This window comes from Alteromonas sp. LOR, from assembly GCF_000753865.1.
Taxonomy (GTDB): domain Bacteria; phylum Pseudomonadota; class Gammaproteobacteria; order Enterobacterales; family Alteromonadaceae; genus Alteromonas.
The window spans coordinates 1-57,671 of record NZ_JQFW01000042.1; the positions used below are offsets into that span (position 1 = coordinate 1).

The following is a 57,671-nucleotide window of genomic DNA, read 5'->3' on the forward strand; positions in this document are numbered from 1 at the left end:
TATGGCGTCCCCTAGGGGATTCGAACCCCTGTTACCGCCGTGAAAGGGCGGTGTCCTAGGCCTCTAGACGAAGGGGACAATAAATCGTTTCAAACGTAGCCGTTTGAATCAGTTACACCGTAAATTTACTAAATAAACAACAATGTAATGAAATATTGTCGCAACTGATTACACTCAATCCGAGCAGTCAGTTAGCCTGTTAAGTTACACGATATTATCTTTATCGTGCTAGGCACGATGTGTAACTTGGTGGAGCCAGGCGGGATCGAACCGCCGACCTCCTGCATGCCATGCAGGCGCTCTCCCAGCTGAGCTATGGCCCCGTCGTGTCGTAGTCAATTTAATATGACTGTTCCGTGACAGCGGGGCGCATTCTAGGCATCCCCCCCTGCCATGTCAACGGTTTTTTTATGAATTTTCTCTGTTTGCTATAAAAGTAAGCGCTTTGTCGATTCTCTCACCAACTTTCTCTTTTGAGAGCAGGTTTAACGTCACGTCTAGCGAGGGTGAATTACCACTGCCTGTAGATGCTACACGTAGCGGCATGCCTACCTTTCCCATACCTACTTCAAGTTCTTCCGCTGTGGCATTTATCGCAGCTTGAATACTCGCTGGCGTCCACTCTTCAAGTGCTAATAGCTTACCTTTCACAAGCTCTAATGGTCCTCTTGCCACTGGGCGAAGATGCTTTTTCGCGGCGTTGCCGTCAAATTCATCATAATCCTGATAAAAGTACGTCGAGATCTCCGCCAGCTCTTTGAGCGTCTTCACGCGGTCGGCTTGTATAGCAATAACAGATTCAAGAGAAGGACCCGCGGCTACATCCACATTCAACTGGTCAAAATGCCATTTTGCGTGAGCTGCAACTTCACTTGCTGGCATAGACTTTATGTAGTGCTGATTCAACCAAATGAGTTTCTCTGTATTAAATGCGGAAGCAGACTGCCCTATTCCATCTAGGCTAAAGTGCTCAATCATTTCATCAAGAGTAAATACTTCTTGGTCGCCGTGTGACCAGCCCAACCTAACAAGGTAGTTCAACACCGCCTGTGGTAAAAAGCCATCATCGCGATACTGCATTACGCTAACTGCGCCATGGCGCTTTGACAATTTCTTACCATCATCGCCAAGTATCATAGATACGTGAGCGTATTCAGGAATAGGTGCGCCTAGTGCGTGAAGAATATTAATCTGACGCGGAGTATTATTGATATGGTCTTCGCCGCGTACAACGTGAGTAATACCCATATCCCAATCATCTACAACAACACAGAAGTTATAAGTAGGCGTTCCATCAGTACGCTGAATGACAAGATCGTCAAGTTCACCGTTACTGATTTCTATAGTGCCGCGCACATGGTCTTTTATCTCAACAAACCCATCTAGCGGATTTTTAAACCGGATAACGAACGGCTGCCCTTCAGGGTGATCTGTTCTGTCGCGCCATGTTCCAGGGTAGCGAGGTTTTTCACCTTTTTCTTTTTGTGCTTCGCGAATAGCATCAAGTTCTTCTGAACTCATGAAGCATTTGTACGCTTTACCTTCGTCTAGTAACTTTTGGATAAGCTCTTTGTATCGGTCAAAACGCTCTGTTTGATAAACCGGGCCTGTGTCCCAGGTTAAACCAAGCCACTGCATGCCGTCTAAGATTGCTTGTTTAGCTTCTTCAGTAGAACGTTCAATATCTGTATCTTCTATGCGAAGTACAAACTCACCGCCTTTGCTTTTTGCATAAAGCCAAGAATACAGCGCTGTGCGTGCGCCCCCAACATGAAGATACCCCGTTGGGCTAGGTGCAAATCGTGTTACAACCGACATGAATACTCTCTATAGTTAATTTAGAACTTAATTGCCTTCATTCTACCAGCGTAAGTGTTACGACAAAAGCCGCTTCATTCACTCTGCAATATTTAATACTCAGGTGACATTCAACATGCCGCTAAAACAATCATGGAATATATATGGGTGTACCGGACAGACACTCGAGGAGTTAAGCGGACAGACACTCGTATCCGTAAAGCGAGCAAAATGGACAGACACTCACCTCAGTAGAGAATGTCATTTTATAATTGTTTGCGTTGCCTCTCTATTTGAGGCTGTTAGGAGGCTCAGGAAAAAGACGTGGCAAAAAAACGGTGCGTTTTTCATCAATTTATAGAAAAAGGCGGCAAAATGTTTAATTTTCGCGCATACGGTAATTTTCTTTAATTTTATTGTTGACACAATCACGAGCAACTCTATAATACCGCCCCACTTGCCCAGGCAAGTAAACAAACAAGATGGACGCTTAGCTCAGTTGGGAGAGCATCGCCCTTACAAGGCGAGGGTCACTGGTTCAAGCCCAGTAGCGTCCACCATTCTTTTTTCGAATTCAGTTTTACCGGACGCTTAGCTCAGTTGGGAGAGCATCGCCCTTACAAGGCGAGGGTCACTGGTTCAAGCCCAGTAGCGTCCACCACTCCCCCTTTTTACTTCAAAATTTCATAAGATTCGATGGTTCAACAACTTCGTTGCGAGCCACAGCAGCGTCCACCACGTCCTCTTTTATTCCAAAAATCTTCATAAAACTCGATGGTTCAATAACTTCATTGCGAGCCACAGTAGCGTCCACCACTTCCTCTTTTTATTTCAAAATTTTCATAAGACTCGATGGTTCAATAACTTCATTACGAACCACAGCAGCGTCCACCACTTCCTCTTTTTATTTCAAAATTTTCATAAGACTCGATGGTTCAATAACTTCATTACGAGCCACAGCAGCGTCCACCACTTCCTCTTTTTATTTCAAAATTTTCATAAGACTCGATGGTTCAATAACTTCATTACGAACCACAGCAGCGTCCACCACTTCCTCTTTTTATTTCAAAATTTTCATAAGACTCGACGGTTCAATAACTTCATTACGAGCCACAGCAGCGTCCACCACTTCCTCTTTTTAGTCAAAACCCATAAAACTCGACAGTTCAACAACGTCAAAACGATTTACAGCGATACTTCTCCAACCTTTAAATAAAATCACAAAGCGATCAAGCCTCACCAATGGGTTACAGTTCAAAATGGGTGTGATACATTTAATATAGAAAGTTTACGAATAAAGGCGCTTATCAGCATGGCTGTAAAACAAGATGAAGAACTACTTTTTAAAAGTATACCTACCAAAGTAAGAGCCGCGCTGGTTGCAGGCCTTGGTGTTTACTTTTTAAACGGTTGTTCAAATGCTCAGCATCAGGCGAAAGTTGACGAGTTAAATACTGATTATTGCACTGAAGAAGTACAAAACAACTGTAGATATATCGCAGCAGGTTTTTTAACGCCCGTGCAACCAAATGACGCCTTTGAAGAACAACTAAAGCCTATACACGAAAGAGAAGAAGTTATTGAACAAGAGTTTGAAGTATTAAGGCGAAAGTGAGTGAGAAGTGGTCATTCAAATCTTCCTTTCAGTATTCTCAATTGCCGTTGATTCTAACTTTGGTAATCACATAATCATTAAAATATTCAGATAACATCCTATTTGCTATCAAAATCGCCTTTAAACCCAGCCATTAATATAACTAACTTAAACACTCAAAAACCAAGTGAAGCAGAGAATACGCTGAAGGGTGGTTAGCACTTATTGCTGCCGATCAAAAATTCTCACTGTATTTGCACATACCTTCTACAAGCTGTATCGAAGCAAAATTATTAATTAAATGCGTGGGACAATATGAGATTTTGCTAACCATTAGGTACACAAAGGTCAATTTTCGAGCATCTATGCCGATAAAAAGCTATAGTGAGGGTTATAGGGAAATCATTGTCGTTGCCCACTGTCTTTTATCGCTTATTGTAAAACGCTTTTTAATGGGTGTTTTTAAAAATTAACTATGCGGCAGGAATATGAAATATAACTTAGCCAAAGATACTAAATTACTTATTGCTGAAGATCAGGTGTTGGCCAAAAGTCATCTACACTATGCCCTTGAGCAACTTGGGTTTAGTAATATGGACTATGTAGACCGTCCTTCCACCGCAATTGCGTCGTTGCAAGAGCGCGAATACGATGCAATTATTTGCTCATACAACCTACGGTCTGATCAAGGTGGGTATTATCTCCTCGAGCAACTACAATCTCAAAACGCATTATCGTTAACTAATGCTTTTATCTTTACGAGTGCAGATACCTCCGCAGAAGTCGTTCACGCCATTATCGAACTGCAACCTGATGAGTTCATAGCGAAGCCTTTTTCAGTCAATGAGTTGGATAGACGACTTTCTCGGGTTCTCTCCAGGAAAGCAGCATTAAAGAATGTGTATCGCTGTATGGACAAGGGCGACCACGAGAAAGCCCTCTATGAGGTAGAGCAGTTTCTACTTCAGCCGGAACACGCTGAACATTTCCCGCTGGCAATGAAGATTAAGGGCGACTTATTAATTCTCAACGAACGATTCAGTGATGCATTAGCGTTTTACGACGCAATTATAAACGTACAAGATTTTAGCTGGGCAAAGTTAGGTATTGCCAACTGCCTTTTAGCACTTAAAGAATTTGATGACGCCGAAAGAGAAATTTTACAGCTGGCAATGCGTCCCGACTCTGAACTAGCGGCTTACGATTTACTCGCGAAATTAAAGATTCAGTTCGATGCTTTTGATGATGCCTTAGAGTGTACCAATCTCGCTTGCCATATTTCGCCAAGAAAAGTGTCTCGCCACCAGCAGGCCGTCAATTTAGCCCGTATAACACACAATTATGAAAATCAATTTTCTAGTGCCAAACAACTTGTGCGCTATGCCCGTGACTCCATACATGACACACCAGACATTTATCTAAACGCCGCCAGGGCCGGTGTCGACTTTGCGATGACTTCTGCACCTGAAGATATGAATAGAATTGTTAAGCAGTCTACAAGCTATTTGCAGCAGTTAAAGCAGGCTCACCCTAAGGCCTCACTTAAAGACGAGTTATATGTTTTAGATGCACGGTTACATTATTTAAAGGATGATGTGGCCAAAGCGCAATCGCTCTTATCAGACTTTCATATCGACCAAGCACAACACCACTCTACAGAAGCTCTTTTAGATAGAGCAAAAGCACTACATGAAGTGGGGCTTAAAGACGATTCACTGAAGATATTTGAAGCCCTCTCCCATCGTTTGAAAAAACATGAAGGAAGCGATGACTTGATGAGTCGCTACATTGCGCAGGAGCAAGAAGAGAAAAAGGCTATTTCGTTAAGTCCTAAAGCACTGAATAACTCTGCTGTCGCTGAGTATAAAAGAGGTAACCTTGAGCAGTCTTACTCAACATTTTCTCAAGCATTCAGAGTCATGCCTAAAAACCCTTCTATTGCCTTGAACTACTTGCAAGCCATTATACGTGCTAGAAAGTCTCGTGAGGCATTACCGGCTGACACGCGACAGGCCATCAAGTCTTGTCGGGAAACGTTGGAATCTGCGCAGCTTTCTAAAGAGCAATTATCCCGCTACGAAACCGTTAAAAGCATCTTAACGAATAACGGAAAGTAATTAGCAGTATCGCTTAATCCCTTCACGTAGGCTTGTGTGCAGAATTCAAAGCTTAAATCGATAGATGACTCGGTAACAAGGTAGCTCCGTAAAAAGGTAGCTGGGTAGCAAAGTCGCAAAGTCGCAAAGTCGCAAAGTCGCAAAGTAGAATAATGACTCGACAGTCTAGAGCCAGCAAGACACCATCGAGCATTTAGTTAGGGTTGTTAAGCCATTTTCTCAACGTAGAAATGACAACTGTATGCTCGATAGGTTTTGTCAGAAAGTCATCCATACCGGCCTGTAGGCACAGATCTCTATCGCTTTTCATCGCATTTGCAGTCATTGCAATGATAGGAACCTCTCGGTATTGCTTGCCTCCAACGCCTCTTCTTATCTGTCGGGTAGCTTCAAACCCGTCCATTTCCGGCATTTGACAGTCCATGACAACAAGTGAGTACACGCTATCGTTGCCACACTGTTGTAAAAGCTCAAGGGCCTCTTTTCCATTACTGGCCACGTCTACCTGAAAACCTTCGCTTTCCATCACGCTTGTAGCAACCATCTGATTTATCGTATTGTCTTCAACCAACAAAACCCGAGTATTACTCAAGGATAATTGCGACGGTTTTTCCCTATTTTCAAGCGTACCAGTGTCAAAAGTATCGCTTTCAAAAGTGCGCTTTTCACCATCGTCTGCTTCAACAGCAGGCGCGCTTTTCACTAAGTCTTGGGTGCCCTCGCCTTTAGGGTTATGAGAGTTATCAATTAATGAGCTATCTTCTAACACGCTCTTAAAGTCATTAGTCGATAAAGGCTTGGGGAAGCTGGCAAAAACGCCCAACGCATGATTTTGTTCAGCGCTACTGATATCTTTTAGCGAGGTCATTGTTACAACGTGAATATCACGAAAACGTTCATCATCTCGCAGTGAAGTGCAGAACGTATCAAAAGGCATATCAGGTATGTCTTTATCAATAAATATTGTAGTAATTGGCTTTACACTATTAACAGTATTTTCGCACTGTTCAAGGGCACTTCTAGCTGAATTGGCCACTGATGTAGTGATACCCCACACCGTAAATTGTCTTTCAAGCGCTTTTCTATTGGCCTTATTATCGTCTACAACAAGGCAGTGAAAATTAGTGCTGGTTTTACGTGGCGATATAGGTTGAGCGTCGTTTACTTTATTAACTTCACAAGTAACTACAAAGCAACTCCCCTCACCTAGCTCACTGGTTACCGTAATTTCACCACCTAATAATTCACACAACTTTTTAGTAATCGTTAACCCAAGTCCAGTACCACCATAACGACGTGTGGTAGATGCATCAACCTGGGTAAATGCATCAAAAAGACTTGCTAACTTGCGTTTCTCTATGCCAATACCCGTATCGCTTATTGCACAGCGCATAACTAACTTCCCTTCCTCTTCTGCAGGAAGTAGTTCTGCCACAATGCTTAATTCACCTTGCTGCGTAAACTTAACCGCATTACTCAGTAAGTTAGTGAAAATTTGTTTTATACGGTTTGGGTCTGAATTAACTTTTGAGGTAGTTACTTGGGCCAGATCGACAACAACTTCTAGTCCCTTTTCTTGCGCGGTGTGGGCTATTGAATAAGCAAGTTCTTCAATTAAACCGCGTAAATCAAAGTCCACCGATTCGATTTCAAGCTTGTCAGCTTCAATCTTAGAAAAGTCTAAAATATCGTTAATCAGCACCAACAAAGACTTGGCGCTTGAATTCGCAATGTTAACCCGGTGTGCCTGCTGCGTATTTAAGCCACTGTTTTTAAGTAGCCCCAGCATGCCTATTACACCGTTAATTGGCGTTCTGATTTCATGGCTCATATTGGCGAGAAATTCAGATTTAAGCTTCGTTGCCTCTTCTGCTTCTTTTAACGCCGCTTTAAGTTGGTGTGCTTGCCCCTCAAGCGAAGCAGTTTTCTCAGAAACCTGTTGCTCTAACGCCTGCACAAAACGCTTCTGCTTAAGAATTTCGGTTTGGTGAAGCCTGGTGCGTAAATAAATAACTAACAACACTAAGCCCACTAACAGCAAGCAATAAAAAGCATAGGCCCACCATGTTTTCCATGGCACTTTCTCTACATGTAAATTAACCGCGAGCTGTTCCTCACTCCACTGACCGTTTGGCTTTAAGACCTTTACTCTAAGCGTATAGTCGCCCCCATTTAAATTAGTGAATGACACATTATTGTAGCTGCCAATATCTATCCATTGCTCTTCGTAGCCTTCAAGTTTGTAAGCAAAATGAGGTTTCGTTTGTGATGAGTAATCAAGCAGAGCAAATTCAAAAGAGAAAAAGTAATCTTCGTACGACAGATAAACGTCAGTGAGATACGAAAGCGGTGTATTCGTTTCCGCCTTCTCACCCATAATATTAAACCCGGTTAAGACAATGCCTGCATCGAGTAACTGCTGCTGTTCTTCTTCATCAGAAAAATACTCGATACCCCGTTGGCTGCTGGTAAACAAGGTACCTTGAGCAGAATTAACTAAACTGTTGGCATAGTAATTTTTCCCTGTTGGGGTTGTGCTGCGAGTATAGTTGCTGGCGCTTTGCTGATAAGGATCGTATAAAAAGATGCCCTTATTAGTGGTAAGCCAAAGTTTGCCATCTTCCCCGTTTGCCATGGCGCGAATGAGGGTTGCGGGCAGCCCTTCTTGCTCACTAAACTGTTTAAAGCTTTGCGTGTCAGGCAGGTAACGATTTAATCCCTTTTGGGTTGCAACCCATATATCGCCATTGGTGCTTTGATGAATATCTTCCACAATACTACCAAGCAAAGTTTCGTCTTGCTTGGCGGTGTTAAATACGTCGAAATGCTTGCCGCTTTTCTGCCATCGACTAACGCCTTTGCCTGTTCCCACCCACATGTTGCCATTGCGCTCTTTGAAAATAGTGTGGATTTCAGGATGAGGAAGACCATCTTGTTGGGTTAAGTGCTTAAACGTTTTGTCTCGAACGTTATAAATATAAACACCGTTTTTATAAGTGCCTACCCATAGGTTTCCCTCATCGTCTACCTCAAGGGCTCTAAACTCGCGAAAATGTCGAAATTCGCTGTCGTCTTTTGGGTATTCAATTCGCTGTATCTCGCCAGTGATTATGTTAAGTCTTGCCAAGTAGTCATCTTGGGCTACCCAAAGCATATTACCACCCACAAGGCCTTCAATAGGGGCTGCGTCAGGGGCTTCAACAGGAGCTTTTACAGGAACGATGATGGGGCGCTCGAGCACGCCGCTTTGTGCATAATCATCAAAGCCAGCGAAGACTGACTTTGACACCGGCACGAGCTGCTGCGCGTTCACCTGCCATTTAAAAATTTCGGCGTTTGCATTTACTATGAGCACATCGCCATTTTCATCAAGCTCAATACCGTTTGGCGCAACTAACGACTCGCTGTTGATCAGTTTCACGTTTCGACGGGGCGACAGCTTAAAAATGCCGTGCACTTCGCTAGTTATCCATTTTGTGTGAGTTTTATCTTCAAAAATGATTCTCAGGCCGTTGTCATAGCCAAAATCCATTTTCTCTACCGTATTTTCGCTACCCGTATGGCTATACAAACCATTGGTTGAAACAAACCACACATCGCCCTGATGATCTTCAATCATCGAGTTAACCTGCCCCAACGACCTCCCATCTTTTGTAAGCTGCGCAGTAAAGCGGCCTGTTTGGGGTGAAAACAGAAAAGGGCCTTCCTGGGTAGCAACATAAAATTGTCCAGAGCGTGTGAGTAGCAAACTTCGGATTTCGTTGGCGCCTGTGGCAGTTTTATTGTTTTCATCAGGGAAATAGTGTGTGGCAGTAAGCGTGGTTTTATTAAGTAAATTCAAGCCATAGCTTGTTGCTACCCAAAGGGATTCTTCATCGTTATCGATGATGTCCCAAATACGATTATGCGATAAGCCGGTGCTCTTTCCCTCTTCCTCTCCCTCTTCTTTAAGAATCCGCTGAAACGCATTATTACCAAGGTACTTATTGAGCCCTCTGTTGTAGGTTCCCAGCCAGATAGTGCCGGTACTGTCATGAAACAGAGATTGAATGCGATTTGAAGAAAGCGACGATACATTGTTAGGATCATTGATAAATCGTTGAAAAGTTCCTGTTGCTGGGTCGTATTTATTTGCTCCTCCTCCCCAGGTACCTACCCAGATATTGCCATCCTTATCGAGCATAAGGTTACCGGCATCATTGTGTGATAGGCCTTGTGTTACCTTTTTGTTTGATTCAAACAGTCTGACTTTATTGCCGTCATAGCGCATAACGCCATTTTCGGCTGTGCCAAACCACAAAAAGCCCTGCTGGTCTTGAATGATGGAGTAAATTTCGGAGGATACGAAACCGTCGCTGGCTGTAAGCTGGTCGACGGTGTATTCATTGATTAGCTTATCCGAGCCTGATGAGTGCCCCTTGGACACACAAAGAAAAAACACGAATATTGCTGTAAAAGCCCGCAAGAGAAAAGCTTGATGGGTCGTCATTTTTCGCAAATGTACGCTCTCTTTATTTGGCACGCGAGCTGAATTTCTAATGCTAAAACAATAATCTATTTTGCTCCCGCTTTCTATGCGACCAAAGGTGCATTTCCTATTTGTATATACAGTGCGAATGACACGAGCCGTTGTAACGAGCAGCAATAGGGCGTATTGATCTTTACTAGGTGGTATATACCACTACCAATTCTTGAAAGACGCTGTCTTTGTACTCAAGTTCGTGGCTATAGGACATGCCTAGCTTTTTCATAATATTGATAGACGCAGTGTTGTCTGGATTGGCGATGGCAGAAAACTTATCGATCCCGAGGTCATATAAATTTTCCTTTATGGCATTTGCAGCCTCCGTGGCGAAACCCTTACCCCAGCTACTTCGTTTGAAACGCCAGCCTAATTCTATATTGTCGCTTTCAGGCGCGTTAGTGAAGAAACCGAAAGGCCTTACTAAAATCCAGCCGATGCTTTCCTTGTTATCTTGCCTTTCAACACGCCACAACCCCCAACCAAAAGCAGGGTTAGAATACGCTTGAAATCGAGGAACAAAAATATTTTGAATGTCATCTTTAGAAGATTTTTTACCACCGTTGATAAACTTCATAACCAATTCATCTTGGTCTAATTCCCACAGAAAATCAGCATCTGCTTCGGTTATGTAGTGGTAGGAAAGACGTGCACTATCCCTGATTTGCATATAAATCCTTTTCTCTTATTATTTTTTTCGAATATATCTTATTTTTGTCATTATCCAAATAAATTTTTATGCACAATGTAGATTGTTTTCTTTTTAACCGCGCTAGGTTGATCCATCTCAATTATCCCCCACCTTTCGAACAAGAACTCACTGAATAAATCTATCCACCCAACATAGCTAAGTGTTTAGTGGCACCGGTTTTCCCTTCATGCAAATAATGAGTTGCATGTTTTGTTCCTAAAGCATGTTTCAAAAATGTCACTACCTCCTGCACATCTCCTTTAGCCAGTAGGTCGCGCATATCAATACCATTTTCACTGAATAAACACAGATGAAGCTTACCTGGAGCAGATACACGCAGTCTGTTACACGTTTTACAAAAATCCTTGCTGTAAGGCATGATTAGCCCTATTTTGCCTGTGTAGTCGGGGTGATAAAACTCTTGTGCAGGGCCCGCGTCTTTTCTCGGAACAATTGGCTGCCAGCCCATATTTTCAAGGGTTGTTTTTAAGGGTGAGCCACTTTGGTGCTGTTTGCTGAAAAATTGAGAAAGCTCCCCTGTTTCCATTAGTTCAATAAAGCGAAGAGTAATCGGCATATCTTTAAGCCATGATAAGAATCGCTGTAGTCGACTGTCTGAAAAATCATTAAGTAATACTGAATTTACTTTTACTTCTAATTCTGCAGCGACCGCGGCATCCAACCCTCTCAATACCGACTGCAGTTTGTCTTGGCCAGTAATAGCAGCAAACTGCCTAGGGTCGAGGCTGTCTATGCTTACGTTAACCTGATCAAGACCCGCTTGTTTCCACTGAGATGCGTATTTTTCCATACGCGCGCCATGAGTTGTCATAGCGACTCTTTCTATGCCTGGCGTATTTGCGGTGAGTTGAAGAATATCAATGAAGTCACGCCTTAAGGTGGGCTCTCCGCCAGTGAGACGTACCTTTGAAGTGCCCAAGCTAGCGAAAGCTTGCAATAAAGTGTCAATTTCAGATAGTGACATAAACTGATCGCTCGAAGGGCCATCATAGCCATCGGGCAAACAATACTGACAACGGAAGTTACATGCTTCGGTTACCGATAAACGTAAATAATGAAACTGTCTTCCGAAACTATCTTCTAGCAAACTAACTCCTACTGCTTTTATTGCATCTTTACCAACAACCTATTCTGGCAAGATACAACGATGAAAAAAATTACACCAACGTGTATTGCTATATCTTATTCGCCAATTGGCTTCTTATGTACTCTCCACTGTCGTTACTTTACACTACCGGCAGCGTATATAAATAGTGTAGCGCTTTTCTTTACGTTAAATGAGACCGACATAATCTTAGAATCATTTCATTTCGTACTATTAAGCTACGTATTATTAAGTCACTAAATCGCCTTTGTAGCATGTGTTTTGATGTTATTGGCTTACATAGAAGCAAATTTGGACGTTCCTGCAGTATAAAATGAGAAAAAATCGCTTACCTATTAATGATAATGAGCCTGTAAAATGGCAAGTACTGTCCCAACTCGTCCCCTATCTTTTTGAATTTAAACAACGCGTGGGACTGGCCATTCTTTGCTTAGTGGCCGCAAAGCTTGCCAGCATAGGCCTGCCTTACGTATTGAAATACACCGTAGACAGTCTCAATGGCGATCTTACCACCCTTGCCGTGGCCGTTCCCATCAGCTTAATTGTGGCCTATGGGGTACTTAGGCTGCTCAATGTTTTGCTAGGAGAAGTGCGCGATACCTTATTTGGTAGAGTCACTGAACGCGCGATGCGACGCGTGGGCCTTAAGGTATTTAAACACCTTCACAATTTAGACTTGGGTTTTCATTTAAACCGCAGAACAGGTGGACTGTCTAGAGATATAGAGAGGGGTACAAGCGGCATTAGTTTCTTAATGCGTTTTATGGTGTTTAACATAGTACCAACGCTTTTGGAAATAAGCCTTGTTGTGGGCCTTCTTCTGTTTCAATTCGGTATCTCTTTTGCCCTGATTATCGTTATTAGTGTTGTGATTTACGTGGGCTTTTCCAAGAAAGCTACCGATTGGCGAACCCAATTTGTGAAACAAATGAACGAAGCCGACTCCACCACAAATTCGCGGGCGGTAGATAGTCTACTGAACTTTGAAACCGTGAAATATTTTAATAATGAGCGCTTCGAAGCCAATCGCTACGATGAAGATTTAGCGGCATGGGAAATAGCCCGTCGACGAAATAGACTATCGCTTTTTACCCTTAATGCTGGGCAAGCGAGTATTATCGCCATTGCCATGACCGCGATGATGGCCAATGCGGCGCTAGGCGTGTTAAACGAGGAAATGACCATTGGTGATTTTGTCCTGATTAACGCGTTTACCATGCAAATTTTTATGCCCCTTAACTTCCTTGGCTTTGTGTACAGAGAGATTCGGGGCAGCCTTGCCAATATTGACAAGCTGTTTAGTTTGCTGGCGCAAGTTCCTCAAATTAAAGATGCTGAGAATGCTGAGACATTAAAGACAACTAACCCTACCGTCAGCTTCAAAGACGTGCACTTTTCCTACGGCGAAAAACGCAAGATACTCAACGGCATCACTTTTACTGTGCCTGCCGGTAAAAAGATTGCAGTGGTTGGTGCAAGTGGTGCTGGTAAGTCGACTATTATGAAATTACTGTTTCGCTTTTATGAGCCTAATGAAGGTCAAATATTCATAGACGGCAAAGAGATAAAGCAGCTCTCACAGGATAGTCTTCGTGCTCACATTGGCATAGTGCCCCAAGACACTGTGCTTTTTAATACGTCGTTAAAAGAGAATATTCGCTACGGCAACCCCAAAGCTACTGATGACGAAATTAGCCTGGTGATTAAACTTGCCCATCTTGAAGCTTTTATCGAGAAGTTGCCAGACGGACTCGAGACAACCGTTGGCGAGAGAGGCTTAAAACTCTCTGGTGGCGAGAAACAGCGTGTGGCCATTGCTAGAGCCTTGCTTAAAGGTGCGTCTATTATGATTTTCGATGAAGCAACAAGCTCCTTAGACAGTGCCTCTGAAAAGGCTATTCTATCAGCCTTGCGCGATGCCGCTAAAGGTCATACTAGCCTTGTTATTGCCCATCGATTATCCACTATTGTTGATGCCGATGAGATATTAGTGGTTAACGAGGGAGCCATTGTGGAGCAAGGCACGCACGATGACCTGCTCGCTAAAGACGGCGAATATGCCTCATTGTGGCAAACGCAACAGCGTAACAAACTCGAGCCTTAACAACTGGACTTGAAAATACATGGATTCGGAAAGTATAAAAGAAGCAATAAACCAAACCATGCCGTTCGGTAAATACGCGGGAAGACGATTGTTTCATCTCCCCGAAACGTACTTGGTTTGGTTTAACAAGCAAGGGTTCCCTAGCGGTAAATTGGGACAGCAACTTGCTCTAATGTACGAAATTAAATTGAATGGTCTTGAATCTGTTGTCGAGCCTCTTCTTTATGATGATTAAGGCATTTACACACAGCTTTTATATAAGGCTTATATCCAAAGAGTCCATACCACGCCCTATGAATAAACGAGCACGATGAACAAACACTATGTCCGTAAGACCCCGTAAACAGAGGCGAGGTGAAGTCAACGCCCGCATTTTAAAAATACACGAGGCCATGGCAACAAAGGTACTCAATAACCCTGACTTACTTGATGGCGTACGCGAAACCTTAGAGCAGCGCTACAACAATAGGCTCATGCGTTATGGCAGTTATATGCTGTGGAGCAGTATTTTAGAAACCGTCAACGACCCTGAGCTATTTAAGTCTTTACTGCTTGCTGATGACGAGCGCACGGCAAACCTGAGAAGAGAAACCATATTTACAGGCGTGTTAAGCGAGGAAGAACGCCAGCATGTGCTGACAAGCGAATAGCATAGCGCTTATACCAGTCCGCATAGATATAACCCACTCAGCGAGATTTAAGATATTTGTAATCGCGACGTGTTACCGCAGGTGCATTGGTTTTACATCAAGGTGACACAACAAAGCGTACGGACATTTTAAACTCGCCCTTCGGGAAGGTCTGGCAAGCTATACAAGAAAGTAAAACTAAAAAAAGCGCTCGTATTACATCTGAATGTAAATATGAGCGCCTTTTTTGATTTGCGGCATAGCTTTAACCACTAGCTTAAACTTTATAAGCCATGATTTTAACGTTGAAGCTTAAGCGTTGCGCAAATGATCAGCCACTAAAAACGCCATTTCCAACACCTGATCCGCATTTAAGCGAGGGTCGCATTGGGTTTTATACGCTTGGGCTAAGTCTTCGTCACTTATCTCGTAAGCGCCGCCCGTGCATTCTGTTACATGCTGACCCGTCATTTCTAAATGAATACCACCAGCATGAGTACCTTCTGCTTCATGCGCTTGGAAAAACTGCTTAATTTCGCGCAATATGGCGTCGAAATTACGAGTCTTGTAGCCAGAAGACGCAGAGAACGTATTGCCGTGCATGGGGTCTGAACTCCATACAACATGACGACCTTCATTTTTCACTCTGCGCAATAGGCGCGGAAGGTTATCGGCAAGGTTGTCAGCTCCCATTCGCGTTATCAGTGTTAAACGACCCGGATCGTTTAACGGGTTTAATGTATCGATGAGACGAATTAGTTCGTCTTCTTCCATACTTGGCCCTACTTTTACCCCAATAGGATTGTGAATGCCGCGGAAAAATTCAATGTGCGCATGGTCAAGCTGGCGCGTTCTTTCACCTATCCATACCATGTGCGCCGAGCAATCGTAAGGCTTTCCAGTTAGCGTGTCAGTGCGAGTCAGCGCTTGCTCATAGTTAAGCAGCAGCGCCTCGTGAGACGTAAACAGCGAGGTTTCATGCAGCGTAGAACTTGAATTAGCATTAATTCCAATAACGTCCATAAACTCTAAGGAATCTTGGATACGCGTGGCCATATCAGAATAGCGCTCTTTCAGCGGACTATTTTCAACAAATGCCATATTCCAGCGATTTACCTCGTGAAGGTCTGCTAAACCGCCCTGTGCAAAAGCACGCAACAAATTCAATGTAGAAGAACTGCGATGATACGCCTCTAGCAAACGGTTAGGATCTGGACGACGAGCCGCTTCAGTAAACTCAAAATTGTTGATGATGTCACCGCGATAGCTTGGCAGTGTGATGCCGTCTCGCGTTTCAAAATTTGAAGAGCGAGGCTTAGCATATTGGCCGGCCATGCGAGCAACTTTGGTTACTGGGCAACGCCCCGCAAATGTAAGCACTATCGCCATTTGCAAAAGCACTTTAAACGTATCGCGAATTTTAGGTGCGTTGAATTCGTCAAACGACTCCGCGCAATCCCCGCCCTGTAATAAAAACCCTTTTCCTAGGCTCACTTCGCCAAGCTGACGTCGAAGCTCTCTGGCCTCAGCAGCGAACACTAATGGAGGATAAGTACTAAGAGTCTGTTCAACATTGCTTAACAAGGCACTGTCTTCATATTCTGGCTGCTGCAGTATAGGTTTCTGCCTCCAGCTATCTACTTTCCATTCACTCACCGGTACTCTCCTGAAAATACGTCAGCGTAAAACTATGCATATAGGAGCATGCTTACGGACGCTAAAAAATAATCTGTGTATATTTTAACATACTTATGGGAGGGTGATAGGCGCGCAAACTTGAATTTCTAGAAAGTTTTTCTTCTTGCTTATTAGAAAATGACACTCAAATACGTGCTCTAAATTATGTTGAGTCGCCACTGAATGCGGCGCACCGCTAGCAACAACATGCCCCTTATTCATAAGCCACAGCGACGTGCTGTAGTTAGCACTTAAAGCAATATCATGAGAGCTCATAATAATAGTGTTGCCTTTAGCGCATAGCGCTTGGGCCAGTGTAGCAACAGCGTATTGATGTCGAATGTCTAGCCCTTGCAGGGGTTCATCGAGAATAGCAATGCCTTCCCCGACTTCCAGTTGAGGCCAAATTTGTAGCAGTGCCCGACAAATCTCTACTCGCTGCCGCTCCCCTCCAGAGAGATGCGTAAGGGGCTTGTCGAGAAATAACTCGACTTCAAGCGCACGTTCCAGCATAACCGGAATAAGAAGATTATCGCGATGACTGTGAGCATAAAACGATAAGTACTCACCCACACGTAAGGCAAAGTTCGACTCCAGCTGTTGCGACAACATGGTTCTCAGAGACGCTAACTCAGCAAGTGACCAAGCGCCTAGTGCTTTATCGCATAGCACCACTTCCCCTTGCTCTGGAGTAATAAGACCGGCTATAACCGCCATCAACGAACTTTTTCCCGCACCGTTGGGGCCAAGAAGGTGTATGCACTCCCCTTTTACAGCATGCAGGGAACCAACATGTAAGCGGTTGGTGAGACTAATATTGGTTAAATGAAGCACCGTACTCATCGAAGCTGACCTTTTAACAACGCCCATATAAGCAGCGGCCCGCCAAGGGTAGCGGTGATCATCGACACGGGCAGAGTGATTGCTCTTGTAAGCTCTGAGCACAGTGCAACAAGCAGCAGCAGGGTTGCCCCGGCTAAAGCGCACAGTGGCAGAAGAAACTTATTATTGTGTCCAATCAGTAAACGAAGAATGTGTGGTATTAACAGCCCAACAAAGGCAATAGAGCCCGCCATCGACACGGCGGCTCCAACGGCTATGGCGCAGGCGATTAAACTTCGCTCTGTGAGCTGATGCACATCTACACCACTGCTTGTCGCCGCTACATCACCTGCATATAGCCTGTTGTAACTGCCTGCACTAGCGAACTGGTACCACAGAGCTGCAATAATTAGTGGGCCACCCACAAGCAATATTGGCCAGCTGGTTTGATATAAACTGCCCATTAACCAGAAGGTAAGATTTCTAAGTGAATTGGCATCGCTAAATAAATAAAGCCAGGCAATAATTGCCCCGCTTAAGGTTGAAATAGCAATACCTGATAAGATAACCGCAGTAGAAGACCCAAGTAGTTTTCTGGCGAGTTTATAGATAGTGAAGGTGGTTGCCAGTGCCCCGATAAAACACCCTAATGGTAGTAGATAGTGAAGATATGCTTGGGCCCATTGTGGCGTTATGAGCAAAAGCAAAGCCGCCACAAGGCTAGCGCCACTTGTAATACCGACAATCCCTGGATCGGCTAGTGGATTTCTAAGTACGACCTGCAAGGTCGCTCCGCTCACCGATAACGCAGCTCCCACCAAGGTGGCAGTCAGCACAAGAGGCAGCTGCAGTTGATATAAAATATGCAGCTTAAGCGCGTTCGGTGAATCTGAAAACGCCACGACAGCGAGCACACTCGCTAACGCAACACCAAATAATGATGCAACTGCAATAACCGTTGCTTTAGGATTTATCAACGTGTGCTGGCCTTGTTATTACACTGCGTTACTGGAGGCGTTTTTTATGTGTGTAATTAAGCCGTCAGAGGCCGACTCAATGAGGTCGAGCACTAACTCAAACCCTCGTTTGCCACCGTAATAGGGATCCGGCACTTCTTTTTCATCTTCATCGCAAAAATCGAGAAACAGACTTACTTTCTCGTGATATTGAGCAGGACACATGCCGTGTAAGTTACCCAGGTTGCTCTCGTCCATCGCCAATATATAATCAAATTTTTCAAAGTCACTTTCGTGGACTCGACGACACTTCAACCCTTTAAAACTGTAACCTCGCTCTACACCCGCCGCCTGAGAACGCTTATCCGGTGGGTTGCCGATATGATAGCCATGGGTGCCTGCAGAATCGATGAAGAGATCTAATCCCGCTTCTGCCGCTTTATGCTTAAAAACTGCTTCTGCTGTAGGAGAACGACAAATATTCCCTAAACAGACAAATAAAACCGATGTGGATTGCTTCATTTACGTTCCTTTAACCTACGTAAGACTATCGATACGAACACCACAGCAACATAAAGTTCGCCGCACTAAACTTTAACGGCAATTTAGCGTACTCTTGCAGTAATTGACCTTACGTTAGCCAGCGTAAATTTATATCTATGATTTTGTGGAGTTTGTATGACCGCACATGCACTAATGCTTAGTAGTTCTCGTCAAGGTGACGAGGCATACCTTGAACATGCAAGGCCTCATATTCTTGCACACTTAGGAGATATTCGCGACCTCCTATTCGTTCCTTACGCTGCCGTCACCGGCACCTACGATGAATACGTTAATAAAGTCGCCGAGGCTCTGCCAGAGTGCAATGTCACTGGATTACACACTGTAGAAGACCCAGTATCTGCCATTCATCATGCCAAAGAAAACGGCCAAAGCATTGTGGTTGGTGGAGGAAATACCTTTCACCTACTCTCAACCTTGTATGCCGGTGCGTTAATGGTGCCCATCAAGCATGCCATCGCAGATGCAACTCCCTATATTGGCTGGAGTGCAGGCTCTAACATTTGCGGTCAATCAATTAGAACCACCAACGACATGCCTATTATTGAGCCGCCTAGCTTTGAAGCACTGAACATTGTCCCCTTCCAGTTAAATCCGCACTATACCGACTATCAGCCAGAGGGCCATAACGGTGAAACCCGTGACCAACGGCTTTTCGAATTTACAGCACTGAACCCCACTACCCCCGTAGTAGCAATACGCGAAGGAACTGCGCTTACGCTGACAGACAGTAAGCTTGCGCTAGCGGGAGATAAAGAAGGTTATGTATTTTTGGGAAATGAAAAATCGCCCATTGCTCCTGGTGCTGATTTAACAGAGTTGCTCAATAGCGAGGGCTAATCTGTCGTCTCTTGGTTGTTGGCCGAAGGGGATTTCGGCTAACAACGGCTCTGGCAGCATTGCTTTTAACGACGCTAAATTATCGCTATAGCGGGTCATATTGCCAGTAATATCGTTGGCTACCCAGCCAGCGATATTAAGCCCGTCACCTCTAATTGCTTCAGCAGTAAGTAAAGCGTGATTTAAACACCCCAAGCGCATGCCAACCACTAAAATTACGTCCATACCAATGGATGCCACCACATCAGATAAGAACCGGGTTGGCTTGGTTTCATCGCCCACATTCAGCGGTAAACGCCAGCCACCTGCCCCCTCCATTAATAATAAATCTGGTTTATAAGTTTGCAGGCTTCCCAGCCCCTTTATTATTTTTTCATCGCTTAATAACACGTCCGCCTCAACGGCCGCAATATGCGGAGCGATGGGCGGTGTAAGCGCAATGGGGTTTATTTCGCTAATAGGTAAATCAATGCTGTTAGATTTCTGGATAGAGGCGGCATCTTCGTTTACCCATTCACCATTAATAAGGTCGCATCCAGCGCTTATTGGCTTATAACCAATCGCCTTGTGCCCTAATTGTGACGCTGCTTCAAGAAGCTGGCATGTAACGTAGGTTTTGCCTACTTCGGTGTCTGTACCGGTGATGAAGTATTGTTTCATGCATTTTTTTCCAATCTAAAATGACACACGCGATAGGTAAGCGGAAGCCGCCCGGCTTCGCCATGAATATTGTGATAAGCCATACTTAATTTTTTAATATCCTGACGACTAAGCACCTTTTGTTGCTTGCCTGTCTCTCCTGCCCCTACGCCTTTAACAGAGCGTAATAAAGACATAATGTCGCTGTGGCTATCCACATAGTTTCGTGTAATCACTCGCTTTACGGCCAGCCCTGCGCCGCGAAATGCGCAATTCCAACCATCGGCAGTGGGCAATGGAGTAATTGCCGTAGGAAGCTGAGCTAATTTACGCGCGTGCGTTAGCTCTTCAAATGAACCCGATACCATAATGGCCAATTCTGCGATGGCATCACGTTTTAGTACCCGGTGCACTTCTTCAGCGACGCTATGTAAGCAATTGGCCCACTGCAATGCCATAGATGAATAGACAACATCAATGCTGTTACTTGCTATAGGTAGCGCTTGAGCACTGCCCAGTTTAAAAGTTAGATTCGGATAGTTAGTACCCGCTAACGCTAGCATCCCTTGTGCAATATCAACACCAACGCCATGTAAGCCACGTGCGTTGAGAGATTGGGTGTGTACACCCGTCCCACATCCAATATCTAGGGCATTGCCTACAAGTTGGGCAGGTAAGTTTTCTAACCCTTGCTGCGCAATGGTGTGTTGAATAGCCGCGAGCTTATCGTAACGTGGGGCTGCCTTGGAAAAGCGCTCTGCGACTGCTTTTTCGGTTATTTTTGGGCTTATGCCTGCGTTTATGTCTGCGCTTATGTCTGAGCTTATATTTGGACTTTTACCAGCGTTCTGTAGTGGGCTTGGCCTATCCAAGCCTTTCTCCTGAGCCACTGCGCCGGCCTCCTTAGCCAATGCGTTCGCTGCTTGAGCGCAAAACTCATTCACGATATGGCCCCATTCGCCAAAGCGAGCGCGTCGACTAACATATCGATGTCTTGTTCGGTATGAGTGGCGGTTAGAGTAATACGCAGTCTATCTTCATTTTTCGGCACCGTGGGTTGGCGAATAGCGCTAACCCACATCCCTCGCTCTTTTAACGCATCACTCAAGGCTACAGCTCGCTTAGGGCAACCCACAATAACAGGCTGAATTGCGCTTTTAGAGCCTACCAAAGAGAGGTCGCCAACGGCCGCTGCGTTTTGGGCAACGCAGTCTTCTCCAAACTCTTGGGCAAACCGCACTCTGAAATATTCAATATTTGCCCCAAGCTGGTCTCGGCGAGAGGTGTCAGTGCCAATATGAGTGAGCGAATACAAGGTGGCAACTGCTTGCGCAGGCGGCATGGCCGTTGAATAAACATAATGTTTTGAGAAATTAACTAAATAATCAATCAGTGTTTGGCTACCCGCAATAAATGCCCCGCCTGTTCCAATGGCTTTGCCAAAGGTTCCCATTACAATAGGTACTTGGCTTTGACTTAGCTGTAGTTCCTCAACTGTACCAAACCCGTTGTCTCCATAAACGCCCATGCCATGGGCGTCATCGAGCATAAACCAAGCGCGGTGTTGCTCAGCTAATGCAGCTATCTCTTTTACAGGCGCTCGGTCGCCATCCATACTAAACACACCCTCGCTGGCGATCAGCGCATCAGTGTGTAACGACTCACGGGCAGACAGCAAAGATGCTAAGTGTTCCACATTATTATGTCGAAACCGGCGAAGCGAGACCGTCTTTTTAAGCGACATAGCCCCTTCAAGAAAGGAAGCATGCATGAGTTTATCGGCAAAAATAGCCGACGATTGCGCTGCCGACGCGTTTGGGGAGCCTTGGCCAAAAAGCGCTGTACACACGGCTTGGTTCGCGGCAAAGCCAGAGCTAAATAACAATGCCGCTTCACGATTTAGCCCGTCAGCAAGGGTGGCCTCTAGCGCGAGGTGAGCCTGTGTATGACCCGTAACAAGCGGTGATGCACCGCTCCCGCCACCAAATTGGGCAAGCCCTTCTACCCAGCTTTGCAGCACCCCTTCATGCTGGCGCATACCAAGGTAATCGTTGCTGGAAAAGTTGAGATAGTGGTCACCGTTAATACATATAACGTTGTCTTTTTCGTACTGCTGACACACGCGTTGACGTAGCAAGCCCGCCTGGGCCCGCTGAGTGAGTGCATCTTCTAACCAAGAAAAGGACATCAGGCCTCTGCTGTATTCGATTCGTTTTTCAAAGAGGCTTTAGCAGCTTTTGGCTTACTAGCATCGTAAAAAAGTGCGTCAGCATCACCCTCAGCTTGCTGTGCAATTTCTTCTTCCAGCACTTGTTGATGGGCTTCGTCAGAAAAGTCGCGGGTTCTTTCCGTGTTGATGCCCAGCTTTTTAAACAGCATAACGTCTTCGTGTGTATCCGGGTTAGACGTAGTCAACAGCTTACAACCATAAAATATAGAGTTAGCCCCTGCCATAAAGCACATGGCTTGCATCTGTTCGTTCATTGCCTCTCGACCTGCCGATAAACGAACGTGAGACTTAGGCATCATAATTCGCGCCACAGCGATAGTGCGAATAAACTCGAAGTAGTCTAAATCTTCAACGCTGTCTAAAGGTGTCCCTTTTACTTTAACCAACATATTAATCGGAACACTTTGCGGCTGCTCAGGCAGGTTGGCTAGCTGCACAAGCATACTTGCTCTGTCTGCTGCTGTTTCTCCCATACCAACAATGCCGCCAGAACATACGTTCATGCCTGCTTCTCTGACATTTTCTAGGGTATTCAGGCGGTCTTCATAGGTGCGTGTAGTAATAATATCGCCGTAATACTCTGGCGAGGTATCAAGGTTGTGATTGTAATAGTCTAACCCTGCTTGTTTGAGTGCAACCGCTTGGTCTCGGGTAAGCATGCCAAGGGTCATGCAGGTTTCAAGACCCAGCTTTTTCACCTCTTCAATCATGCTTACAATATAAGGCATGTCGCGGTCGCGAGGGTTGCGCCATGCGGCTCCCATGCAAAAACGTGTAGAGCCCACTTGCTTTGCTTCTTTAGCGCGCTCTATCACTTTTTCGATTTCTAAAAGACGTTCTTTTTCAAGACCAGTGTCGTAGCGCGCGCTCTGCGGACAATATTTACAATCTTCCGGGCATGCACCGGTTTTAATCGACAATAGCGTGCTCACCTGAACTTCATTGGGATTAAAATGCTGTCTATGCACGACCTGTGCTTGAAAGAGTAAATCGTTAAATGGCATTTCAAACAAAGCGGTTACTTCGTCTTTCGACCAATCGTTACGAATTGTTGTCGTTTGCGCATTTTGCGCTGAAGCCAGTGTCATGGACTGTCCTTTACTAATTAAGAATGCTGGCTTAGTCTATGCGTCATTACAAAGTTGTCAACTCTGACCATTCCAAAATATTTACTAACGGTTAAATTTTGAACAATATAGAATTTGATAAACAGCATATTTGGCATCCTTATACGTCTGCCGTTAATCCACTGCCCTGCTACGAAGTCACTGGGGCTAATGGCGCTGAACTAACGCTCTCTACTGGTGAAGTTCTTGTCGACGGTATGTCGAGCTGGTGGGCCGCAATACACGGCTACAATCATCCTGTGTTAAATAAAGCGGCTCACGATCAGGTAGATGCTTTTTCCCATGTCATGTTTGGTGGCATTACCCACCAGCCAGCAGTGGATGTATGTAGAACCCTGCTAAAAATGGTTCCAGCAGGGTTAGAACGGGTTTTTCTCGCCGATTCAGGTTCGGTATCTGTTGAGGTGGCAATTAAAATGGCCATTCAGTATTGGGCCTGCCAAGGGCGACCCGAAAAGTCGCGAATTGTTGCCCCCCGTAATGGCTACCATGGTGATACGTTTGCAGCCATGAGTGTGTGCGATCCGGTTAACGGCATGCATAGCTTGTTTGAAAGCGTGTTGAGCAAGCAATTTTTCGCGCCCGCCCCTCAGACTCGTTACGGTCAAACCTTTAGCGAAGACGACATTCTTGTTTTAGAAGAATTGTTCGAAAAGAATCACCACCAAATGGCAGCGCTGATATTAGAGCCTATTGTTCAGGGAGCTGGCGGTATGCGTATGTACCATCCTGAATATTTGAAGCGCTGTCGCCAGTTGTGCGATACCTATGATGTACTCCTTATTTGCGATGAGATTGCAACTGGTTTTGGACGCACAGGGAAGCTCTTCGCCTGTGAGCACGCGGGTATTACGCCAGACATTATGTGCTTAGGCAAAGCCTTAACCGGTGGCTATTTAACCATGGCGGCAACGATATGCACTGAAGATGTGGCATTGGGAGTTTGCCAAGGTTCGCCGGGAGTGTTCATGCACGGGCCTACCTACATGGGCAATCCGCTTGCCTGTGCTGTAGCGAATGCAAGCCTATCTATTATTAATGAAAACCATTGGCAGCAGCAGATACCGGCTATTGAGAAACAATTACAGAGCGAATTAGCAAAATGTGCAGACTTACCAAGTGTAGCGGACGTGCGCGTGCTGGGCGCTATTGGCGTAGTTGAGGCAGTGCAGCCCGTTAACGTGGCAGAAATACAGCGTCATTTTGTGAAACACGGTGTATGGATAAGACCCTTCGGTAAATTGGTATACATTATGCCTCCATACATAATAAGTTCAGAGCAGCTAAGTAGATTGACTCACGCTATCTATGACTTCTTTAAATAGCGACACCTTTTAAGGCAAAGTGTAACTAAGGTGAAGTAGTAACTAATGTGAAGGCTACAAAGATTTAGTGCTTCCAAAATGTGGAAGTTCAACTACCACGCACTACGATAAAGACATGCGCTAAGTTTTACGCACAGCGAGTCAGTAGTGTAGTGAGTAAGTAGCGCACCTGCTGCGGTAGTAGGAGTCTTTAGCGTTAATGCATGCTTTGTTAAATACATATTTGCTGGTTTGGATGCCAAGCAAATCGCTTATATTTGTATTAAATTTGAGGTTAACTAATGATCACGCGCGTTTTAGATAAAGTTGTTTTTGCTGTTTTATTTATTATTACGCTACAAGTGCCCATTCTTGCCGACCATTACAGGCAGTACCTCAATGGCTATTACGATGCTATACGAGATGAAGTCACCTTGTCTTCTGAGTTAGCAAAGCAGCATGGCTTTTCATCGGTTGAAGCCATGCTCGACAGCCTCCAACAAAATGATGAGGCCCTAGTAAGAGATAACGCCTCGCAAAAAGCTCAGCGCTTTTCAATGATTGAGTCTTTAGAGCAAGGCATGCGCACCCTTGAGTATGGTCACTACTTTGAAAAGTTGACCTATATGGCCAGCCCAGAACAGTTTTCGACGTTAAAAAAAGTAGTCGATAACTTTCGCCCTTCTATTCCCTTAACGCCGGCTTCGGTCATTTTTAGTTTAGTAACGGCTATCTTGCTTAACCTGCTTATTTGGACCCCTCATTTTTGCTATTGCCAAGCCAAAAAGCTAAAGAGCACTTCAAAACCCTTCTCTTACAAGTAGCTTACTTGTGTTTATTATCCATTAACGATGTTGCTTTGCAACTAACGCGCATTTACACGTTGTAATTGCAAATTGGCATTGATGATGCAACGTCTTAGAGAGTAATAACGCATTTATTAATACAGATTATTAGATGAAGGTTAACGGATGAGTACGTGTATCAGCACCAACCGTGCTCTTGATACACATGCTTTTGAAGAACTTATTCTTCATAAAAAAGGGGCAATACCTCATTCGTGTTTGATAGCTTAAGGAGAAACAATTATGCCAACTGACGCACAAGTATTGATCGGAAAAGTGTTGCAAATTAAAGACAAGTTGTACGCTAAACGTCACTCTATCCCCACCGATTTGCAAAAAGAGTGGAACACACTTGATAGAAAAACAGCATGTTTTGAAAGCGAGGCTTTATTTCACACGGCGGTGAAAGGTAAGCAAATGAACAAGAAGATAAACTACTCAGGTTCGGTGGAAGAACTTTCTCAGCTTGTTTCACGTCTTAAAACGTTAAACAAAAAGGTCAATATTACTCACGTTCATCACTAATTGACTTTAACTGCTGGTAAATTTTGGTGCATACATGCACACACTATGGTTCTTACTGTTTATAAACATTGAGCTCCGATTAAGCGGAAGTTACAGGAGTGCACAACTGAAGTGCTTAATTTAAAAGCGCTTAGATTGAAGAACGCTTATACTTTAGATACGTTCTGGCTTGGTCATATTGCAATGCAGGCTCAGTTTCTACACAATGCTAGCGTGTCAGAAGAGAATGTTGTAGTGAACCAGTTTTGAAACCTTTAATGTGCCGCCTTAAAAGCCGACTGTCATGGTCTTTACTGTTACTGTTGCTAGTCAGTTTATTAGCAAGTGCACTACCCGCATTTGCAAATAATACCGTGAGCATTACGGTATTTGAAGATCATAAGCAGTATGTAGAAGCGTCTGAATCCTACGGTCTTTCTTGGAAGCTTTTTGAGCTAGCAGCGCGACATGCTAAATACCAGCTTGAGCTTCAGCCATCTTCGTGGCGAGCGTCTATGAAGCGAGTTAAAGACGGCAAAGTGGACATGATTTTTGGTGCACTAAAGACTGCTGAGCGAGAAAAATGGGCTTCTTTTTCGCTACCTCTTATCGCTGAAGGTTCGGCGATATTCACCCAGCCTAACAATCCTGTTACTCATTTTGACGACATAGATTTAGAGAACAGCACTATAGGTGTGTCTGCAAGTTCCCTTCAAGAAACGCTGGCTAAAGAGTTAGGTTTTAAAAATATCTATTCTACGGTTCGTCGCCCGCAGCTTTATGACATGTTGAAAGGAAACAGATTAGATTACCTATTCTTTGGCACTAGCATAATTAATTACTACTGTGTCAATTACAACAAGGCCGCAACGCCCAAGTGCATGAAACAAGTCAGTGAAGAGTTCCACCCCAGCGGGGTCCATACTTTAGCGTTAAGCAACAATAGCGCGGCAGTAGATAAGCTCAACCACATCAATCAAGCACTTGCCGCCCTTCGACATTCAAAAGAACTAAAAGCCGTGTTCAAGCAATACGCCAATTCAGATAGCTTGTATAAGGTCTGGCTTAAAAGCGTCGACGCTAGGCTTGCTGAAAGAAACTAAAGGCATTTTTTCAATTTATATTCACGTTCGATTTGTATTCATGCATCAGCGTTTGCTCATTGCGTTAGCATTGCCAACTAAAGATATTACAGCGAATAGTGTAAATACTTCTTAATGTAATTGTGTGCACGGTGGCACAGATATTATATTTCACGCAATCTCATCTGAATCACTTTGCTTTTAAATTCTAGAAAATAGCGGTAAATACTTTGTAAGCCTTATCTTACCTACCCTTAAAGAAGAATTTAGAATACAAAAAAAGTACATCTCGCCAACCTCATATATTTCCCCACCACTTTGTCTCCATGGCGCATAGCTTGCACATGTCTCTGTCATTATCACAGCCACTACAAAGCAAATTAGATAAGCATATGGACATCACGTTTCTCACTAAAGTTATTGCTCGCATTGGATATTCAGCAAAATGCATTGTGTACTGTGTTCTCGGCATTCTTACACTGCTTGTTGCGTTTACCGCCACGAGAGCTGAAGAAGTGACGAAAAAATCAGTCTTTCAAGAGATTTTGTATACCCCGTTTGGCTCGGTCTCTCTCACCGCTGTTACTGTAGGTTTTGCCTGCTATGTGGCGTGGCGTTTAGCTCAAGGTGTTACTAATCCTGGCAACCTTGATATGACAAAGCCAAAAGATGTCCTCATGCGCCTATTCTATTTCTTTTCTGCCATCGCCTACGGCTCAGCAACTTATGTATCAATAAAAGTATTAATGTCACTACAAGACGATTCTAAACAGCAACAGCAGCAAGTTGGAGAGAGTATTCTTCAAACAACATGGGGAGCGATACTTGTTGGCGCGATCAGTTTGGCAGTTATCCTTTTTTCCCTCATTCAGTTTAAACATGTAGTAAAAACGGATTTTATGGATAAATTTGTAAGCTCTATGCCTGCCTTACAAAGCAAAATAGTAGTGTTGTGCGGCCGCTTAGGCTTCGCCTGTCGCGGCGTTGTGTATTTAATGGTTGGTGTGTTCTTTATGAATGCATCCATCGCGCAAAAATCCGAAAAAGCAGGTGGTCTTCCTGAAGCCGTATCCACATTATTAGTTCAACCCTTTGGGCCATGGATGGTAAGTGCCCTAGGCATTGGTTTAATGGGGTTCGGTATTTTTTGTGGTTTCGAGGGCCGATATCGGAAAACAGACTAGTTAATTTTGAGACTTAACGACAGAAGTACTCACTCACTCTTCACATTATAAGGACAGTACAATGAAGGAAAACCCACTTTTACATAGGCATGACGAATACAAGGTAAAAACAAGAGACGTTCGAGTTGTAAGGCTTCTTATTGTTTTAGTCGCGCTTGCCACACTCTATACATTGTATTTTGCTCAGTCGCTGATCATTCCAGTGGTTTTTTCAATGTTAGTTGCACTGCTGTTGAGCCCTCTTGTGACTAGACTCAAGCGGCTGTTCATACCGCGGGCCGTTTCCTCTATGGTTCTATTAGCGATGTTGGTTACGCCATTAACCTTTTTGGCGTTCGAACTTTCGGAGCCGGCTGAGCGATGGATGAAATCCCTACCGCTATTGGCCGAGCAGATTGCTGAAGAACTCTCAATGTTAAGCGCCGTGGCGCACGGCGATACAACCTTGCAGGAAAGCCAAGCGAGTAATACCGCCTATCCGTGGTTTGAAAAAGAGCCAACGCAAAAAACCGACGATTCAGCTGTAGAAGAGCAATTTAAACAAGGTAGTAGGCAAATGATTTTTGAAATGTTGCTCGCTGCACCGCTTTTTCTCGCACAGGTGATAGGCGCTGTTGTACTAACACTCTTTCTTCTTATTTTTGGGCCACCACTGTCGAAAGTTGTCATCAATGACTTTCCGATAATCAAAAATAGAGAGCGAGCAAAACTGTTGATTAGAAGTATTCAACAGGCTCTATCTCACTATATTTTAACCATCAGTATTATTAATTGTGCACTAGGTGTTCTAACAGCAATCGGCCTTTCGTACTTTAATATTCGCGATGCTATTTTATGGGGTGCCATCGTCGGTCTATTAAACTTTGTTCCTTATATGGGCTCTATAATTAGTGTTGGTATACTGTTGCTTGTTGGTACGCTGCAGTTTGGAATAACAAGCACAGCGTTGCTTCCTGTTGGGATATTCCTTACTTTGAATATCATTGAATCTCAAATAGTAACCCCAACGGTTTTAGGCAAAAGTATGCAGATTAACCCGCTGGTTATCATAGTGTGGCTTTTTGTCAGTGGCTGGATCTGGGGCATGTTGGGTGTACTGTTGGCGGTGCCGATATTTGTATGTATCAAACTGACACTCCAACAAATGGAAGTCTTTCCTCACTGGTTAAAATTCATTGAAGCTCATGACTAGCAGAAATAGGTGGATAGAAATCGCCCTACAGAACTACGCAACGTTACGGCTCCTCTTCTGAGGAGCTTGTTTCGACTGATTCATAGGATACGATATCGTCGACTTGCATTTTCGTTGCGTCAAAAAATGCATTTTTCAATATTGAAACCACCGCTTGGAAAGTAGAAATATCAGTATTATCCAGTGTACCTTCAATAGGTATTCGCGCAGCGACTAATTGAGACTCATCATTTTCAAGTATTGCACTTAGCAAATCGGCACCGCCCTCAAAAATAATGGTAAATAATCCGTCATCGTCTTTTTCTACATCTTCCCGCCAAGAAAAAATACTTAAATCGTAAACACCGGCTTTAGCATAACCGCTAACTTCATTACTTTTTGCCGCTAACTCCATGGCGCCATCAATGCCACCGGCCTCGATATCAAATGGCGTGTATACATTAAATACCGTTTGTATCTGCTTGACCGAAAAGCGTTGTACTTCCATATTAAAATCAAAGTTGGCCTGTTCACTAAAAGGATCTAACTTTCCAACTAAAGTGAGGGTTGCCTCACCCATTAAATCCCCTGTAACGTCAACGCTGGTCACTAACGTTTTCATCAAGTTTTGTGCGTTAGTAATATTTTTTATATCTGCATTGATGTTTGCAATATATGTCGGTATTTCACCCTTCTTTGTTTGATTAACTAACGACACTTTCCCGTCAATAATTTTTAACGTATCGATAGAAAACACCACTAAATTATTGGCAAGCCCAATCCACGTTCTTTCATCTTTAACTTGTGGGTTTTGCTCCGGCGTCGTTGTGTCTTTGTCGTAAACGACTATCTTTGGTTGGCTAAACACCATATTGGTGACTAAATTGCCGTTTAATATTGCCGACCATGCCAAGGAAAAATCGAGGGTTGTCACAGACAGTAGCGGCTTAGGAGATGATTGATCGTCAACGGCATAAATCTCAATATCGTCAACCGAGTAGGCGCCGCGATACAAATGTAAATCTACGTCGCCGACCTGCCCCGTTATGCCTTTTGTCTGATTAATTTGTTGATTGATATAATATTGAACTGCGTATGGCGCGCCTATGCGCGCGAATATAAGAAGCAAAACAGTTACCACAATAACCTTGAACCATGTTCTTTTGTGCATATCAGCACTAAACCTATCGCTCCTAGAAAGAGACATCTCGCAATCCTTTTTATCTTTAATTGTGTTCATTTATGTAAATACTAGCGAAACGCAGTGTAATTATTAGCTCAGCGCAGTGTAAAAACCACACAGACAATGCTGGCATTAGCGACGTTACAAGCCCTCATTATGACTAACAATCTATACATAAGCGCTTTATTCAGGCTCCCTACTACACCCATGAGGCACACACTTGAAGCACACCAATGAGCTAAACCCATGAGCCATACCCACGAGCTAAACCCATGAGGCTCTGGCAACGCTCCTAGTCTCCTTGTATGAAGAGATGGCGCTACTTAAGTAAAACGTAGTTTCACTGTGTTTTTGTTGCAGCGTTTTCGCTTTAGTACCTATCAAAAGCTTCTTTCAAAAGTTGAGCCAAAACTGGCATCGCACAATTTTTAAAGCAATTCCATACAGCACATGTATAAACACGCGTACGAATGCCTTTTTGAAAACTCAGAAACACGGCATAAACGTTACGTTAGGTTAAAAACTCAGTAGGGTAATGTGCGCTGTACGTTTAGAATGATCGTATAAAGCCAGCAATCGTAGCCTAGAACGGCGAATATCTTTTTCACTGCCTTTGCGTTTTCTGTATTACAAAAAAGAGCAGCATTTGCGATACTAGGTTAAAGAAAGAACCTGTTTACAGAACAATGTAAATAGACCGCACATAATAGATGCAGATTTAAGGAGAAAGTATGTTTTTAGCCTGCTTGGCTATTGCTATTGGTTTACCGGTACTACTGTGGAGCGCAGGAAAGTTTGTGGGTGGCGCTGCCTCGGTAGCAAATCACTTCGGCGTATCACCGCTATTGATAGGTATGCTCATCATCGGTTTTGGTACGTCTGCCCCGGAAATCATTGTCTCCATATTCGCTGCACTCCAAGGAAACTCAGGTATCGCGTTGGGGAATGCCTATGGGTCTAATATCGCTAACATCCTACTGATATTAGGGCTAACCGCTGTCATTAGCCCTATTGCAGTGAAATCAGAAATAATCAAAAAAGAACTGCCTGTGTTACTTGGCATTACTTTTTTTGCTGCTTGGCAGGTGCTCGACCAACAGGTTTCTAAAGACGATGCGTTTTCACTATTAGGATTATTCGTCCTGCTTATTTCGTGGAGCATTTACCACGGGATGAAAGGCGACAAAGACGCACTCGCCGACGAATACAATGACGAGATCAATGCCTCCGAAGGCACAGTGAAAACCCATGTAATCTGGCTTATTGCCGGTTTACTGCTGCTTGTTGCAAGCTCACGCATGTTGGTGTGGGGTGCGGTGGAAGTTGCTACATTCTTTGGTGTCAGCGACACAATTATCGGGCTTACGGTTATTGCTATTGGTACGTCATTGCCAGAGCTCGCCTCTTCGCTTATTGCCGTTAAAAAGGGAGAGCACGACCTAGCCATTGGCAATGTGATTGGCTCTAATATGTTCAATACCCTTGCTGTGGTGGGCATTGCCGGCACCATTCAGCCCATGGCCGTGAGTTCAGATTTTATTTATCGAGACATCGTCGTCATGCTTGCATCCACGGTGGCCTTATTCATCTTTTGTATCGGTATTAAGCGCCAGGGGCGACTTAACCGCGTTGAAGGGGGAGCTTTCGTGCTAGCCTATATGGCGTATACCTATTGGCTTATACAAGTGGCTTTCATTTAAACTTTCCACCAACAAAAAAACTAACTCACTGTTGTGGCCAACGTGATTAAACTGGTGGCCACAATTATTGTGAGAATGATTAAATTAATACCAAAGCTGTCGTTTTTTCGGCGGCTTCTTCTTGCCCGCATCACGGTGCTGATTAAACTCAACACTAAACATATGCGAAGCAACACAACCATGGCATCCACGTATGACATGGTCCACGTGTTATCACCCTCTACGCCCCAGTATTGCTGCACCCCGGTAATGAATTCTGGGCGAGCATAGTGAAACAGAATCAATACCACGACTAGGCCCGCCCAGGCTAAAATATTTAGCCCAAGCATAACCTTGTAAAACAAAGTGTCTCCATGAGGGGTTTTCCGTCTATCTTCGCTATGGTGTAACGGCTTTGTGCTCATTTTGTACTTTTCATCGCCTTTCATTGATAAAGAAACATTTTTATTTCCCATTTGTCACTCTGTTCTCTGGCATCCAGCTTATGGTTGAGTATACTAGCGTGCTATTGGATTGTGGCAGACTTCTCATTTAAAGCACCTTCGCCATTGTATTGGCAGGCGTGCGTCTAGAAAGCCACGTTTTAATTTGTGTTATTTTATCGGCAAAAAAATCCAAAACATTGACCAAAAACCATTTTTTCGTGCATTTTGCACACTGCGTTTATGTGACTAATGATAGTACATAGCAGCCAAGAAACAGTAAGACGGAGAAACTAACATGACGCACGCGCCCGTTGTTGACGTACTTAAAGGTAAGTACGCCGTTGGCGAATCGGTAACCGTTAAAGGTTGGGTGAGAACACGCCGAGATTCTAAAGCCGGTTTATCATTTATCGCGCTACACGATGGTAGCTGCTTCGATCCGGTTCAAGTAATTGCGCTTAACTCTCTGTCAAATTACGCCGACATTCAGCGCCTAACGACTGGCTGTTCGCTGTCGGTAACCGGTTTAGTGAAAGAGTCACAAGGTCAAGGCCAGTCTCTTGAGATAGATGCTACAGAAGTGGAAGTTATCGGGTTAGTGGAAAACCCAGACACGTATCCGATGGCCGCTAAGCGACACAGCATTGAATACCTTCGCGAATACGCACACTTGCGCCCTCGTACTAACGTTATCGGTGCGGTAACTCGCGTACGCAACTGTTTATCACAAGCTATCCACCGCTTCTTCCACGAGAAAGGCTATTACTGGGTTTCAACGCCTATTTTAACGGCAAGCGATACCGAAGGCGCGGGGGAAATGTTCCGTGTTTCAACACTAGACATGATGAACCTTCCTCATGACGACAAGGGAAATGTTGATTATTCTGAGGACTTTTTCGGCAAAGAAACCTACCTAACAGTAAGTGGTCAGCTTAACGTTGAAACTTATTGTACGGCAATGTCTAAGGTATATACCTTCGGCCCAACCTTCCGTGCTGAAAACTCAAATACGTCACGTCACCTTGCTGAATTTTGGATGATTGAACCTGAAGTGGCCTTTGCTGACCTAAGTGATGTGGCACAACTTGCAGAAGACATGCTCAAATATGTATGTAAGGCCGTGCTAGAAGAACTTCCGGACGATATGGCGTTCTTTGCCCAGCGCATAAAGAAAGATGCAATAGAGCGTCTTGAAAGCCTAGTGAGTTCTGAATTTGTGCGCATGGACTACACTGATGCTATCGAAATCTTACAAAACTGTGGCAAAACCTTTGAGTTCCCAGTTGAGTGGGGCATTGACCTTTCATCAGAGCACGAACGCTACCTAGCAGAAGAGCATGTTGGCGCGCCTATTATCATGCAAAACTATCCAAAAGATATTAAAGCCTTCTACATGCGCATTAATGACGACGGCAAAACCGTTGCTGCAATGGATGTATTGGCACCAGGAATTGGTGAGATTATTGGTGGTTCTCAACGTGAAGAGCGTCTTGACGTTTTTGACGCCCGTCTTGAAGAGATGGAACTGTCAAAAGAAGACTACGCGTGGTATCGCGACCTTCGCCGCTATGGCACCGTTCCTCACTCAGGCTTCGGTTTAGGATTCGAACGTTTAGTGGCTTACGTAACTGGAATGCAAAATGTACGTGATGTGATCCCCTTCCCTCGTACACCAGGCAATGCAAGCTTCTAAAAAAAGAGTAGCTTAATATTTATCGCTAAAGCCCGCTATTGCGGGCTTTTTTGTTTACGCCAATTCAATTTCAAATGCTCAATACCAGTCCGCCATGTAGGGAAAATACAAAAGATACGTTATGCTTTAGCAATCTCTTAACAAAAATAAATTTAAAAACAATGTTAAATAGAGCTGCCAAACCTTTAGTAAAACTGGTTGAGCGTTACCTACCCGACCCGTTTGTTTTTGTTCTTATTCTGACTGTTTGCGTCTTTTTAGCCGCTGTAATCATTGAGCAACAACCTGTTGTTACTGTTGTCGAACAATGGGGAAATGGCCTGTGGGGGCTACTCACCTTTTCTATGCAGATGTTGCTGGTACTTGTCACTGGATTTATGCTGGCTTCTACTGTGTTCATGCGAATGCTGTTAGAAAAGCTGGCTCACCTTGGCAACACGCCGGGAAAAGCAATCCTATTGGTGACCCTTGTTTCACTTTCGGCAAGCTGGATAAACTGGGGTTTCGGGTTAGTTGTGGGGGCACTGTTTGCCAAAGCCTTAGCACGAAAAACTCCCGTGGATTATCGACTTCTTGTGGCCAGTGCCTATTCGGGGTTTTTAGTTTGGCATGGCGGCCTTGCGGGTTCAGTACCCCTTACTATTGCCACACCGGGTCACTTTAGTGAAAACCAAATCGGTGTAATTAGCACAAGCGATACCCTTTTCAGTGGGTTTAATATTGCGCTGCTTTGCATTCTTTTTATTGTTGTCCCGCTGGTAAATCGGCTTATGCTGCCATCACATCAAGACAGCGTTATTGTCAGTCCAGACAACCTCATCTATAGCATAGAACAAGAACAAGGCCTAGAACAAGAAAAAAGCAATGAAAGACCCGCTGATAAATTAGAAAACAGTAAAATTCTGGGCATTCTCATTGGCCTTTTGGGGATAGCGTACCTTGTTAATTATTTTATAAAAGACGGCGGTTTAAACCTCAACATTGTGAATACTATTTTCTTGTTTTTGGCTATTGCTCTACACGGCACACCAAAACGTTTGCTGCAAAGCCTACAGCAGGCAGTGAAAGGCGGCAGCGGAATCATTATTCAGTTTCCTTTTTACGCCGGCATTATGGCCGTCATGGTACAGTCTGGATTGGCTGAAAGTATGTCTCAATGGTTAATTAGCTTTGCTTCTGCCCAGTCGCTTCCGGTGCTTACCTTTGTTAGCGCAGGTATAGTGAACATTTTTGTCCCCTCTGGCGGTGGTCAATGGGCAGTGCAAGCGCCAGTGGTGCTTCCTGCAGCAGCCGAATTAGGGGCAGATATCTCTCGCGTTGCGATGGCAGTTGCTTGGGGTGATGCGTGGACAAATTTAATCCAGCCATTCTGGGCATTGCCAGTGCTAGCGATAGCGGGTTTAAAAGCCAAAGACATTATGGGTTTCTGCTTAGTCCAGCTTATCATCACGGGTGTAATAATCGCCTTAGCGCTGCGCTTTTTTTAGTGGGCAAGTAGTTAACGTGTGTATTTACCCAATGAGGATAGTCTATTTATGTCTACGCTACGCTATTTTGTAGACACTCAATATCAATGCTTTATATTATTGATATTACACACAACGGATGTCGTTAGCGACTAGTATGGAAAATCCAGAGCAGTTAATAATAGTGTGCGATCAATGCCACACTAGTGTGAGTATCCCCACGCTTGCCCATCGTCAAAGAGCGACATGCCCTCGATGTGCCCATACGCTGATTTTTTTCAAAAAAAATGCCATTGAAAAATTACACGCTTATGCCCTTAGTGCGTTAATTTTTTTGTTACTTTCGCTGCCATTTAACTTTCTTACCTTTAAAGCCAGCGGGCAAAAGCACAGTATCGATTTGCCAAGCGGTATCACTGTGCTAATTGAAAACGACTACCTGTCGCTGGCGATCATCACAGGGCTAGCCACCGTTTTATTGCCTGGATTGGTACTTATTGGCTTGGCCTGGCTTTCTCTTGCACAACTTAAACAACAGCGGCCATTTTACCTATCCCGTTTGTTCTCTTTCGTAAAAGCACTGCTTCCTTGGAGCATGGCAGAAATCTTTTTAATCGGTACTCTTGTGAGCCTAATTAAAATAAACGAACTGGCCGATGTGACTATAGGGTTATCCTTTTTTGCTTTTGTTGGTTTTAGTGCATTTACTACGCTGGCTATCATGCAGTTTGACCCGACACGTTATGAAATGTGGCTAAAACAAGGTAAGCCACCAATGCCAAAGCCATTAACCGCGGCCCAAGCAGACGCCAGCATTCAGCGCACGTGGGCATTGCTTATCACATCGTGTATTTTGTATATCCCTGCCAATTTACTGCCAATTATGTATACTGAACTTTTTGGGCAAGAAACGCCTAACACCATTATTGGTGGAGTAATTTCCTTATGGGAATCGGGGTCTTACCCCGTGGCTATTATCATTTTAATCGCCAGCGTAGTTGTGCCGGTGGCGAAAATTTTAATATTAGCGTGGCTGAATTATTCAGTTCAGCGACAGCGAACCAACTCGCAACAGTTGCGCACACGATACTATCGACTTACCGAGGCCATTGGGCGGTGGTCGATGATTGACGTTTTTGTGGTAGCAGTACTGGTTTCTCTTATACAAATGGGAAACACGCTATCCATTTATCCTGGCCAAGCGGCTCTCGCATTTTGTGCGGTAGTGTTTATTACAATGATAGCTGCAATGACATTTGACTCACGGCTAATATGGCAGCAGTGGAAGCAATTACCATGACCACAAACGATCCAAACAATAACGAGGCGAAGGTAAAACCGACTTCATCTGTATCTAGAATATGGTTAATTCCTATTATAGTGGCGCTGATTGGTGGGTGGATGGTGTATTACCAGTGGACTAATCAAGGCCCGCTTATCACCATCGAGCTACACTCTGCAACAGGGATAGAGGTTAATAAAACCCCCATTAAAGTGCGAGATTTGGACATTGGTCAGGTTAAAAAAATATCACTCAAGCCAGACCTGGACGGCGTGTTAGTCACCGCCAGAATAGACGCCAGCGCTTCTCACCTACTCAATGAAAATGCAAAGTTTTGGGTGGTTGCACCCCGCATCAGTTTTTCCGAGGTCTCGGGCTTAAACACACTAATCTCAGGAAGCTACATTGCCATGTCTGCCGATGACAATGGCAAAGAGCAACTGCACTTTAACGCTCTCTCTCGACCGCCAGTGACTCCGCCTGGCACGCCAGGGCTTCACGTGATGCTGCGAAGCGATGATGAGTTTGCTTATAAACCGGGCGACCCTATTATTTACAAGGGTTTTAAAGTTGGCGAGTTCGAAGATGCAACCTTTAACATTGAAGAACGTGTGGTCTATTACGACGCTTTTATCGAAGCGCCTTACCATAAGTTAATTACCGTAAATACGCGCTTTTGGGATGTGAGTGGCGTAAAACTTCAGCTTGAATCTAGTGGCGTTAGCGTTGAAACGGGCAGTCTGGAAACCCTCCTTGCTAACGGTATAACCTTTGGTATTCCCGATGGTGTGCCAAAAGGTGAGCTTGTTGTAGAAAATGCATTTTTCACCATTTACGAAGACAACACGGCCGCTTCAGACGCGCGCTACAAAGTTGCCGCTGAATACCTGCTGTTAATTGATGAAAGTGTCAGAGGCCTCACTGTTGGAGCTCCAGTTGAATACCGCGGTATTGAAATTGGCAATGTAACGGGGATTAACTCGCTGCCCGCGGTAGAAGGCAACATATTAGAACAAGATTACCCTATTCCAGTGCTCATCAACATTTATCCAGGCAAAGCTCGACAGCCCGATACCGAAGAGGGGCTGAGTGCCATTAAGCAGACTTTACGTAACTGGCTAGAGCGAGATTTACGGGCCACGTTGAGAATGGGGAACGTGCTTACCGGTGGTCTATATGTAGACTTACAGCATGTGCCTGATGCAGCGGATAGTGGCAAAATATCAATAGTGAATGGTTACGAAGTTATTCCTACGGTAAGCAATGAATTTACCCAGCTTACGCAAAAAGCAGATGCCATTCTCGATAAGATAAATCAACTGCCGCTTAAAGAAATGGTGGCAAACGTACAGTTAGCGGTTGAAGACATGAAGCTGGCTGCAGAGTCGGTGGAAACCGCAAGCACCGACTTCGACCTTCTTATTGAAGACATTGACGCCAAGGCGCTCAATGGCAATTTAAACCAAGTACTGGTAAGTTTGGACAGTCTACTTAAAAACTACAGTGATGGCGGTTTCAATCAGTCGGAAATAAAAGAGACGGTAGATACGCTGCAAGATACGTTGAGAAACATTCAACCCTTGCTGCTGAAGTTGAATCAGTCACCGAATAGCCTCATTTTTTCAAAAGACGGTGGCGAAGATATTCAGCCTAAAGCACAAGAGAAATAACGATAAAATTAGTTTACAGTGCGTTGAAATATTAGGCTAAATTATCCTTTATTAGTTTAATAGTGTGTTATCTGAACGGGAAATGTATCGCATCGCAAAAAAAACAGCCATCAATAAAGGTGCGTTGCGATAAGAATTTGCGGAAATTAGCGCTTATACGTTCAGATGCAGCGTACACTTGAAGTTTTCGCTTACTCGTCTTTTTGAGAAGCGAAATTGGCGTATTTTGATAGTTAGGGAAAGCGCGTGAAGGGACAAAATGAAATGAAAATGACGACTGGGCTTCTTTCGAAAGCCCGACACAATACTTTTGCGTTAGTTATTGTTTCGCTACTTTTTGCGTTATCTGGCTGCACAAGCACTCAATCGTCTCTCTCTTATTACTTGCTTCATTCTGCAGTTTCATCCGCGCAGTCGGAAGGCTCTTTCAAGTCATCAGCAGATTCACCAGATAAGAGCACCCCACTGCTGATAACGAGTATTACCCTACCCGACTATCTCAAGCATCGAGGGCTGGTGTATCAAGTAAGTGATACAAACCTGCATATTTCTACGACTCATCTTTGGGCCGAACCCTTTGAAGAAGGGCTGCGCAAGACGCTTCGAGATCAGCTTACCAACGACAATCTAGTAGTACTCACAAATAGAGACTATCAGGGCGATAGTGCAGTTGAGCTCAGCATTCACATTTCCGACTTCGTTAGCACCTTCAATGGCAACGTAGTATTAAAAGGTCATTTTATCGTGTCTACCCAGCAACCAGAAAAAGGTCGCTATCCATTTTTTATTGAAACAACGCTAGAAGAAGATGGGTTTTCTGCCAGTGTTATCGCTATGCGAAGAGCCTTGGCCGTGTTGTCCACTGAAATTGCAGAAAGTGCTAGAGCTAATTAAGCACAATGATTAGTATTTTCAAAAAATATGTGACGAGCGGCGTCAAGCATCACTATAAAGATGAGACTAACCGCAGGATCATGGTAGTGAATCTATTTTCCGCGGTTGGTGTGTCCATCACCTTCTTTTTAGGAATTAGAGCCCTACTTGCGCAAGAGCTCCCTCTCGCCATCATTCTGCTAACAGCGAGTGTTGTTTTTGCTCTTTCCCAACGCATTCAAATTCAATTTGGTACGCGGCGCTCACGCACAGTGTCTATTACCCTGTTGATATCGTGCTTAATGATATTGGTATTTCTTTTACTCGTTACCGGCGGCAAAGATAACACTGGGCCTTTATGGATTTACTTGGTCCCGCCGGTGACCATGTTTTTCGCGGGGGTCATACGAGGTCTTCTTGCGCTACTTTTATTTACCATCGCCTGCACCCTGTTATTTTTTGTTTTCGATGAGTCTTTGCTTATAGCGTCTTACTCCTACGCGTTTAAATCTCGCTTACTCTACTCGTTTTTAACGGTGACATTTCTGTCTGCTTTTTACGAATACAGCAGACAGAAAAGTTACGATATTGCGTTAGATTTGTCTGAACAGTTTGAGCAACAGGCTAATCATGACCACTTAACCAAGCTTGTTAACAGGCGCGGTGCGCAAACCGCACTAGAACGTGAATACGCGCGAATTCAGCGAAGCAGTAATACATTCTCAATAGCGATTGCCGATATAGACAGATTTAAAAGCATTAATGATACTTACGGTCACGAGGCCGGCGACGAAGTACTTCGCAAAATTTCGCGAATTTTTAGCGCCCGGTTAAGGAAGCAAGATATTCTTGCTCGATGGGGTGGTGAAGAGTTTATGTTTATCTTCCCAGAAACATCCGCTAGCGAAGCTGCGAACGTATTAGAAGCGCTACGTGAAGTCTTGAGCTATTCGCCTATCGCCATTTCAGATCACGATATTCACATTACGAGTAGTTTTGGGGTTTGCGAGATAACTTCTCAAGTATCTTTAGCAGATGGAATACGACATGCAGACATGTCCCTTTACCGCGCAAAGGAGTCTGGCCGCAACAAGGTCGTAGTTTACTCCAACAGTTAAAATAACTGTTTACATTTTTCAATCGTTGATGACATTGTCATCCCCCCCTTCTCCACTAGCGTCTGCGTTTTAAGCTGTCTCAGTGCTTTCTTTGTAAGGTCATGTTTAGTTACAAATATAATGGAAAATGTATCGGTATAAGCGCTAGACTATAGGCAGACTCGGCAACCACATAGACTAAACAATGAAATTGATGAAAATTGTATTACCCATAGGCATTCTTATCCTCGGGTACGCAGGTATGAAAGGTATTGAAGTATCAGCTGCCGACAATACGGCTGCCGAAAAAATTGATACGCGACCTACCGTCACCATCGATTCTTTGGTTCCTGAAGACGTAAGAATACAGCTTACGTCATACGGAGAGGTTGCCCCCTTAGAAACTACCAACCTTTCAGCTCAAGTATCCGGCGAAGTTCAAACATGGAACCCGAAACTTGTCAGCGGCGGTTTAGTGCGCCGGGGAGAGACATTATTTACCATAGAGCCCGACGCTTACGAGGCTGCTCTACTTCTTGCACAAGCTAATGTAGCCAGTGCAGAGGCCCAACTGATCCAAGAAAAAGCGCAGGCGGATGTTGCCGCAAGAGAAGCGAAGACCATGCCGAACTCTAAGGTATCCGACTTATACCTTCGAAAGCCGCAAGTGATGAGCGCAGAAGCCGGGTTAAAATCAGCTCAAGCTCAACTAAAACTTGCCAAGCGTGACTTAGAGAATTGCAAAGTAAAAGCGCCCTACGATGCCCTTATTGTGTCGCGCAACATTAGTACAGGCGATTATGTTACCCAAGGCTCACCCGTGGCTGTACTGAACAATATTGAGTTTGCAGAAGTGACCTTTCCCGTTGCGGGCTTTGATAGCAAATTTTTGGACGCAAACTCACTTGGCAGAGAAGTCGTCATATCTGACAACAACGCTCAAGGCATATCGCTTAAAGGCGTTATCCACCGTGATACAGGCGTAGTAGATAACAACACCCGAATGTCTTATTTTGTTGCTCGCATTAGCGACCCCTACGCCATTAACTCTAACGGCCCAACGATAAAGTTTGGTTCCTACGCGTCGGTAACGTTTGAGGGCAAAGTACTAAAAGATGTATTTCGCATTCCTCAAGAACTGGTAACCAATAGAAAGTTATGGACCTTAGATGAAGACAACAACCTGCATTCAAATAAGGTCAACGTGGTTCGTGAAGACCGTGGGGACTTTTTGATCAAGGGCGACTTTGACCCGAAAAGAGTGGTGATGAATTTACCCGAGTATCCGCAAAACGGCATGGCTGTGAAAGTTATTGAAAACCTTTCCGACTCAGTGACAGCGAAAGCGAACTAATTTAGGAATCGCCATGGAAACCCATAACGACACTCAGCACGGCCTTATCGCCTGGTTTGCGCGAAACTCAGTTGCCGCAAACTTATTAATGGTTTTTATCATTATTATGGGCATTGCCAGTTTTTTAACCATACAACGTCAAATGTTTCCCAACATTGAAATTAACTACATCACCATTAATGCAAATTACCCTGGCGCCTCCCCTCAAGAAATAGAAGAGAGTATCTTCATAAAGATTGAGGAAGCCATTAAAGACATCACAGAAATTAAACGCACGGTTTCTCGGGCGTTTAGAGGTAGCGGCACCGTAAGTCTTGAGATTGAAACAAAAGCAGAGCTTACGGACGTACTCGATAAGGTAAAACTGCGAGTAGACGGCATCGCTACCTTTCCAGCAGGTATGGAGCCGGTCAACGTTTCGCAAGTAGAGTTTCAACAAGACGTCATAGAAATGCCCTTAGTTGGTAATCTTCCCCTTGCTGAACTAAAGAAAATTGCGAAAGAAGTGGAAGATGAGCTATTACAGCTAGGCAATGTGTCTCTTGTGCAAATGTCGGCACCAGATGACGAAATTGCCATAGAAATAAAGCCGGATACGCTTAGAAAATATAACCTGTCAATTTCTGATATCACTCGAGCAATCAATAGCTACTCAGCAAACATGTCAGCAGGACAAATTCGCACTAATGCAGGCCTTGTATCGGTACGTGTTGAAAACCAGTTTTACAGCGGTGAAGAGTTTGCTGAAATTCCGGTTAAAATAGGCGCAGGTGGCGCTCGAGTGACCCTTGGCGATGTAGCCTATATTAATGACGGTTTCGTAGAGGGCGAAAGATACTTTAAATACAACGGCATGAATGCTATCTCAATGGCGGTTAAGGCTACAAAAACACAAGATACCATTCCCGTTGCAGAGACCGTTAAAGCATACATCGAACAAAAAAATCAGTCATTTACCGAAGATGTACAAATTGAAGTGTTAGTAGATTTAACCTATTACCTTAATGCACGACTGGACATGATGCTATCAAACCTAATTCAAGGCTCAATACTCGTTGCCTTTATGCTCACTTTGTTCTTACGCTTTAGATTGGCGCTGTGGGTAATGGTTGGCCTCCCCGTTTGCTTTTTAGGTGCGGTAATGCTGATGCCGTTGTTTGGCATTAGTATCAACATACTCTCTTTATTCGCGTTTATAATGGTGCTTGGGATAGTAGTAGATGACGCCATTGTGATAGGAGAAAGTGCCTATACCGAAATTGAAAGTCAGGGCGGCGGTGTAGATAACGTTATTCGCGGGGCCAAGCGTGTAGCAACACCGGCTACTTTCGGCGTACTTACCACTATCGCTGTTTTTGCGCCCTTTACGTTAAGCAGCGGGCCCGAGGGTGCATTTTTCTATAATATCGCTGTCGTCGTTATCCTGTGTTTAGCATTTAGTCTTGTTGAATCGAAACTGATATTGCCAGCTCATTTAGCACACACGAACTTTTCCCCTATTAAACCCGACAGCTGGCGCGCGAAATTTAATAAACGCTTTCAAGGTATTATAAACGGCCCATACAAGCGCACCGTTGAAGCGGCGATCAATGCACGCTGGGTGGTGTTTATGATGTTTGTTGCTCTGCTTATGATCAGTTGGGGGCTAATAAGCGCCAATTATGTGCGCATGGTACCTAACCCTAAAGTCCCCCATGATTTTCCTAGTGTCAGAATAGAAATGAACGAAAATGTCTCTGACCTTGCCACAATCAATGCGTTAAAGATTGTCGAAAACACCATTCTTAGTGTTGAAGAAGAGCTAATAGAAGAATTTGGCACCGGCATGGTTCGCGACAGACTAGCTTTTAATAACTCCCGCAATGAAGGGCGAATTCTTACTCCATTAGTGAATGAAGACGAACGACCAATCGACACCTTTGAGCTGGCTAGACGCTGGCGAGAGGCTATACCTGAAATTAGCGGCATGAAGTCATTCACGGTTATCGACGATGTTAACGGCGGTGGTGGTGATGACGGCGAATTCGGTTATCTTCTTTTTGGCCCCGATATTGATACGTTAAACGCCGCCGGCTTGAAGTTTATTGAAATGCTTCAGCAGCAGGATGGGCTTTTTGATGTCAGCTCTACTATCGACCCGCCCAGTAAAGAAGTGCAGATGTCATTGTTGCCCGTGGCTTATGATTTAGGGCTTACCCTGTCAAACATTGCATCCCAAGTTGGCGCTGGATTCTACGGTGGTGAAGCACAGCGAGTAATACGCAACGGTGAAGAGGTGCGCGTTATGGTTCGCTATCCTGAGCTGACTCGCGAACGATTTGCCGAATTAAAATACTCTCTCATTACCACTCCCACTGGCGAAGAAGTCATGCTTGGTGATGTTGTTGTACTTGAGGAAAAACCAGGTATTAGTTACATCCGCCGAGAAGGTGGATACAGAAGCGTATACGTATGGGGCAATATTGACGAGGAAACCGTTGAGCCAAATGAAGTGGTAGAAGAGATTAAAGAAACCTTATTACCTCAGCTCAAAGAGGAGTTTCCTTCGGTGATGACCGAGCTTGGCGGTGACATTGAAGAACAACAGGCTCAACAAAATGAACAGGTCTTATTTTTCATAGCAGCGATGGTGATGGTGTATATACTTCTTGCTGTGCCGTTAAAAAGCTACGGACAGCCGCTCATTATCATGTCGGTTATTCCGTTTAGTCTTACAGGGGCTATCTGGGGGCATTTTATTCTAGGGTTAGACCTTTCTATGATGTCTACCTTTGGTTTAATCGCCGCTGCCGGTGTTGTTATTAACGACTCCCTCGTAATGACCGACTTTGTTAATCAGCGACGCAGCCAGGGTTATAGTGTAAAACACGCTGTGGTTGAAGCAGGTACAGCGCGCTTTAGGGCTATTACATTAACCTCAATAACCACCTTTGTTGGCGTTTTACCCATAATGTTTGAGACTAGCCTACAGGCGGCCTTCGTAGTGCCAATGGCAGCCGCGCTTGGGTTTGCAGTTCTCTATGCCACCTTGGTTACGCTAATTTTAGTGCCATGCCTCTACTTAATCTTACTTGATTTGAGGCTGCCCTTTTCATGGATAAAGAGAAAAGTGTTTAGAAGCAGAGGCCTTAATTCAAATGTGGATATAGGCTCCAGCGAACCTGCTGTTGATAGCAGTGGTCATGGTGATTAGCCTTTGGCTCCTCGTTTAAATAGCACACAAAGCGCTGCATAAACGTTTAACATAGATAAAACGCCTTGAGCAAATGTCAGCCTTATTTTTAAGGCTGACATTTTTTATAGAGAAAATAAGGAATTGCCATGAGTAATGCGCTAAGTATTCGCCAAGCCACGCCGCAAGATATCCATCAAATTCGCCAGTTCATTCTAGAGCTTGCGATCTATGAAAAAGCTGAGCACGAAGTTGAAGCCTCAGAGGCTGACTTACACAACACCCTATTTGGTGATAAGGCCACAGCTCACTGCGTTATTTGTGAAAATGATGGTGCACCAATTGGTTTCGCCGTTTACTTCTTTAACTACTCTACGTGGCAAGGCAAAAACGGGCTTTATTTAGAAGACCTTTATGTTTCCCCACAATCTCGTGGGTTAGGTGCTGGTAAAGCCCTACTTCAGCACCTTGCGAATATTGCAGTAACATCAAATTGTGGTCGCTTTGAATGGAGCGTACTTGACTGGAACAAACCGGCTATCGATTTCTATGAATCACTAGGTGCGAAAGCGAAAAATGAATGGTTAGGCTATAGGATGGATGGCGAAACCTTAGTGAATTTTGCCAAAACGGGTCAATAAGGTGGTATCGAAGTCATTGCCTATTGCAGTAGGCAATGACTATTTATGGACTGCTTTGTATAAAACTAAATGTATCTGAGGAGCCTAGCTTGCGTATCTACACAGCACTAGTGCTGCAATATTCTTAGTAATTCGCCGCTTGTCGTCTTCATTTAATGTGTCTTCTATCTTAAACAGCTGCGGCCAAAAACACTGCCCTTTTATCAAGCTGTCTATTTCATTAACCACTTGCTCTAGGTCGTCAAACACCAGTCGACCATCGGCTTTTCCCGCTTTAAGCCAGCGATGTAACGACGACTCATGTGCTTTAAGTTGCGCAACTTCGTCTTTCAGCTTTTCTGGTTCGTAAAAGAAATGGCCTATGGCAACGCGGGCTAATTCTAAGTGACCCTCGCTACACATAAACGTGACTTCTTGAAAAATAAGCTCTTCTAACTGCCCGTTAAGCGGTAAATCACACTGATACTCAACGCCAATATTCACCAAAGCACTCTTCCATTGCTCTTTGATTAGATGCATCACCAATTCTTCTTTTTTCGAAAAATGGTTGTATACCGTTCGCTTCGACACCTGCGCTAGCTCGGCCAGTTTATCCATACTGGTGCCGTTAACCCCAAACTCTTGAAATGCTTGAGTCGCGGCTTGAATAATCGCTTCGCGTTTTTTATCGCTTCGCTTACGTGTAACGTCAGTCATTTAATATAGTCTTAATGAATATTGACGCCCATTTTACACTGAACAGTTTACTTTTCAATGTGACCGAACTAAAATGCACTCATCAGTTTACTTTATGAAGAAATCTTTGTTGTCGCATTCTGTTTCTTCTAGTCCCATTTACTTACTTGATATGGATTACAAAACACTATGTCCATGATGCGAATCTCTCGTACCGCTTTTGTTACCGCCCTCGCCTTTTTCACGCTTGCTGCGTGCACGTCTGAAAAAAGTGAAACATCAGAACCTGACTCACCACGCTACGTGAAGCTTGCCGATGTGAGTAATATTCCAAATTTTGATGAGTTTACGTTTCCGGCAGTGGTATCTGCTGTAAAAACGGTAGATTTGAGTTTTGAGGTTTCAGGGCGCCTAATTCAAACCGACCTAGTCACCGGCAACGATATTGAAAAAGGCAAACTGCTAGCGACTATAGATAGAAAGCCCTTTGAACGTCGCATGGAAGAATCCAAAACTCGCTTAGAACAATCTGAGCGTGAGCTTAACCGCATAGAAAAGATGTTTGCACAAAAACTAGTGGCTCAAAGCACATTAGATTCGGCAAAAACATCTTATGAGCTAGCAATGCTAGACCTTAGAAACGCAGAGCAAGACTTAAGCTACACACAGCTGTACGCGCCCTTTGATGCCAAGCTGTCTCAGCGACTGGTAGAGAATAATAGCTTTGTTGCAGCAGGTACGCCTATTGCTCGCCTTCAAGATGTGTCAAAAATATACTTTAATATTAATGTTCCTGAGCGTTTGCTTACCGCAAATTTAGGCCGTGGTATCAAGCAAGCTAGCGCCACACTTGCCACCAATAGAAGCCAATGGTATCCGGTTAGCTATGTTGAGCACTCTACTCAACCTGATCCGGTATCACAAACCTATGAAGTTGTTTTCGCCATGGAACCTCGGGATGAATTACCACTAACACCAGGCGCTCGCGCCATTGTTAAGGTAAGCCTGCAGGGCTCAATGTACCCAGAGGGCCTGGTAGTTCCGGTTAAGTCCTTGGTGGGTGATGAGAACAACGGGTTTGCAGTGTGGATTTTTGATAAAACCACCAGCCGCGTTAACAAGCAAACGGTGAACGTAAAGCATATTGAGAACGAGCTTGCCATCATCGAAGGCGATATTAGCCTGGGGCAGCGAGTTGTGTCTGCTGGTGCAACGAAAATGACTGCTGATATGAAAGTACTTCCCTATAAAGGAGAGAAGTAATTCATGGATATAGCACGCTTTTCAATTGATAAGCCGGTTAATGTCTGGCTAATGGTGGTGATACTGCTTTTAGGCGGCATTTTGGCAATGAGCAAAATAGGACGCCTAGAAGACCCTGCATTTACAATTAAACAGGTAAAAGTGTATACCGCTTATCCTGGTGCAAGTGCACAAAAAGTAGAAAGAGAAGTTACCGAGCGATTAGAAATCGCTATTCAGCAAATGCCTCAGCTGAAGAAAGTAAACTCGGTGTCATCGCCAGGGCTATCTGAAATTACCGTTGAAGTTAAAAGTACTTACGACAGTGATGTGCTGCCGCAAATATGGGACGAGCTAAGAAAGCGCATCCGGGATACGTCAAGCTCCCTTCCTACTGGCACTCAAGACCCCGTTGTATTTGATGACTTTGGCGATGTGTACGGTTTGTATTACGCCCTAAGTGCACCTGACTTCGACACCCGTGAGCTGCGCGAGTTTGCACGTATTATTCGCCGCGACCTTCTTACCACAGACGGCGTGGCCAAAGTGAATGTTACTGGTGTTCAAAACGAACAGATTGTTGCCTACATAGACCCCTATCAGCTTGCCGGTTTAGGTATCTCTTTCCCAGATTTAGCCTCTCTGTTTCAAGATAATCTGCGCCCGTTTAACGGCGGTCGGGTAAAAGTAGACGAAAAAAATGTACGCATTATTGTTGAGCGTGCTCCCGATAAACTAGAAGAAATATCTAACTTATCTGTGGTTATTCCAGGTACTAATCGCTCGTTACGTGTGGCAGATATTGCAACGCTTAAACTTGAACCTGCAGATATTCAGTCAGTATTGGTGCGTTACAATGGCGCCGAGGCATTAACGCTAAGCGTGTCAGCATTAGCAGACGTCAATATTGTCGATGTGGGCGAGCGTGTTAATGCCAAAGTGGACGAGCTATTAAAGCAACTACCAGTGGGAATTACCCTTACGCCTATTTACGATCAAGCCTCGGTGGTTGACGAATCGGTAGATGGCTTTATCACCAATCTTGTCATGTCGGTTGCCGTTGTAACTCTTACCTTGTGCCTGTTCATGGGCTGGCGCTCAGGCGTTGTGGTAGGCACCGTACTGCTCGTTACCGTGTTAGGTACAATTCTTATTATGTGGCTAATGGGTATTCAGCTTCAGCGTATATCGTTAGGCGCAATGGTTATTGCCATGGGTATGTTAGTTGATAACGCCATTGTGGTAGCAGAAGGCATGATGCTTAGAATGGCCACCGGCACAACGGCAAAAAGTGCAGCAAGCTTTATTGTGAAACGTACTCAATGGCCATTACTAGGGGCAACAGTAATAGGCATAGCCGCATTCTCAGGCATTGGTTTATCAAATGACGCCACCGGCGAATTCCTCTACTCACTGTTTGCCGTAGTACTCGTGTCGCTTATGATCAGTTGGGTGCTAGCCGTAACGCTAGTACCCGTGCTAGGTGCTTATTTTTATAGAAAAGGCATGTCTCAAGGTGAAAACGACAAGCCATCTGCCATGCTTAGTGCCTTTAAAGGCGCGCTACTAAAAGCGCTTAAATTTCGCTGGATAACCATAGCAGCCCTTGTGGTTATTACCGTTGTGGCTTACGGCAGCTTTGGTATGGTGAAACAAGGCTTTTTCCCTCCATCGAATGCGCCGTTGTTTTTTGTTCATTATTGGGGGCCGCAAGACCGCGACATTCGCGCTACTGAAGAGATAGCTCAGCAAGCTGAAAAGCGCATCCTTGGTATGGAGAATGTCACCGCGGTTACCACCTTTATAGGCCAAGGTGCAGATCGCTTTACTTTGACCTATGCCCCAAAAAGCGCTAACGAAAACTATGCATTTTTCATGGTACGGGCAAAGACACTCGATGCTATTCCCTCTATTCAAGAGAATCTTGCAGATAAACTTAACGACTTAGACTTTGATGCAAACTTTTATATGGAGCGCATGCAGTTTGGCCCTGGGTCGGGCGCAAAATTAGAGGCTCGCTTTTCAGGTCCTGATGCAGAAGTGTTAAGAGAATTGGCAGAGCAAGCAAAGGCGCTGTTCTTTGACGATGAGCAAATTATTGATGTTCGCCACAACTGGCGTGAGAAAGGCTTTGCTATTAATACCCAGTATGACAATTACAACGCGGGCATTGCGGGCGTCTCTCATTCTGACTTTAGCCAAACGGTGCAATATGCAAGTAGCGGCGTACAGCTTGGAACGGTGCAAGACGGCGACTACGCCTACAGTATTATGGCCAAAATGGGTAAGGCAGAAGACACTGAACTTCAGTCTATTCGCGAGTCACAGGTTTGGTCGTCACAGCAACGCCAATATGTACCATTCACACAGGTGTCAAAAGGTCTCGAACTCATTACCGAAGAAATGCGAATTCATCGACGAGATCGCCTTCGTACCATCACGGTTGAAGGTGAACCAGGTCCTGATGAAACCGCTGCAAAAGCATTCGAGAGAATACGTCCTGTGGTTGAGTCTATTGAATTGCCGCCAGGCTACCATCTTGAATGGGGTGGTGAATTTGAAAGCTCTGGCGATGCTCAAAAAGCGTTGGGCGCGGGGCTACCAGCAGGCTTTTTAGTGATGTTTATCATATCAGTGCTTCTATTTGGTCATGCTAGACAGCCGCTTATTATATGGCTAGTAGTACCCATGGCCGTCGTAGGTGTGGTTTCTGGCTTGCTAGCAACCGACATGCCCTTTGGCTTTATGTCATTGCTTGGCTTTTTAAGCTTGTTTGGCATGCTAATTAAAAATGCCATTGTATTGATTGAAGAGATTGACCTTCAAATTGAGGAAGGGCTAGCCATTAGAAAAGCCATTGTAGAAGCCACCTTAAGCCGTGTGAGACCCGTCGCATTAGCTGCTGTAACCACTATTTTAGGTATGGCGCCGCTGTTGTTCGACCCATTCTTTGCGGATATGGCGGTTACCATTATGGGTGGACTGTCTTTCGCAACCGTGCTAACGCTTATCGCTGTGCCTGTGCTTTACAGCCTGTTATTTAAGGTGAGCTACCGTAAATCTTAAGGGTTAAGTAACGCTAAGAGCGAAAGCGATATACAGTAATAAAGCGGCCAACGTCCCATTTAGTGGACTGGCCGCTTTTTTGTTTTTTGGTTGTTTAAAAACGTACTCTCCTCACCCTATCGCAGCGTTACCGCTTCGATTCAACACGCTGCTGCATAAAGCGCATCACATCGCGCCAAGACACCATACCTACCGGCTGGGACTTTTCATCGACAATGGGAATACAGGATATCTTGTTGCTATTGAATAGCTCAATAGCGGTGAAAATTGATGATTCTGGAGACAGAGTAATAACCTCGCGGGTCATTATCTGATGCGCCCTTTTGTCCAGCGTTGCTCTATCGGCCATTCGCTCACTAATAGTATCAACAAAGGGGCTAACGGCTTTCAATAAGTCTCTGTCTGAAATAATACCCTGTAGTGTGTTGTCATGCACAACCACCAAGTGATGAAAGCCCGTTGCAGTAAACAGTTCTCGCAAAGACTGTAAGCTGTCATCCATATAAACGCTTACCACGCGTTTAGACATAATATTTGCAACACTCATACTAAAAGGTCTCGTTTTTCTATTGAATTTAATTGAAGCGATAGAGTTTGAGCATAAAAAGTGATCCCGGCAAATGCAAGGGCAACTGTCAACAACGCAAAGCTCCACACAGCAAAGTCATAAATTATTAAAGTAATAAATCGAAATCATTATGTCTAAAAACCCACTAGCAAGAGCCCGCAATAACCCTTAGACTGCGAGCATAAAAATAAAAACGACAGGTAAACCGCAGTGTGCGCAAAGCATACTGCAACAAAGGCTTTCGTGGGTAATGTTACGCTACAGGAAAGCCCGTACTTATCATTTTAGCAACAAGGGTTCTCAATTCAATGGCACAACAAAAAGTAGGTTTAGTGGGCTGGCGCGGTATGGTTGGCTCAGTATTAATGCAGCGCATGCAAGAAGAAAACGATTTTGCGCATATTGAGCCCACCTTTTTTACCACCTCACAAAAGGGCACACCTGCCCCAGTTTTTGGTAACAATTCCGCGGGTGATGGCACTCAAAATGGAAATGGTGTTCTAGAAGACGCCTTCGATATTGATGCGCTTTGTCAGCAAGATATCATTATTACGTGTCAAGGCGGTGATTACACTAAAGCCGTTTACGATGATTTGCGCGCAACCGGATGGAATGGCTATTGGATAGATGCAGCGTCTGCACTTAGAATGAATGACGATGCTATTATCGTACTAGACCCCGTTAATAACAGTGAAATCACTTCTGGCATAGACGCTGGCGTTCGCACTTATGTGGGCGGCAACTGCACTGTCTCATTGATGTTATTAGCACTTGGCGGCCTGTTTGAAAAAGATTTAGTTGAATGGGCATCGCCTATGACTTATCAAGCTGCTTCGGGTTCTGGTGCTAAACATATGCGAGAGCTTATCTCGCAAATGGGCGCTATTTCTGACAACGTAAAAGCCAGCGTTGAAGACCCAGCAACCGCCATTTTAGATATCGACCAGCAAGTGGCAGAGTTTATTCGCAGCGACGATTACCCCAGTGAACAATTTGGCGTACCGCTAGCGGGCAGCCTTATTCCTTACATCGACTCTCAGTTACCGTCTGGGCAAAGTCGGGAAGAATGGAAGGCGCAAGCTGAAGCAAATAAAATATTAGGCATTAGCAACACTGAGCAAAAAGAAATACCTATCGACGGTATTTGCGTGCGTGTTGGTGCAATGCGTTGCCACAGTCAGGCCATTACCATTAAGCTTAAAAAAGACCTTCCTGTAGAGGAAATAGAAACAATTTTGGCATCACATAATGAGTGGGTAAAAGTTGTTCCTAATGATAGGGACGCTACTATGCAAGAGCTTACCCCTGCAAAAGTAACGGGTACATTAACCATACCTGTTGGTCGAATTCGTAAACTAACGATGGGGCCAGAATATATTTCCGCTTTCACCGTAGGCGACCAGCTCTTGTGGGGTGCCGCAGAGCCACTGCGCAGAATGCTGCGCATAGTACTTAAGAAGTAACATTGGAAAAATGATCTTAGAAAAATAGCACTGGAAAACAATCCATTGTGCCCTAAATACCAAGAAGGGCGATAATTATGCCAGTCGGAAAAATTGACTGGCATTTTTTCTTTTCAACGTCGCTTAAGTATCTTATGGGTCTTTTTACTAGGGAAAAGGTCCTCCTACTTGCTCCACAATGCGCCGTCACGAGCTCCCCTCCCCCGCAGGCGCCCAAGATACGATAGCTCGATGAAAAATTACGATAAAACGGCCTATTTCGAAAACAAAACATACCTATATTATAATTATGGAAAGGTCTCTAACCTTTTGAGCTGGAGTTTTACTTTTGAATTTATTATTGCTGCTTATAACGCTTTCACTATTTGTACCGGAAAATGGTACAGGTAACACGTCTAGCAATGATATTTCACAAATAAACTATAGCGAAACTGTTTCACCTTATTCGTCAGCAGAACAAGCAGGCGACTATGATGACATCGACGACACCTCTGTATTAAATTATACGTATATCGTCAGCATTCAACAAAATAACGCTAGTGCTTTTGCTTGTGTTTACAACGATGTTGCAAGCTGTCCGGCACATCTCATTAGAGCCCCACCCCAACGCAGTTAAACAAAACCGTTCGTCTCATTTTAAAATTTGTTTACTACATTAAGGGGAAGGTAATGCATACCTTACAACTTCATAAAACTGATGCAGCAGACCGTCTTGCATGGCCTGTAATTGAAAGCAAAGTAACTTTAACCTCATCTGCAATGTCGGTATTTACTGACTTTAAGCAATATATGCCGCTGGTAATTGATGAGAATGCATTAGCTACCAGAGTTGAAAATATAATGCGTCAATCACACGTTCGAATGATGTTAGTCGTTAATGCGAGTAACGCGTTTTCAGGCATTATTACGTCTGAAAACGTTCATGAACAGCATATTGTAAGGCAAGTTGCTGAATTACAAATACCGAGAGATAGCTTAGTGGTGCGTGATTTTATGCAAGATAAAACATCGCTGTTGTCATTTGATCATACTGAACTAGCAAAATCGTCGGTGGGTGACGTTATCGAAACGCTAAAAGATTACGGCCAACATCACTGCCTAGTGCTCGACAGAGGAACTCACGAAGTTCGGGGGGTAATCAGCGTCAGCGATATTGCTCGTAAACTGAAGGCTCCTCTTGATGTGCAAGACAAGCCAACCTTCTCACAACTCATTCGCGCCCTTGCGGCCTAATATTTGAGGAAAAACAGCGCATACAATCGATTTATGACTGTTGCGCTGTTTATCTTTCCTAAGACTGTCTTCATGCTGGCAATAATTCCGCTGCTGATAGATGTGGTGAGCCTGTAGCGCTCTGCTCAGCATGCTTTACCAAACCTGTAATATGGCTATTAACAGGTGTCTTTATATTTAAGTGTTTTCCTAAACGTACAATTTCCCCGTTTAGAAAATCGATTTCAGTTGGCCTGTTGAGTTCTAGGTCTTCATACATCGAAGAGCGTGCATGAGGATCTATTTTTAGCGTAGAGGCAGCAACCAACTTAAAGAGGCCGTTTGGGAGTGACAAAATATAGGGCATAAGAGATGGTATAACCTTACCCAATCGCGCTGGCGTAATCCCTTTAGCTTTAAGCACAGCCAACGCTTCTTTTTGTACTTCTGCGACTACTTTTCGATAATCTCTATTACCTAGCTGTTGCTGAAGTGGAATACCAGAAAGTGCGTTAACCGCATTATTAAGGTTAATAATTAACTTACCATACTGGACGCTAGTCAAATCACCATAAACATCAACGGGCAGTGTTGCATTGTGAAGCTGCGTGAGGAGTGCCTGGCAAACATCATCTTTATTTTCTATTGCTAAGCTGCCTTGAGTGCCACAGTGAAAATGCCCTTCACCTTGATAAAAAATATTAAAAGGCACCATCCCTTTCAGTACCGTTTGGTGCAGTGATGCTTGAAGCAACTCGCCATTGCCAACGCCGTTTTGAAAACTCACCACTACCGCAGTTGGGGAGGCATATCGCGTTATCAATGCCGCTGCACTCTCTGTGTCTAAGCTTTTAACGCACAGCAATATGAAGTCGGCTGCAGCAAGTACATCGTTATCTGTAGTGAAATGAATATCACTGGCACTCACCGTGCTATTTCGATGTTCCCAATCGGTTAATCGCAACCCGTGCTGCGCAATATCGTGTTGTAAGCGGGCTCTTCCCACCAGACTTACATTGGCCCCAGCAGCAATTAGACACCCGCCAATGTAGCACCCCACGCTGCCTGCGCCGAGTATGACTATTTTTGTTGATTTATTATTTGTCATTAGTTTCAAATCCAGTAGAGCATTAATTGGTTGGCGCTACGTAATCGGCACTTTTTGCTAGCCTGCTACGGCCTACTAATGCGACGAGCTACTAACTAATCATCTAAAACATCTTTTTTATCGGCCTAACCATGGATGCAGTCGCATAGCCCACCCTATTGTTCTGCAATATAAATCAGCAGTATGCCAACACATTAGATAGTTAGGTTGCTCTTAATCCATCAAAAAGTAAACACGCCAGGTGCCTGTTTATGTGTTTACTCTCCTTTGCAACCGACGAATGAATGAGCGCATTTTTTTGAGCGTAAAGTAAAAGAAAGCGAAACAAACAAAGTCGAAAAAAATGTACTTATACTTTGAAAGAGCAGAGGCATTTAACGCTAAATCGGCCTCACCAATAAAAGACATAGGGTTAATAGAAAACGAGAGGTTTAAATAACTAAGAACACTGTATTGAAGAAGTTTACTGCATAGTGTTACACCAAGGAGAAGAATGACTCCATCGAAAACTTTGTGAGCGAAAGATATGTTTTTCATAGCGCAGACCTAAAATGTATAAAACTCTGCCAGTAATAGCGACAAGTGAAACACGTTATTGTGATGCGTATGAGCTTAGTGCAAATGGCTGTTGATAAACTACTGTACCCCAGCCCTAAATTCGCACCGTTAGAGAGTATCGCTAATTATTACCGTTAAATGATGCTTTTATCGCAGAAGATATTTACCCGTTGCACTTTCAGATATCTACTCACGTATAGAGTACCGCGAGCTGAGTTTTGCACTACCGATGTGTCTTTCAATACATTTGTAGTAGCATGTCGTTCAAATCAAACGTTTTTAAAGAGGCGCCAATGTTAGATGATCAACAAGATAAAACTCAGCAACCTATTCAAACAGTGAGCGACCTTGCAAAACACCTTGATTACTCGTTTCTCAACAGCCTTGTTATGGATCCCGATGCCAGAGTCGATGGCAGTGAGCATAACCCAAGACAAGTATTCTCAGGCCATTATGTACCGGTAACGCCTACCCCAATAGCTAACCCGAAGTATGTCGCTCATAGCCACACCTTCTTTAAGGAATTGGGGTTTGATAATAGCCTGGCTCACACGCCTGAATTTATGCGCTTATTTTCTGGTGATATGTCTTCCCTCCCTGCTGAGATAAAGCCACATGGATGGGCTACCGGCTATGCACTGTCAATCTACGGCACTGAATATATTCAGCAATGTCCATTTTCAACGGGCAATGGGTATGGAGATGGGCGAGCCCTTTCTATATTGGAGACCGTGACTAACAAAAAGCGCTATGAAATGCAGTTAAAGGGCGCAGGAAGAACACCATATTGCCGAGGTGCCGACGGCAGGGCTGTGTTGCGCTCTAGCGTGAGAGAGTTTTTAGTACAAGAGCATATGCACGCACTAGGCGTTCCTACGTCTCGTTCCCTCAGCTTATTTATGTCTCAGTCGGAAACGGTGGACAGACCTTGGTATTTGGAGGGGTCGCACTCCCAAGACCCCGAAGTGATGGTGCCAAATCTCGTGGCCATATCAACCCGCGTTGCCCCCTCATTTATAAGAGTTGGTCAATTAGAGCTTTTCGGAAGAAGGGCGAGAAGCAATCAACACCCTTCGGCTTTGCAGGAGCTTAAACTGCTGGTTGAGCACTTAATTGAGCGTGAGTATAAGAGTGATATTAATACGAACCAGCCATTTGAAGCTCAGCTAGTCGCCCTTGCTACTGCGTTTCAAGACAGACTCACGTCGCTTGTGGCGCACTGGGTTCGAGTAGGCTATTGCCAAGGTAATTTCAACAGCGACAATTGCGCGGCGGGAGGTTATACACTGGACTACGGACCGTTTGGGTTTTGTGAACTGTTCGACCCAGCTTACCAACCATGGACGGGTGGAGGTCGACACTTCTCATTCCTCAATCAGCCCGTAGCAGCAGAAAAGAACTTCGGCATGTTTTGTCGTGCAATTGAGCCATTGCTTACCGACACGCCACAGGAACTAGAGGCACTGCGCAATATAAACGAAAATTTCGCCTCGGTTATGCAGCAAAAAATGAACACCATGTGGGCAGCAAAACTGGGGCTTGCTACTTATGATAATGAACTACTGCTTCAACTTTTACACTTAATGATGCGCACGGGGGCAGACTATAACCACTTTTTTAGAGAGCTATCTCACCTTCCTAGTGATGTTGAAGCGCTGACGACGAGTTTTTACGCACCACTAAAAGAGGATATGGTTGCTC

The 57,671-nt window shown here is 44.3% G+C and carries 46 protein-coding genes and 4 tRNA genes (1 of these 50 running past the window's edge); 30 read left to right on the forward strand and 20 right to left on the reverse strand.

Features of this window, described 5'->3' with window-relative positions; translation table 11 throughout:
• Nucleotides 1-2 precede the first annotated feature (2 nt).
• From JV36_RS0112910 to gltX, 3 genes are all read right to left on the reverse strand, one after another.
• A tRNA-Glu gene (locus JV36_RS0112910) sits at nt 3-78 on the reverse strand.
• Between the two features lie 169 nt (nt 79-247).
• Nucleotides 248-323, reverse strand: a tRNA-Ala gene (locus JV36_RS0112915).
• An 85-nt stretch (nt 324-408) separates the two neighbouring features.
• Nucleotides 409-1,818 carry a glutamate--tRNA ligase gene (gltX, locus tag JV36_RS0112920; protein WP_032096086.1) on the reverse strand — a complete coding sequence of 470 codons (1,410 nt, stop codon included), beginning with the start codon at nt 1,816-1,818 and terminating at the stop codon, nt 409-411.
• A gap of 463 nt (nt 1,819-2,281) precedes the next feature.
• Between gltX and JV36_RS0112930 the strand changes: the two genes are divergently transcribed.
• Nucleotides 2,282-2,357 (forward strand) — tRNA-Val (locus tag JV36_RS0112930).
• 25 nt (nt 2,358-2,382) lie between these two features.
• Nucleotides 2,383-2,458 (forward strand) — tRNA-Val (locus JV36_RS0112935).
• 15 nt (nt 2,459-2,473) lie between these two features.
• Here JV36_RS0112935 and JV36_RS19715 read toward each other — a convergent pair.
• A complete protein-coding gene (locus JV36_RS19715; protein ID WP_160173358.1) occupies nt 2,474-2,611 on the reverse strand; it encodes a hypothetical protein in 138 nt (45 codons plus the stop codon).
• Nucleotides 2,612-3,109: 498 nt separating this feature from the next.
• On the opposite strand from JV36_RS19715, the gene JV36_RS0112940 reads away from it, so the two are divergent.
• Both JV36_RS0112940 and JV36_RS0112945 read left to right on the forward strand, forming a co-directional pair.
• On the forward strand, nt 3,110-3,412 hold the full coding sequence (locus JV36_RS0112940; RefSeq protein WP_032096084.1) for a hypothetical protein: 303 nt from the start codon (nt 3,110-3,112) through the stop codon (nt 3,410-3,412).
• 467 nt (nt 3,413-3,879) lie between these two features.
• Nucleotides 3,880-5,508 (forward strand): response regulator, encoded by a 1,629-nt coding sequence (locus JV36_RS0112945; RefSeq protein WP_032096083.1) that lies wholly within the window; start codon nt 3,880-3,882, stop codon nt 5,506-5,508.
• Between the two features lie 193 nt (nt 5,509-5,701).
• Here the strand turns inward: JV36_RS0112945 and JV36_RS0112950 are convergent, their stop codons facing one another.
• The 3 genes from JV36_RS0112950 to moaA all read right to left on the reverse strand — a co-directional run bounded on the left by JV36_RS0112950 (nt 5,702) and on the right by moaA (nt 11,829).
• The gene (locus tag JV36_RS0112950; protein ID WP_235207842.1) at nt 5,702-9,949 is read right to left on the reverse strand and encodes a hybrid sensor histidine kinase/response regulator; all 4,248 of its coding nucleotides are present in this window, start codon (nt 9,947-9,949) and stop codon (nt 5,702-5,704) included.
• Between the two features lie 223 nt (nt 9,950-10,172).
• Nucleotides 10,173-10,700 (reverse strand): GNAT family N-acetyltransferase, encoded by a 528-nt coding sequence (locus JV36_RS0112955; RefSeq protein ID WP_032096082.1) that lies wholly within the window; start codon nt 10,698-10,700, stop codon nt 10,173-10,175.
• A gap of 160 nt (nt 10,701-10,860) precedes the next feature.
• Entirely contained in the window at nt 10,861-11,829 is a 969-nt protein-coding gene (gene moaA, locus JV36_RS0112960) for a GTP 3',8-cyclase MoaA (protein WP_032096081.1), read from the reverse strand.
• A gap of 331 nt (nt 11,830-12,160) precedes the next feature.
• On the opposite strand from moaA, the gene JV36_RS0112965 reads away from it, so the two are divergent.
• The 3 genes from JV36_RS0112965 to JV36_RS0112975 all read left to right on the forward strand — a co-directional run bounded on the left by JV36_RS0112965 (nt 12,161) and on the right by JV36_RS0112975 (nt 14,601).
• Nucleotides 12,161-13,951, forward strand: a complete 1,791-nt coding sequence (locus JV36_RS0112965) for an ABCB family ABC transporter ATP-binding protein/permease (RefSeq protein ID WP_032096080.1) — start codon at nt 12,161-12,163, stop codon at nt 13,949-13,951.
• Nucleotides 13,952-13,970: 19 nt separating this feature from the next.
• Nucleotides 13,971-14,186 carry a DUF3820 family protein gene (locus JV36_RS0112970; RefSeq protein WP_032096079.1) on the forward strand — a complete coding sequence of 72 codons (216 nt, stop codon included), beginning with the start codon at nt 13,971-13,973 and terminating at the stop codon, nt 14,184-14,186.
• An 88-nt stretch (nt 14,187-14,274) separates the two neighbouring features.
• Nucleotides 14,275-14,601: a hypothetical protein gene (locus JV36_RS0112975; RefSeq protein WP_032096078.1), complete on the forward strand. Its 327-nt coding sequence runs from the start codon at nt 14,275-14,277 to the stop codon at nt 14,599-14,601.
• A 291-nt stretch (nt 14,602-14,892) separates the two neighbouring features.
• Here JV36_RS0112975 and JV36_RS0112980 read toward each other — a convergent pair whose 3' ends face one another.
• The 4 genes from JV36_RS0112980 to JV36_RS0112995 all read right to left on the reverse strand — a co-directional run bounded on the left by JV36_RS0112980 (nt 14,893) and on the right by JV36_RS0112995 (nt 18,557).
• Nucleotides 14,893-16,236 carry a class II 3-deoxy-7-phosphoheptulonate synthase gene (locus JV36_RS0112980; protein WP_032096077.1) on the reverse strand — a complete coding sequence of 448 codons (1,344 nt, stop codon included), beginning with the start codon at nt 16,234-16,236 and terminating at the stop codon, nt 14,893-14,895.
• 93 nt (nt 16,237-16,329) lie between these two features.
• Nucleotides 16,330-17,100: an ATP-binding cassette domain-containing protein gene (locus JV36_RS0112985; RefSeq protein ID WP_032096076.1), complete on the reverse strand. Its 771-nt coding sequence runs from the start codon at nt 17,098-17,100 to the stop codon at nt 16,330-16,332.
• Nucleotides 17,097-18,053 carry a FecCD family ABC transporter permease gene (locus JV36_RS0112990; protein WP_052010172.1) on the reverse strand — a complete coding sequence of 319 codons (957 nt, stop codon included), beginning with the start codon at nt 18,051-18,053 and terminating at the stop codon, nt 17,097-17,099. Before JV36_RS0112990 ends, JV36_RS0112985 begins: the two co-directional genes overlap by 4 nt.
• 21 nt (nt 18,054-18,074) lie before the next feature.
• Complete coding sequence (locus tag JV36_RS0112995) at nt 18,075-18,557, reverse strand: low molecular weight protein-tyrosine-phosphatase (protein WP_032096075.1); 483 nt, start codon at nt 18,555-18,557, stop codon at nt 18,075-18,077.
• Between the two features lie 156 nt (nt 18,558-18,713).
• Between JV36_RS0112995 and pepE the strand changes: the two genes are divergently transcribed.
• Entirely contained in the window at nt 18,714-19,436 is a 723-nt protein-coding gene (gene pepE / locus JV36_RS0113000; RefSeq protein ID WP_032096074.1) for a dipeptidase PepE, read from the forward strand.
• On the opposite strand, the gene bioD is transcribed toward pepE, so the two are convergent.
• The 4 genes from bioD to bioB are packed head-to-tail and all read right to left on the reverse strand — an operon-like array spanning nt 19,407 to nt 23,393.
• Nucleotides 19,407-20,096 carry a dethiobiotin synthase gene (bioD, locus tag JV36_RS0113005; protein WP_032096073.1) on the reverse strand — a complete coding sequence of 230 codons (690 nt, stop codon included), beginning with the start codon at nt 20,094-20,096 and terminating at the stop codon, nt 19,407-19,409. The genes pepE and bioD overlap by 30 nt on opposite strands.
• Nucleotides 20,093-21,019, reverse strand: coding sequence for a methyltransferase domain-containing protein (locus tag JV36_RS0113010; RefSeq protein WP_052010170.1), 927 nt, complete (start codon nt 21,017-21,019; stop codon nt 20,093-20,095). The genes bioD and JV36_RS0113010 overlap by 4 nt, the downstream gene beginning before the upstream one ends.
• On the reverse strand, nt 21,016-22,263 hold the full coding sequence (locus JV36_RS0113015; protein WP_032096072.1) for an aminotransferase class I/II-fold pyridoxal phosphate-dependent enzyme: 1,248 nt from the start codon (nt 22,261-22,263) through the stop codon (nt 21,016-21,018). The genes JV36_RS0113010 and JV36_RS0113015 overlap by 4 nt, the downstream gene beginning before the upstream one ends.
• Entirely contained in the window at nt 22,263-23,393 is a 1,131-nt protein-coding gene (gene bioB, locus JV36_RS0113020; protein ID WP_032096071.1) for a biotin synthase BioB, read from the reverse strand. Before bioB ends, JV36_RS0113015 begins: the two co-directional genes overlap by 1 nt.
• A 98-nt stretch (nt 23,394-23,491) precedes the next feature.
• Here bioB and bioA point away from each other — a divergent pair, with 98 nt between their 5' ends.
• The 6 genes from bioA (at nt 23,492) to JV36_RS0113050 (ending at nt 29,543) form a co-directional block, all read left to right on the forward strand.
• Entirely contained in the window at nt 23,492-24,757 is a 1,266-nt protein-coding gene (bioA, locus tag JV36_RS0113025; protein WP_032096070.1) for an adenosylmethionine--8-amino-7-oxononanoate transaminase, read from the forward strand.
• A 281-nt stretch (nt 24,758-25,038) separates the two neighbouring features.
• Nucleotides 25,039-25,560, forward strand: coding sequence for a DUF2937 family protein (locus tag JV36_RS0113030; RefSeq protein ID WP_032096069.1), 522 nt, complete (start codon nt 25,039-25,041; stop codon nt 25,558-25,560).
• Between the two features lie 264 nt (nt 25,561-25,824).
• Entirely contained in the window at nt 25,825-26,106 is a 282-nt protein-coding gene (locus tag JV36_RS0113035; protein WP_032096068.1) for a hypothetical protein, read from the forward strand.
• 245 nt (nt 26,107-26,351) lie between these two features.
• Entirely contained in the window at nt 26,352-27,188 is an 837-nt protein-coding gene (locus JV36_RS0113040; RefSeq protein ID WP_152561538.1) for a substrate-binding periplasmic protein, read from the forward strand.
• A 323-nt stretch (nt 27,189-27,511) separates the two neighbouring features.
• Nucleotides 27,512-28,351 carry a DUF1206 domain-containing protein gene (locus JV36_RS0113045; protein WP_052010169.1) on the forward strand — a complete coding sequence of 280 codons (840 nt, stop codon included), beginning with the start codon at nt 27,512-27,514 and terminating at the stop codon, nt 28,349-28,351.
• Nucleotides 28,352-28,412: 61 nt separating this feature from the next.
• On the forward strand, nt 28,413-29,543 hold the full coding sequence (locus JV36_RS0113050; protein ID WP_032096066.1) for an AI-2E family transporter: 1,131 nt from the start codon (nt 28,413-28,415) through the stop codon (nt 29,541-29,543).
• A 43-nt stretch (nt 29,544-29,586) separates the two neighbouring features.
• Here JV36_RS0113050 and JV36_RS0113055 read toward each other — a convergent pair whose 3' ends face one another.
• A complete protein-coding gene (locus tag JV36_RS0113055; protein WP_442853193.1) occupies nt 29,587-30,729 on the reverse strand; it encodes a DUF748 domain-containing protein in 1,143 nt (380 codons plus the stop codon).
• A 707-nt stretch (nt 30,730-31,436) separates the two neighbouring features.
• Here JV36_RS0113055 and JV36_RS0113060 point away from each other — a divergent pair.
• Nucleotides 31,437-32,405, forward strand: coding sequence for a calcium/sodium antiporter (locus JV36_RS0113060; protein WP_032096065.1), 969 nt, complete (start codon nt 31,437-31,439; stop codon nt 32,403-32,405).
• Nucleotides 32,406-32,425: 20 nt separating this feature from the next.
• Here JV36_RS0113060 and JV36_RS0113065 read toward each other — a convergent pair whose 3' ends face one another.
• Nucleotides 32,426-32,860 carry a hypothetical protein gene (locus JV36_RS0113065; RefSeq protein WP_152561537.1) on the reverse strand — a complete coding sequence of 145 codons (435 nt, stop codon included), beginning with the start codon at nt 32,858-32,860 and terminating at the stop codon, nt 32,426-32,428.
• Nucleotides 32,861-33,125: 265 nt separating this feature from the next.
• Here JV36_RS0113065 and asnS point away from each other — a divergent pair, with 265 nt between their 5' ends.
• The 9 genes from asnS (at nt 33,126) to JV36_RS0113110 (ending at nt 46,078) form a co-directional block, all read left to right on the forward strand.
• On the forward strand, nt 33,126-34,523 hold the full coding sequence (asnS, locus tag JV36_RS0113070; RefSeq protein ID WP_032096064.1) for an asparagine--tRNA ligase: 1,398 nt from the start codon (nt 33,126-33,128) through the stop codon (nt 34,521-34,523).
• Nucleotides 34,524-34,684: 161 nt separating this feature from the next.
• On the forward strand, nt 34,685-36,010 hold the full coding sequence (locus JV36_RS0113075; protein ID WP_032096100.1) for a short-chain fatty acid transporter: 1,326 nt from the start codon (nt 34,685-34,687) through the stop codon (nt 36,008-36,010).
• A gap of 136 nt (nt 36,011-36,146) precedes the next feature.
• Entirely contained in the window at nt 36,147-37,289 is a 1,143-nt protein-coding gene (locus JV36_RS0113080) for a paraquat-inducible protein A (protein WP_081926621.1), read from the forward strand.
• Nucleotides 37,286-38,941: an intermembrane transport protein PqiB gene (pqiB, locus tag JV36_RS0113085; protein WP_032096098.1), complete on the forward strand. Its 1,656-nt coding sequence runs from the start codon at nt 37,286-37,288 to the stop codon at nt 38,939-38,941. Before JV36_RS0113080 ends, pqiB begins: the two co-directional genes overlap by 4 nt.
• Before the next feature lie 246 nt (nt 38,942-39,187).
• Entirely contained in the window at nt 39,188-39,835 is a 648-nt protein-coding gene (locus JV36_RS0113090; RefSeq protein ID WP_052010167.1) for a PqiC family protein, read from the forward strand.
• Between the two features lie 80 nt (nt 39,836-39,915).
• On the forward strand, nt 39,916-40,932 hold the full coding sequence (locus JV36_RS0113095; protein WP_235207846.1) for a GGDEF domain-containing protein: 1,017 nt from the start codon (nt 39,916-39,918) through the stop codon (nt 40,930-40,932).
• A 184-nt stretch (nt 40,933-41,116) separates the two neighbouring features.
• A complete protein-coding gene (locus JV36_RS0113100; protein WP_032096062.1) occupies nt 41,117-42,265 on the forward strand; it encodes an efflux RND transporter periplasmic adaptor subunit in 1,149 nt (382 codons plus the stop codon).
• A gap of 13 nt (nt 42,266-42,278) precedes the next feature.
• Nucleotides 42,279-45,458: an efflux RND transporter permease subunit gene (locus JV36_RS0113105; RefSeq protein ID WP_032096061.1), complete on the forward strand. Its 3,180-nt coding sequence runs from the start codon at nt 42,279-42,281 to the stop codon at nt 45,456-45,458.
• A 128-nt stretch (nt 45,459-45,586) separates the two neighbouring features.
• Nucleotides 45,587-46,078, forward strand: coding sequence for a GNAT family N-acetyltransferase (locus JV36_RS0113110; protein WP_032096060.1), 492 nt, complete (start codon nt 45,587-45,589; stop codon nt 46,076-46,078).
• A gap of 84 nt (nt 46,079-46,162) precedes the next feature.
• On the opposite strand, the gene JV36_RS0113115 is transcribed toward JV36_RS0113110, so the two are convergent.
• A complete protein-coding gene (locus tag JV36_RS0113115) occupies nt 46,163-46,774 on the reverse strand; it encodes a TetR/AcrR family transcriptional regulator (protein WP_032096059.1) in 612 nt (203 codons plus the stop codon).
• A 168-nt stretch (nt 46,775-46,942) separates the two neighbouring features.
• On the opposite strand from JV36_RS0113115, the gene JV36_RS0113120 reads away from it, so the two are divergent.
• Together JV36_RS0113120 and JV36_RS0113125 are read left to right on the forward strand one after the other, a co-directional pair.
• Entirely contained in the window at nt 46,943-48,016 is a 1,074-nt protein-coding gene (locus tag JV36_RS0113120; protein WP_235207844.1) for an efflux RND transporter periplasmic adaptor subunit, read from the forward strand.
• Between the two features lie 3 nt (nt 48,017-48,019).
• Entirely contained in the window at nt 48,020-51,061 is a 3,042-nt protein-coding gene (locus JV36_RS0113125) for an efflux RND transporter permease subunit (protein WP_032096057.1), read from the forward strand.
• 127 nt (nt 51,062-51,188) lie between these two features.
• Here the strand turns inward: JV36_RS0113125 and JV36_RS0113130 are convergent, their stop codons facing one another.
• Nucleotides 51,189-51,608 (reverse strand): CBS domain-containing protein, encoded by a 420-nt coding sequence (locus JV36_RS0113130; protein ID WP_032096056.1) that lies wholly within the window; start codon nt 51,606-51,608, stop codon nt 51,189-51,191.
• Between the two features lie 329 nt (nt 51,609-51,937).
• On the opposite strand from JV36_RS0113130, the gene asd reads away from it, so the two are divergent.
• The 3 genes from asd to JV36_RS0113145 all read left to right on the forward strand — a co-directional run bounded on the left by asd (nt 51,938) and on the right by JV36_RS0113145 (nt 54,325).
• Nucleotides 51,938-53,092, forward strand: a complete 1,155-nt coding sequence (gene asd, locus JV36_RS0113135; RefSeq protein WP_032096055.1) for an aspartate-semialdehyde dehydrogenase — start codon at nt 51,938-51,940, stop codon at nt 53,090-53,092.
• A 328-nt stretch (nt 53,093-53,420) separates the two neighbouring features.
• Entirely contained in the window at nt 53,421-53,708 is a 288-nt protein-coding gene (locus JV36_RS0113140; RefSeq protein WP_032096054.1) for a hypothetical protein, read from the forward strand.
• Nucleotides 53,709-53,761: 53 nt separating this feature from the next.
• Complete coding sequence (locus JV36_RS0113145) at nt 53,762-54,325, forward strand: CBS domain-containing protein (protein WP_032096053.1); 564 nt, start codon at nt 53,762-53,764, stop codon at nt 54,323-54,325.
• 70 nt (nt 54,326-54,395) lie between these two features.
• Here JV36_RS0113145 and JV36_RS0113150 read toward each other — a convergent pair whose 3' ends face one another.
• A complete protein-coding gene (locus tag JV36_RS0113150; protein WP_032096052.1) occupies nt 54,396-55,412 on the reverse strand; it encodes a 2-dehydropantoate 2-reductase in 1,017 nt (338 codons plus the stop codon).
• Nucleotides 55,413-56,263: 851 nt separating this feature from the next.
• Between JV36_RS0113150 and JV36_RS0113160 the strand changes: the two genes are divergently transcribed.
• A protein-coding gene (locus tag JV36_RS0113160) for a protein adenylyltransferase SelO family protein (protein WP_032096051.1) crosses the window boundary here: on the forward strand, nt 56,264-57,671 show its 5' portion. Its footprint extends 332 nt past the window's final position; only the first 1,408 of its 1,740 coding nucleotides appear in the window; it begins with the start codon at nt 56,264-56,266; its stop codon lies off the right edge, out of view.

Excerpts from the sequence above, each read along its gene's own strand:
- bioB (WP_032096071.1), bottom strand. The coding sequence starts at position 23,393 with ATGACACTGGCTTCAGCGCAAAATGCGCAAACGACAACAATTCGTAAC.
- JV36_RS0113125 (WP_032096057.1), top strand. The coding sequence starts at position 48,020 with ATGGATATAGCACGCTTTTCAATTGATAAGCCGGTTAATGTCTGGCTA.
- JV36_RS0113045 (WP_052010169.1), top strand. The coding sequence starts at position 27,512 with ATGTCTCTGTCATTATCACAGCCACTACAAAGCAAATTAGATAAGCAT.
- JV36_RS0113060 (WP_032096065.1), top strand. The coding sequence starts at position 31,437 with ATGTTTTTAGCCTGCTTGGCTATTGCTATTGGTTTACCGGTACTACTG.
- JV36_RS0113065 (WP_152561537.1), bottom strand. The coding sequence starts at position 32,860 with ATGGGAAATAAAAATGTTTCTTTATCAATGAAAGGCGATGAAAAGTAC.
- JV36_RS0113120 (WP_235207844.1), top strand. The coding sequence starts at position 46,943 with ATGTCCATGATGCGAATCTCTCGTACCGCTTTTGTTACCGCCCTCGCC.
- JV36_RS0113035 (WP_032096068.1), top strand. The coding sequence starts at position 25,825 with ATGCCAACTGACGCACAAGTATTGATCGGAAAAGTGTTGCAAATTAAA.
- JV36_RS0112985 (WP_032096076.1), bottom strand. The coding sequence starts at position 17,100 with ATGAGTACGGTGCTTCATTTAACCAATATTAGTCTCACCAACCGCTTA.
- JV36_RS0112965 (WP_032096080.1), top strand. The coding sequence starts at position 12,161 with ATGAGAAAAAATCGCTTACCTATTAATGATAATGAGCCTGTAAAATGG.
- gltX (WP_032096086.1), bottom strand. The coding sequence starts at position 1,818 with ATGTCGGTTGTAACACGATTTGCACCTAGCCCAACGGGGTATCTTCAT.
- JV36_RS0112940 (WP_032096084.1), top strand. The coding sequence starts at position 3,110 with ATGGCTGTAAAACAAGATGAAGAACTACTTTTTAAAAGTATACCTACC.
- JV36_RS0113145 (WP_032096053.1), top strand. The coding sequence starts at position 53,762 with ATGCATACCTTACAACTTCATAAAACTGATGCAGCAGACCGTCTTGCA.
- JV36_RS0113110 (WP_032096060.1), top strand. The coding sequence starts at position 45,587 with ATGAGTAATGCGCTAAGTATTCGCCAAGCCACGCCGCAAGATATCCAT.
- JV36_RS0113015 (WP_032096072.1), bottom strand. The coding sequence starts at position 22,263 with ATGTCCTTTTCTTGGTTAGAAGATGCACTCACTCAGCGGGCCCAGGCG.
- JV36_RS0113095 (WP_235207846.1), top strand. The coding sequence starts at position 39,916 with ATGGTAGTGAATCTATTTTCCGCGGTTGGTGTGTCCATCACCTTCTTT.
- pepE (WP_032096074.1), top strand. The coding sequence starts at position 18,714 with ATGACCGCACATGCACTAATGCTTAGTAGTTCTCGTCAAGGTGACGAG.
- JV36_RS0113030 (WP_032096069.1), top strand. The coding sequence starts at position 25,039 with ATGATCACGCGCGTTTTAGATAAAGTTGTTTTTGCTGTTTTATTTATT.
- JV36_RS0113100 (WP_032096062.1), top strand. The coding sequence starts at position 41,117 with ATGAAATTGATGAAAATTGTATTACCCATAGGCATTCTTATCCTCGGG.
- JV36_RS0112970 (WP_032096079.1), top strand. The coding sequence starts at position 13,971 with ATGGATTCGGAAAGTATAAAAGAAGCAATAAACCAAACCATGCCGTTC.
- JV36_RS0113150 (WP_032096052.1), bottom strand. The coding sequence starts at position 55,412 with ATGACAAATAATAAATCAACAAAAATAGTCATACTCGGCGCAGGCAGC.
- JV36_RS0112995 (WP_032096075.1), bottom strand. The coding sequence starts at position 18,557 with ATGAAGCAATCCACATCGGTTTTATTTGTCTGTTTAGGGAATATTTGT.
- JV36_RS0113050 (WP_032096066.1), top strand. The coding sequence starts at position 28,413 with ATGAAGGAAAACCCACTTTTACATAGGCATGACGAATACAAGGTAAAA.
- JV36_RS0113075 (WP_032096100.1), top strand. The coding sequence starts at position 34,685 with ATGTTAAATAGAGCTGCCAAACCTTTAGTAAAACTGGTTGAGCGTTAC.
- JV36_RS0113055 (WP_442853193.1), bottom strand. The coding sequence starts at position 30,729 with ATGTCTCTTTCTAGGAGCGATAGGTTTAGTGCTGATATGCACAAAAGA.
- JV36_RS0112945 (WP_032096083.1), top strand. The coding sequence starts at position 3,880 with ATGAAATATAACTTAGCCAAAGATACTAAATTACTTATTGCTGAAGAT.
- JV36_RS0112955 (WP_032096082.1), bottom strand. The coding sequence starts at position 10,700 with ATGCAAATCAGGGATAGTGCACGTCTTTCCTACCACTACATAACCGAA.
- JV36_RS0113130 (WP_032096056.1), bottom strand. The coding sequence starts at position 51,608 with ATGAGTGTTGCAAATATTATGTCTAAACGCGTGGTAAGCGTTTATATG.
- asd (WP_032096055.1), top strand. The coding sequence starts at position 51,938 with ATGGCACAACAAAAAGTAGGTTTAGTGGGCTGGCGCGGTATGGTTGGC.
- JV36_RS0113080 (WP_081926621.1), top strand. The coding sequence starts at position 36,147 with ATGGAAAATCCAGAGCAGTTAATAATAGTGTGCGATCAATGCCACACT.
- pqiB (WP_032096098.1), top strand. The coding sequence starts at position 37,286 with ATGACCACAAACGATCCAAACAATAACGAGGCGAAGGTAAAACCGACT.
- bioD (WP_032096073.1), bottom strand. The coding sequence starts at position 20,096 with ATGAAACAATACTTCATCACCGGTACAGACACCGAAGTAGGCAAAACC.
- JV36_RS0113115 (WP_032096059.1), bottom strand. The coding sequence starts at position 46,774 with ATGACTGACGTTACACGTAAGCGAAGCGATAAAAAACGCGAAGCGATT.
- JV36_RS0112975 (WP_032096078.1), top strand. The coding sequence starts at position 14,275 with ATGTCCGTAAGACCCCGTAAACAGAGGCGAGGTGAAGTCAACGCCCGC.
- asnS (WP_032096064.1), top strand. The coding sequence starts at position 33,126 with ATGACGCACGCGCCCGTTGTTGACGTACTTAAAGGTAAGTACGCCGTT.
- JV36_RS0113105 (WP_032096061.1), top strand. The coding sequence starts at position 42,279 with ATGGAAACCCATAACGACACTCAGCACGGCCTTATCGCCTGGTTTGCG.